General features: G+C 42.9%; 40 protein-coding genes and 1 pseudogene (1 of these 41 running past the window's edge). 18 read left to right on the forward strand and 23 right to left on the reverse strand.

Annotated elements, in window-relative coordinates; all coding sequences use genetic code 11:
* The 3 genes from AC1DXF_RS22985 to AC1DXF_RS22995 form a co-directional block, all read right to left on the reverse strand.
* A partial coding sequence (locus AC1DXF_RS22985) for a ligand-binding sensor domain-containing protein (protein ID WP_477451041.1) occupies positions 1–1,392 on the reverse strand: 1,392 nt, incomplete at its 3' end.
* A gap of 1,047 nt (positions 1,393–2,439) precedes the next feature.
* Positions 2,440–3,345 (reverse strand): epoxide hydrolase family protein, encoded by a 906-nt coding sequence (locus tag AC1DXF_RS22990; protein WP_477451042.1) that lies wholly within the window; start codon positions 3,343–3,345, stop codon positions 2,440–2,442.
* A 69-nt stretch (positions 3,346–3,414) separates the two neighbouring features.
* On the reverse strand, positions 3,415–4,272 hold the full coding sequence (locus AC1DXF_RS22995; protein WP_477451043.1) for an SDR family oxidoreductase: 858 nt from the start codon (positions 4,270–4,272) through the stop codon (positions 3,415–3,417).
* 264 nt (positions 4,273–4,536) lie between these two features.
* Here AC1DXF_RS22995 and AC1DXF_RS23000 point away from each other — a divergent pair, with 264 nt between their 5' ends.
* Together AC1DXF_RS23000 and AC1DXF_RS23005 are read left to right on the forward strand one after the other, a co-directional pair.
* Positions 4,537–5,571, forward strand: a complete 1,035-nt coding sequence (locus AC1DXF_RS23000; protein WP_477451044.1) for an SDR family oxidoreductase — start codon at positions 4,537–4,539, stop codon at positions 5,569–5,571.
* 49 nt (positions 5,572–5,620) lie between these two features.
* Positions 5,621–6,421: a helix-turn-helix domain-containing protein gene (locus AC1DXF_RS23005; RefSeq protein ID WP_477451045.1), complete on the forward strand. Its 801-nt coding sequence runs from the start codon at positions 5,621–5,623 to the stop codon at positions 6,419–6,421.
* Positions 6,422–6,482: 61 nt separating this feature from the next.
* Here AC1DXF_RS23005 and AC1DXF_RS23010 read toward each other — a convergent pair whose 3' ends face one another.
* The 3 genes from AC1DXF_RS23010 to AC1DXF_RS23020 form a co-directional block, all read right to left on the reverse strand.
* Positions 6,483–7,553: a SphA family protein gene (locus AC1DXF_RS23010; protein ID WP_477451046.1), complete on the reverse strand. Its 1,071-nt coding sequence runs from the start codon at positions 7,551–7,553 to the stop codon at positions 6,483–6,485.
* 100 nt (positions 7,554–7,653) lie between these two features.
* On the reverse strand, positions 7,654–8,046 hold the full coding sequence (locus tag AC1DXF_RS23015) for a hypothetical protein (RefSeq protein ID WP_477451047.1): 393 nt from the start codon (positions 8,044–8,046) through the stop codon (positions 7,654–7,656).
* Between the two features lie 161 nt (positions 8,047–8,207).
* Positions 8,208–8,786, reverse strand: coding sequence for a Crp/Fnr family transcriptional regulator (locus AC1DXF_RS23020; protein ID WP_477451048.1), 579 nt, complete (start codon positions 8,784–8,786; stop codon positions 8,208–8,210).
* A 316-nt stretch (positions 8,787–9,102) separates the two neighbouring features.
* Here AC1DXF_RS23020 and AC1DXF_RS23025 point away from each other — a divergent pair, with 316 nt between their 5' ends.
* The 5 genes from AC1DXF_RS23025 (at position 9,103) to AC1DXF_RS23045 (ending at position 12,911) form a co-directional block, all read left to right on the forward strand.
* On the forward strand, positions 9,103–9,507 hold the full coding sequence (locus tag AC1DXF_RS23025; protein ID WP_457126775.1) for a nuclear transport factor 2 family protein: 405 nt from the start codon (positions 9,103–9,105) through the stop codon (positions 9,505–9,507).
* 43 nt (positions 9,508–9,550) lie between these two features.
* A complete protein-coding gene (locus AC1DXF_RS23030; RefSeq protein WP_477451049.1) occupies positions 9,551–10,594 on the forward strand; it encodes a hypothetical protein in 1,044 nt (347 codons plus the stop codon).
* Positions 10,595–10,837: 243 nt separating this feature from the next.
* A complete protein-coding gene (locus AC1DXF_RS23035; protein ID WP_477451050.1) occupies positions 10,838–11,548 on the forward strand; it encodes an NmrA/HSCARG family protein in 711 nt (236 codons plus the stop codon).
* Between the two features lie 122 nt (positions 11,549–11,670).
* Positions 11,671–12,261, forward strand: a complete 591-nt coding sequence (locus AC1DXF_RS23040) for a helix-turn-helix transcriptional regulator (protein WP_477451051.1) — start codon at positions 11,671–11,673, stop codon at positions 12,259–12,261.
* 53 nt (positions 12,262–12,314) lie between these two features.
* A complete protein-coding gene (locus AC1DXF_RS23045) occupies positions 12,315–12,911 on the forward strand; it encodes a nucleotidyl transferase AbiEii/AbiGii toxin family protein (RefSeq protein WP_477451052.1) in 597 nt (198 codons plus the stop codon).
* An 878-nt stretch (positions 12,912–13,789) separates the two neighbouring features.
* On the opposite strand, the gene AC1DXF_RS23050 is transcribed toward AC1DXF_RS23045, so the two are convergent.
* Positions 13,790–17,899: a hybrid sensor histidine kinase/response regulator transcription factor gene (locus AC1DXF_RS23050; protein WP_477451053.1), complete on the reverse strand. Its 4,110-nt coding sequence runs from the start codon at positions 17,897–17,899 to the stop codon at positions 13,790–13,792.
* Positions 17,900–18,195: 296 nt separating this feature from the next.
* On the opposite strand from AC1DXF_RS23050, the gene AC1DXF_RS23055 reads away from it, so the two are divergent.
* From AC1DXF_RS23055 to AC1DXF_RS23080, 6 genes are all read left to right on the forward strand, one after another.
* Positions 18,196–21,312 (forward strand): SusC/RagA family TonB-linked outer membrane protein, encoded by a 3,117-nt coding sequence (locus AC1DXF_RS23055; protein WP_477451054.1) that lies wholly within the window; start codon positions 18,196–18,198, stop codon positions 21,310–21,312.
* Between the two features lie 19 nt (positions 21,313–21,331).
* The gene (locus AC1DXF_RS23060; RefSeq protein ID WP_477451055.1) at positions 21,332–22,843 is read left to right on the forward strand and encodes a RagB/SusD family nutrient uptake outer membrane protein; all 1,512 of its coding nucleotides are present in this window, start codon (positions 21,332–21,334) and stop codon (positions 22,841–22,843) included.
* 11 nt (positions 22,844–22,854) lie between these two features.
* A complete protein-coding gene (locus AC1DXF_RS23065; protein ID WP_477451056.1) occupies positions 22,855–23,901 on the forward strand; it encodes a glycoside hydrolase family 53 protein in 1,047 nt (348 codons plus the stop codon).
* A 39-nt stretch (positions 23,902–23,940) separates the two neighbouring features.
* A complete protein-coding gene (locus AC1DXF_RS23070) occupies positions 23,941–25,005 on the forward strand; it encodes a glycoside hydrolase family 53 protein (protein ID WP_477451057.1) in 1,065 nt (354 codons plus the stop codon).
* 74 nt (positions 25,006–25,079) lie between these two features.
* Positions 25,080–26,102, forward strand: coding sequence for a glycoside hydrolase family 53 protein (locus tag AC1DXF_RS23075; protein ID WP_477451058.1), 1,023 nt, complete (start codon positions 25,080–25,082; stop codon positions 26,100–26,102).
* A gap of 12 nt (positions 26,103–26,114) precedes the next feature.
* Positions 26,115–28,457 carry a glycoside hydrolase family 2 TIM barrel-domain containing protein gene (locus AC1DXF_RS23080; RefSeq protein ID WP_477451059.1) on the forward strand — a complete coding sequence of 781 codons (2,343 nt, stop codon included), beginning with the start codon at positions 26,115–26,117 and terminating at the stop codon, positions 28,455–28,457.
* A 245-nt stretch (positions 28,458–28,702) separates the two neighbouring features.
* Here the strand turns inward: AC1DXF_RS23080 and AC1DXF_RS23085 are convergent, their stop codons facing one another.
* From AC1DXF_RS23085 to mnmE, 8 genes are all read right to left on the reverse strand, one after another.
* Positions 28,703–30,073 carry an alpha-L-fucosidase gene (locus AC1DXF_RS23085; protein WP_477451060.1) on the reverse strand — a complete coding sequence of 457 codons (1,371 nt, stop codon included), beginning with the start codon at positions 30,071–30,073 and terminating at the stop codon, positions 28,703–28,705.
* Between the two features lie 75 nt (positions 30,074–30,148).
* The gene (locus tag AC1DXF_RS23090) at positions 30,149–31,312 is read right to left on the reverse strand and encodes a family 20 glycosylhydrolase (protein ID WP_477451061.1); all 1,164 of its coding nucleotides are present in this window, start codon (positions 31,310–31,312) and stop codon (positions 30,149–30,151) included.
* A gap of 87 nt (positions 31,313–31,399) precedes the next feature.
* Positions 31,400–32,620, reverse strand: coding sequence for a DUF4998 domain-containing protein (locus AC1DXF_RS23095; RefSeq protein WP_477451062.1), 1,221 nt, complete (start codon positions 32,618–32,620; stop codon positions 31,400–31,402).
* A gap of 25 nt (positions 32,621–32,645) precedes the next feature.
* The gene (locus tag AC1DXF_RS23100; protein WP_477451063.1) at positions 32,646–33,887 is read right to left on the reverse strand and encodes a DUF4959 domain-containing protein; all 1,242 of its coding nucleotides are present in this window, start codon (positions 33,885–33,887) and stop codon (positions 32,646–32,648) included.
* A 33-nt stretch (positions 33,888–33,920) separates the two neighbouring features.
* Complete coding sequence (locus tag AC1DXF_RS23105; protein ID WP_477451064.1) at positions 33,921–35,804, reverse strand: RagB/SusD family nutrient uptake outer membrane protein; 1,884 nt, start codon at positions 35,802–35,804, stop codon at positions 33,921–33,923.
* Between the two features lie 50 nt (positions 35,805–35,854).
* Complete coding sequence (locus AC1DXF_RS23110; RefSeq protein WP_477451065.1) at positions 35,855–39,121, reverse strand: SusC/RagA family TonB-linked outer membrane protein; 3,267 nt, start codon at positions 39,119–39,121, stop codon at positions 35,855–35,857.
* Between the two features lie 1,264 nt (positions 39,122–40,385).
* Positions 40,386–40,916: a sulfotransferase gene (locus AC1DXF_RS23115; protein WP_477451066.1), complete on the reverse strand. Its 531-nt coding sequence runs from the start codon at positions 40,914–40,916 to the stop codon at positions 40,386–40,388.
* Positions 40,917–41,464: 548 nt separating this feature from the next.
* Positions 41,465–42,919, reverse strand: coding sequence for a tRNA uridine-5-carboxymethylaminomethyl(34) synthesis GTPase MnmE (mnmE, locus tag AC1DXF_RS23120; RefSeq protein ID WP_477451067.1), 1,455 nt, complete (start codon positions 42,917–42,919; stop codon positions 41,465–41,467).
* Between the two features lie 210 nt (positions 42,920–43,129).
* Here mnmE and AC1DXF_RS23125 point away from each other — a divergent pair, with 210 nt between their 5' ends.
* Positions 43,130–44,188: a nucleoid-associated protein gene (locus AC1DXF_RS23125; RefSeq protein WP_477451099.1), complete on the forward strand. Its 1,059-nt coding sequence runs from the start codon at positions 43,130–43,132 to the stop codon at positions 44,186–44,188.
* A 6-nt stretch (positions 44,189–44,194) separates the two neighbouring features.
* On the opposite strand, the gene AC1DXF_RS23130 is transcribed toward AC1DXF_RS23125, so the two are convergent.
* Positions 44,195–44,785 carry a hypothetical protein gene (locus tag AC1DXF_RS23130; protein WP_477451068.1) on the reverse strand — a complete coding sequence of 197 codons (591 nt, stop codon included), beginning with the start codon at positions 44,783–44,785 and terminating at the stop codon, positions 44,195–44,197.
* Between the two features lie 204 nt (positions 44,786–44,989).
* Positions 44,990–46,921, reverse strand: a complete 1,932-nt coding sequence (locus tag AC1DXF_RS23135; protein ID WP_477451069.1) for a KUP/HAK/KT family potassium transporter — start codon at positions 46,919–46,921, stop codon at positions 44,990–44,992.
* 487 nt (positions 46,922–47,408) lie between these two features.
* Between AC1DXF_RS23135 and AC1DXF_RS23140 the strand changes: the two genes are divergently transcribed.
* Complete coding sequence (locus AC1DXF_RS23140) at positions 47,409–47,699, forward strand: hypothetical protein (protein ID WP_477451070.1); 291 nt, start codon at positions 47,409–47,411, stop codon at positions 47,697–47,699.
* Positions 47,700–47,781: 82 nt separating this feature from the next.
* Here the strand turns inward: AC1DXF_RS23140 and AC1DXF_RS23145 are convergent, their stop codons facing one another.
* From AC1DXF_RS23145 to proS, 4 genes and pseudogenes are all read right to left on the reverse strand, one after another.
* A complete protein-coding gene (locus AC1DXF_RS23145) occupies positions 47,782–48,624 on the reverse strand; it encodes a TIGR02757 family protein (RefSeq protein WP_477451071.1) in 843 nt (280 codons plus the stop codon).
* Positions 48,625–48,726: 102 nt separating this feature from the next.
* A pseudogene (locus AC1DXF_RS23150) lies at positions 48,727–49,872 on the reverse strand (cystathionine gamma-synthase); the annotation flags it as partial.
* A 278-nt stretch (positions 49,873–50,150) separates the two neighbouring features.
* Entirely contained in the window at positions 50,151–50,384 is a 234-nt protein-coding gene (locus AC1DXF_RS23155) for a four helix bundle protein (protein WP_477451100.1), read from the reverse strand.
* Between the two features lie 276 nt (positions 50,385–50,660).
* Positions 50,661–52,133 (reverse strand): proline--tRNA ligase, encoded by a 1,473-nt coding sequence (gene proS / locus AC1DXF_RS23160; RefSeq protein ID WP_477451072.1) that lies wholly within the window; start codon positions 52,131–52,133, stop codon positions 50,661–50,663.
* A 100-nt stretch (positions 52,134–52,233) separates the two neighbouring features.
* Here proS and AC1DXF_RS23165 point away from each other — a divergent pair, with 100 nt between their 5' ends.
* Both AC1DXF_RS23165 and AC1DXF_RS23170 read left to right on the forward strand, forming a co-directional pair.
* On the forward strand, positions 52,234–53,139 hold the full coding sequence (locus tag AC1DXF_RS23165; protein ID WP_477451073.1) for a hypothetical protein: 906 nt from the start codon (positions 52,234–52,236) through the stop codon (positions 53,137–53,139).
* An 18-nt stretch (positions 53,140–53,157) separates the two neighbouring features.
* Positions 53,158–54,636, forward strand: a complete 1,479-nt coding sequence (locus AC1DXF_RS23170) for an OmpP1/FadL family transporter (protein ID WP_477451074.1) — start codon at positions 53,158–53,160, stop codon at positions 54,634–54,636.
* A 302-nt stretch (positions 54,637–54,938) separates the two neighbouring features.
* On the opposite strand, the gene AC1DXF_RS23175 is transcribed toward AC1DXF_RS23170, so the two are convergent.
* Positions 54,939–55,484, reverse strand: coding sequence for a lipocalin family protein (locus tag AC1DXF_RS23175; protein WP_477451075.1), 546 nt, complete (start codon positions 55,482–55,484; stop codon positions 54,939–54,941).
* A gap of 96 nt (positions 55,485–55,580) precedes the next feature.
* Between AC1DXF_RS23175 and AC1DXF_RS23180 the strand changes: the two genes are divergently transcribed.
* On the forward strand, positions 55,581–56,411 hold the full coding sequence (locus AC1DXF_RS23180; RefSeq protein WP_477451076.1) for an SDR family oxidoreductase: 831 nt from the start codon (positions 55,581–55,583) through the stop codon (positions 56,409–56,411).
* Positions 56,412–56,580: 169 nt separating this feature from the next.
* Here AC1DXF_RS23180 and AC1DXF_RS23185 read toward each other — a convergent pair whose 3' ends face one another.
* Positions 56,581–57,671: the 3' portion of a GH92 family glycosyl hydrolase gene (locus tag AC1DXF_RS23185; RefSeq protein WP_477451077.1), read on the reverse strand. It continues 1,108 nt past the right edge of the window; only the last 1,091 of its 2,199 coding nucleotides appear in the window; its start codon lies beyond the right edge, outside the window; its stop codon occupies positions 56,581–56,583.

Below are 57,671 nucleotides of genomic sequence, written 5' to 3' on the forward strand. Positions count from 1 at the left end.
ATCAGCAATACTGGTGGCAACTTTATCGTTGTGTTTATAATGGCTAAACGTTTTCCCGTCAAAGCAATCCAAACCGCCAAAATAGGTACCTATCCATAATTTTTGTTCATGATCTATACAAAGGCTAATAATTATATCGCTCGATAAGCTGTTGCTGTCGTTAGGATTGTTTTTGTATTGGGTGTATACGCCCGTTTTGCGATTAAAATAAATGAGGCCGCCGCCATTGGTGCCGATCCATAAATTCCCCAGCTTATCTTCTACAAATTTATTGATATCGTTAAACTTTAAACTAGTCGGATCAGAATCTAAATGCTTGAAAAGCGGGAACTTGATAATATTTTTATGATAATAACTTATTCCCTTTTTATTAGTACCGGCCCATATAATACCTAAATTATCCTTATAGAGTGTTGTTGTGTTTTGCCTTAATGAGGTAGGGTCATCTCCCTTATTTAGCAGATAAGTAATTGTCCAATTCTTTTTATCCAGCACATTTACCCCCCCATGGTCAGTTGCGATCCATATTAAGCCATCATTAGCCTGAACAATGTTGGTAATAAGGTTCGTTTTTAACTTTATCCCGGGTGATTCTTTATCAATATGCCTGAAAGTCGCTGTTGAAGGCCGGTAATAAAATAGGCCCAAATCATTGTACGGCAAGTAAAACCATAAATCACCATCGCGGTCGACGAGCAGTGCATAACGATCTTTCTTATTATTAGTTACCTTGTTAAATATGCTGGTGCGATAGCTGATCCTGTTAAGTTTAACATCAAGCATCTCCACCATTCCGTCAGTATAAACTATCCAAATATTGCCTTTAACGTCAGACGTTATATCTGCAATGGAACCTGGGTATAACGAGGGGCCCCCGTTAACACTGTGAAAATAACGCGTCGTCTTTTTGCTTATGGCGTTATATCGGTAAATGCCCGAATCGGCATATAAAAACCAAAAGTCTGCAGCGCTGCTGCGTTCAATTTTTTGAGGATCATTAACGGGTAGCTTCAAAGGACGTGACAATAATGACATATCATTACTAAACCGTTCTGTTTCCGGATCATAGAAACAGAAGCCGGGGGGTGTTGATATCCATAATTTTTTATCAGGGCCTTCAAAAATGGTTCTTATATAATCGAAATTAACAGAATTTTTATTATTTGCGTCGTGCCTGAATACTTTAAAGTTATAACCGTCATACCTGTTGAGACCGGAAGAAGTACCAAACCACATAAACCCCTCAGAATCCTTAAAAATGCTGGTGACCTGGTTGTGCGACAGCCCGTTACTTATATCAAGGTGAGAAAAACGGTATTGATTGCTTTGCGCAAAATTGTTCGTGTAAGCAAAAAACAACACTGAAACAACAATATAAAATTTTACACGCATCAAAATTCAGTTGAGATCTTCGAGATCATGAACCTGGCCCTTTAGCAAGCCGGTACACTAAGATAGCATAAAAGTAAGATAAATTCGCAATTAACGAGGTAAAGTGGCAATTCCTTATCTGATCACCAGAATATAAATAACCTACCTCTGAAGCGAACGAGTTGCCGATGCTATGGTTCGGGCCAGCGGACAAAATAACAGGCTTTAAACTTTCCGCTTCAATCTTTTCATTTCGCTGTTTTGCAACGTTAAACCGTTTATTACACAGCTTGCCGCAAAATCGAGTGACAGTGGTTTTGGCATTGAACGTTTGTTTACAATGCACACATTTTCTTTGGGTGGTGAATTTAAACTCATGTATTTTAAATTTCCACAATCTAATTACCCACATCAACACTCGCCCAAGAAAATCATCGCAAACGATATCCCGTGTTGTTTCTCCCTAAATTGTAGTGTCCTGTGGCATTTAGTATCGTTTAGTGCCATTTAGTTACCGATAGTTACAACGATTTATAAGTACCCTTAAAATGAGGAACAAAAGATAATTTGAGAACCAAAAAAGCAACAAAATTACTTTCTAATAGTAACAAAAAGCATAAATATACCGATTGGTTTTATTTATAAAAACCTGATAACATCATACTTATGAAAATAAAATAGTAAATTTTACTTCCTGTTTTTAGTTTACACCTAATTGATTATCAATCAGTTATATCAGTTACTTGCCCGATACAGAAAGTGATTAACTATTGACTATCAGATAGTTATAAGTTTTGAGTTACAAACCAGTAACAGAAAAAATTGACTGTTTTAAGGATAAATTTCGACGACGGGGTGTGGAAAACTTGCCTTTTCAGGCTTCTTCTACTAAAAGAAGATTACCTCTGCATCTTTCCAAAATGCGGCTTGCGGCCATTATTTAGTCTTTAAGTCCGCAGAAGGAAGAACTATATTGCTGCCTGCAAGCAAATGCCAGACGACCGCGCCGCCCTGATGGCAGGTCGCGCCGAAAACAACGATCTTCCTTCTGTCCGTAACTACAGATGTTTATCCGACGGGAACAGGCACGTCAGACGCCCTACCCAGCGGACTGTCGTTTAGCGCTACTGCCGGCATCATCGGTTTACGGGCCTGCATTCGCCAATAGTCCATGCTGGCCGTTCTGAAATCGTCACCTGTTTTGAAGTAAGCCTTTTCCTCTGCTGTTTGTTCCTTTTCCGGAACAGGTACACCCGGGAAAAAATTAAGATGGATACCTTTTACATTTTCCGGATAGTTGTAGCCCAACAAAATAGTAGCGCCTGCTCCCCAGTCACCGCCCTGGGCGTAATAATTTTGATATCCGATCACTTCGGTTACCAGCTTATTCCATAAACGGGCGGTTGTAATACCGTTAACCGGTTTACTCGGCATGGAAGAAAATCCAAAGCCAGGCAAGGCAGGGATGATCAGCGTGAAAGCGTCTTCCGCTTTGCCGCCATATTTGGAAGGATGGGTAAGCGGGCCGATCACATCAAAGAATTCAAAAGTGGAACCCGGCCAGCCGTGTGTGATGACCAGAGGCAAAGGGTTCTTGCCTTCACCTTTGATATAATAGAACTGAATATCCATGTCTTCGACATGCGCTTTGTATAGCGGGTAACTGTTCAGCAGTTTTTCCTGCTTGCGCCAATCATACTTCTTGATCCAGTAGTCCTGGAGCCCGGCAAGCCATTTCATATCCACACCGGTTTCCCAGTTGGATTCCGCACCTTCTGAGGCAGGCATTTGTTTAGGTATCCGTGCATTTTTAACCCGCTCCATAACGGAATTCAGCCTGGCCTGGGAAACTTTAATTTGAAAAGGTTTAACTAATTCAGGCCGGGCAAAATCAGCCTTGCTGACTACATTTTGGACTGACGAAACAACCGCTGAAGAATTTAGTATGGTGGTTAATAAAAGGAGCTTTTTCATAATAATCGATTTTTATAGGTAGATGAATAAGTGGTCCGGAAGCGGATTGCCTCCGGACCGCCGGGTTGATCAGGCTGTGTATTTTGCCAGCCATTTAGCCTTAGTGGCGGCTCTTGCGTCGATGAACTCCTGGTCAGTTCCCTCGGCAATAGCGTCCAGCGGGAAGCGTAAAGGACGTGTTCCGTCCTGCATGTTCACCAGTTTCAGGATACCGTCTGCAATAGTTTGCGGATTCATGTTGTACTGTGCCATTTTACCGAAAAGCGCGGTACCGATGGCATTGAATTTCTCTGACGCCGCCTCGCCGTACTCAGCGGTAATCTCCTGTTTATCCGAGTGCACGCCGGCCTTTGATCCGTTGGTCATTTCGGTAGGATAAACGCCCGGCTGAATAGTTACGTTCTCTATGTTATATTCAGCCAATTCATCCTGCAAGCCTTCCGATATGGTTTCAACACCAAATTTAGAGGCCAGGTAAGGAACCATGAATGGCAGCGTATGGCCGCTTGCGCCGGAAGTAATGTTGATTATGAGGCCTTTCTGAGCCCGGCGCATGGCGGGCAGCACTTCCTGGTAAGTCCTGATGACACCATAGAAATTAACCTCGAACATTTGTTTAATTTGATCGATGCTGTAAGCTTCCAAAAGACCGAATCCTGTTACTGCTGCGTTGTTTATCAGCACATCTACACGTCCGTATTTAGCCAGCACGCCGGCAAAGGCATTTTTAACCGAATCGTCATTGGTTACATCTATCTCAACCACATCTACCTTAGGTAATGCGGATAGTTCTTTTGCAGCATCTGCATTTTTGCCGGCGATATCACGCATGCCCGCAATTACGGTATAACCTGCTTTTGATAAAGTAATGGTGGTTAATTTGCCAAAACCTGTACTTGTTCCTGTAATGAAAATTATCTTTTCCATGATCTTATTTTTATTTGTTTTTGATTACTCAAAATTGCGAACAAACGGTTTGCCCCACATTGATGTATGATAAAAAGGAGCATTGATATATGTCAATTAGAAGCACCGGGTAAGGCATAAAAAAGATGAGTAGACTGGTAAAATTCATCGATTCGCCGAATCATTACGCTTAAGTATGAACGCTACAACAAATAACAAATGAACACCACAACAAAATCCAATAGATAAATTAGCCGGAGATTTGCTGAATTAATTACAAAAGCAATGGAACAATCAAAAAAAGAAACAGTATTGGTTACCGGAGGATCCGGCTTCGTGGGCAGTTACTGCATTATACAGTTATTAAAGGAAGGATATACGGTCAGAACTACAGTCCGGTCATTAGATAAAGTAAACGATTTAAAAGCAACGCTATTAGCCGGTAAGACTGAGAATATGCAAAATCTGACCTTTATAGCAGCTAACCTCACGAGCGATGAAAATTGGGATCAGGCTGTCGAAGGATGTGATTACGTTCTTCATGTGGCTTCCCCTTTTCCGGCAGGAGAGCCTAAAGACGAGAATGAGATCATTATACCGGCAAGGGACGGCGCTTTAAGGGTTTTGCGCGCAGCGCAAGCCGCAAAGGTCAAACGTGTGGTTTTAACCTCGTCGTTTGCAGCTATAGGCTATACCATTTATCCTAAGAACCATGTTTTTACAGAGGCCGACTGGACAGACCCCAATGTAAAATTACCGGCCTACATCAAATCCAAGACGATCGCAGAACGTGCTGCCTGGGATTTTATGGAAAACAACGCTGGTGCTATGGAATTGGTTGTCATTAATCCTGTTGGAATATTCGGACCGGTTTTAGGAAAAACTTTTAGCAGTTCAATCGGCATGATCGTACAGTTACTTTCAGGAAAGATGCCCGGAACACCACAACTATCGTTCGGCATCGTGGATGTCCGCGATGTAGCCGATATCCATATCAAAGCAATGAAGGATCCGGCGGCAAACGGCCAGCGGTTCCTGGCCACGTCAGACGGAATTATTTCATTTCCGGGAATTGCCAAAGTTTTAAAGGCTGACAGTAATTTACCAGTTGACAAAGTGCCGTCTAAAGTTCTGCCGAATTGGCTGGTAAAGGTGAGTTCCTGGTTTAAGCCGGAATTAAAACCCATTGTTCCGCAGTTGGGTGTGGTGAAAACATTATCAAATGCAAAAGCAAAATCAGTATTGAACTGGAACCCGCGGCCCAAAGAAACGACCATTAAAGAGACGGCAGAAAGCTTGGTCAAATTTAAGATCGTATAAGTTCCCTTTATTATAGGCTTTTAACATTTGATTTGCGAAATTTGATCATATGATACCAGCGCATGAACACCCTCAAATACTGATTTCCTGCTACTACAAGAAATCTGTTAATGGCGAGGATATTGTTAACCGCCATGCTTTTGCTTATCAGATCACCGGAAGCCTGACTGTTCAGGACGGACGCGAGAAAGTGATCTTTCAACCGGGTGACTTTCGCTTCAATGTTCGGAACAGGTTGGCCAAATTTGTGAAACAACCTGGTGAAAGTGATCCTTTTAAATCACTTTCACTGCAATTTGACGAAGATACGCTGCGGGAGTTTGCCGATGAGCACCGTCTGGTCGCTGAAGCAACATCTTATGTTCCACCCTCGTTCCAACTCAAAAAGCATCCGCTTTTTCAGAATTTTGTAGATTCACTGCAGCAGTCACTTCCTTACTTCAGTGACGGAAACAGCGACCTGATGAAAATAAAATTGAAGGAAGCTTTGATCGTTCTGCTTAAAGTGCAGCCTGAATTAAAAGATATACTTTTCAACTTTCAAACTCCGGGCAAGATCAACCTCAAGGCTTTTATGGAGCGGAATTTCCGCTTTAATTTAAGCCTGGCGCGGTTTGCCTACCTTACCGGCCGGAGCATTTCGACCTTCAAACGTGATTTTTTAGGGGAGTTTTCAATGACACCGGCAAAATGGTTGCAGCAGAAAAGGTTAGATGAAGCTTATTATTTGCTGAAAGAGGAAAAGTTTAAAACCACCGATGTCTATGCGGAAGTGGGGTTTGAAGACCTGTCCCATTTTTCATTTGTGTTCAAGAAACATTTTGGGATCAATCCCTCCAATGTTTCCTGATTGCCTGAACGGCAAAAAGCCTCCGAACAGGAAGCTGTTTTTGATCCTTGAAAGAGAACTGTTATTTTGATAGTGGGATAGCAATACGCAATGTTGGCCTGTTTCCTTCAAAACGGTTTCTGGCACCGGTTTCAAAGAACATTTTCGCTTCGATCAGTACACCGTTCGGGGCAAAGTAAGCCAATCCGGGGCCAACGCCCAGAACGCGTTCTTTAGTACTTCCGATACCAAATTGATCTGCATAGTAATGATGGTTCCCGGCATAACTATCCTGGTTTAGCTGGTTTAAAAAGTATGCAGCCGCTTCAACTTTGAAGCCTTTAGCTACATTATAGTCAACAGAATAGTTTCCATTATAGTAGATCCCCGGTTTATTTTGCTGACCGATAATATGCGTATTATAATTGATCTGGTTTCGTGAGCTCAGGCTAAGCTTATCGCTCAGGAATAATGTAAACGCATGATAAGCACCAAAGGCGTAAAGATGTGAAGATGCATTTATATTATACCTGCTGTCATATGATCCGGTCGGAAGCGTTACATCAAACTCGACACGATGGGAAAAGGGTTTTCCAAACAACTTTTTATCCGACCATTGAATTGCTGTTCCCTGTACGATATCCCCAAGGACACCCGGATTTACAGTTGGTGCCGACCCGTTCAGGTTGGATGAGTTGATCTGTACTACAGGTATAATTACGGTGAATCCCAGGTTTCCGCCCAGTAATTTCACAGGTGTCAGATAAATCAGTTGATTTAGAGAAACCACCGAATTGATCTTTAGAACTGATGAAGTCCTGCGACCTGATCCATCTGCAAAATGTTTGGTGTCAAAAGCCTGTAGGTAGCCCTGATAAACCCAGCCCGGTTTACCGGCAAAGCCGTCATACATATTGGACAACCCAAGATTGGTTGGTGGTAAGACCGGGTCCTGGGCAAATGCGTAACCTATATTGACAAATAAGCCGATAAGTATGGCTGCAAAAAATACCCGGTAGGCAAAACCACCTGATCGGGAAGCGGAAGAACTAAACGGCACGATGGTCGATCCCTGGTTATTAAAGGTTGTATAATGCTCAAAGATTTCCTTGAGATCTTCGGCATTTTTATGATTTAGTGATGGTGTTTTCATGCAGCAAACCTACTGGTGGAGGGAAAGCTCCCGAATGATGTAAGGCAAGAAATTAGATTGATAAATATCAATTGGCGCTATTGCTCAGTGATCAGGTAATTCAACTTTCGTTTGCTGGGTTCAGATCCTGGTACAAACCAATTACAGTTTCATTGCTCAACAGCAAATGACAATAAATAAATGCATTACATACCGTTTCGATGTTACCCAAAAGTTCAGCTCCCGCATTATGCATCAATGATACCATTTCGTCCAGGTGGTCAACTTTAAAGCCTACAACCACGTTTGTGTTTTTAAACAGATATTCCGGATAGCAGGCTCCGGGTCCGTAAAATTCCATTATTGTTCCGTCCTCCATGCTGTAAACTGTTAATCCCAGTTGAACCGGAATTTTCTTTAGTTTAAGCCCTTCAGACAACAATATTTTAAACAGGTCACCATCAGCGGTACCAGTTTTAACCGAGATCCGGGTTATCGTTTTTGTCTTTTTCATATTCAATTTCTTTTAAACCGAGATTGGCCAGCCGCAGCGATAAGATTGCAATGGGCCTTTTCCGGCAAACAAAATTGAAAGATTGAAACCAGTAAAAAATTGATATAAAATAAAATAGCACTTGATAAAAGTCAAGTGCTATCAATATTTCGGAAGTTAAATCAGCGTTTAACGATCTGTTTTCTGACCCGGCTTAACGTCTCTGCGGTAATGCCTAAATAAGAGGCGATCATGCTCTGCGGAACGCGCATAGTCAGATGGGGGAATTTTTCCAGAAAATTTAAATATTTATCTTCAGCGGTCAGACTGATAAAAGTATGGATCCTGTTTTGAGCAACGAGGAAGCTTTTTTGTAATATGGCGTTGATCATATTGTTGAAAGCGGGCACCTCGATACATAGCCGGTCGAATTTTTCTTTGCTGATCAGGGCTACTTCCGAATCTTCGATCGCATCGATATTATAGATCGAGGGCTGACCCGTTTGAATGCTTTCGCGGTCGCCGATCCACCAATTCTCTATAGCAAAATTTAAAATGTGTTCAACCCCTTTTTCATCAACGGTATAGGTGCGTAAGCATCCCTTGGTGACAAATGAGTGGTTTTTGACAACATCTCCTTCCTGGGTGAGATACTGTCGTTTTCTAACCTTTTTTATAACTACAGCTGCCGCAACTGTTTCCAGTTCCTCGGCAGTATAGTTGCCTTTTCCTTGTAAATAAGTTTTAAATACCTCGATCACTATCTGTTTTTTTCGGTGAGTAAACGATTAAAGATAATGAAGAAATCTCATTATATAAAGAGTTGTGATGCAGGAATAGTATCGGCCTGCATAAGTCACTTGTAAACAATTGATTTATATCAATCTCATTTCTTACTATGTAACATGATGACCTGACCTCCATTATTTGACAAACCGCTGCAGTTCTGTTATTGGAATACCGCCGGGAATTGATATAAATCAATCTTATTTCTTACGATAGGTCAATGGAGGCGGCCTGTGAACAAGCCATCTTTGTATTGTTAAAACAACCTATAACATTTAAAAGAATAAAGACATGAAAACTGCAAAAGAATTATTATTGGACTATCTGGAAAACGTAGGCAACCCTGATTTTCAGATCGAATTATTTGCTGACGATGCGGTATTTGAACTGCCATACCTTGCCAGCCTTGGCATACCGGCCCGTTGGGAAGGCCGTGAAGTACTATATAACTTCTTAGGCAACCTGCCAAAGACTTTCCCTGGATTCAAATTCAAGAACATTCAAATCCATATTGATACACCTGATCAGGCTTTTGGAGAATACGAGGCAACTGCTGTTATCGCGTCAAATGGCAAAGATTACGCTCAGCACTATATGGGCCGTGTGGTAGCCGAAAACGGTAAGATCAAATTGATCCGGGAAGCTTTGAATATGGTACCGGTAGTTAGGGATATTAAAGGCATCGCTATTAACTAAACAATAATAAAGCCTCCTGCACCAGTCGTGAAATAAACCATTTGTGCAGGAGGCCTTTGTTATCAAACGTTTTAAAATTATTTTGATCTTTATCGTCATGAAAAAACGTCGTGTACTTAATTTCTGCTTCCTGAATATCTTGTGTTTTTTTGTTTCCCTGAACAGTTTTGCTCAGCGTAATATAAAAGAAGGCACTTCAATGACTTTACTCGAAGTGCAGAAAAAATATGATCTCGATCCTTCCCGCCCTTTGTTAAAACGTATTTCCAAGACACCAGATAAGGTTATTAAAATGTTCCGGGACGCAGGCATGTCTCCCACCGAACACCAACTGACGAAAGAAGAAGTAGCCATTGTTGCTTCTGCAATTTCGGCGCTTCCACCATTGCATCAGCGGGTTTTGAAACAACATTTAAAAAGTATCAGCTTTTTAGATAATATGCCCAATACGGCGCTGACCTCAACGATAACCAAAGATGAAAGTGTCAATCTTTACCATATCACTTTCCGGGCTGGTATACTGCATCAAAACATAACTGAATGGGTAAATGAAAAAGAGGCCACCTGTTTTTCAGGAGGCGACTCCACAATTTCAGTTTCGATCCAGGCAGGCCTGTTAAAAGCATTGACCTATGTTTTGCTTCACGAAGGAACACACGTAGTAGACGGTTCAATGCATCTGATTTCAGCGGACTCGGTAGCCGGTAAACCACGTATGAATGATTTTACCAGGGAGTTTTCAAAAGGAATATGGAGCGACATTAAAACACTTCAATGGCCTGTCAAAGATTCCTTAGTTTTTAAAAGCCGGTTTCGGCCGGGCGGACGCCGCTATCTTTACACAGAAGCTTCTCAGGTTTATGCTGAACTTGTCAAAACACCCTTTGTGTCATTATATGGTACAGCGAGTTGGCATGAAGACCTGGCGGAACTCCTGACCGTATATCATCTTACCCGGGTTTATACACAACCATTTCGCATTACCATCAAACGATCCGGAAAAGTGGTTCAGGAATTTGAGCCTATAAGATCAGCATTCGCTCAGAAGCGCCTAAAACTTCTCCGCCATTTTTATGGAAAGGCTTAGCTTTTAAATTGTAAGAATATTATTGATAATTTAGAATTCAATGTTTAATAAAAGCTAACAAGATAATCCTTGGCACCCTGTCTTCTCTTAGTTACACTTATTAATTTGTCGATATACTGGTGTATCCTTACTGAAAACTTCAAAAAAGTTTTTCCTTAAGATGTATCACATCTTCCTTGTTTTGTATAGCGGCCAGCCAAGCTCATCTCCTAATTTTGCTTCATTATTTAAAGACAAATAATAATGAAAAAAACAATAGCAGTAATTGGAGCAACAGGCTCACAAGGTAAGGGTGTGGTAAATGCCCTTGTGCATGAAAGTTCCTTCAATGTAAGAGCAATAACCCGTAATCCGGAAAAATATTCAGGCAAAGCACATGAAGCAGTTTATGCAGATTTAAACGATTTGCAGTCATTAAAAGAAGCGTTTAAGGATGTTTATGGCGTATTTGTGGTAACCAACTTTTGGGAAGGTGCAGACGAAATTGCCCAGGGGAAAAATGCCGTTGAAGCAGCAAAGGCAACAGGCGTGCAGCATTTTATTTGGTCAACACTTCCTGATGTTGAATCAATAAGTAATGGTGAATTCGACGTTCCTCATTTTGCAAACAAAGCAAAGGTAGATGACCTGGTGAAAAATGCAGGGTTTAAATACTCAACATTTGTTGAAGCTCCATTCTATTATCAAAATCTTGTCGGACGGCTTGCACCACAGCCAAAACAAGACGGCACAACCGGCTGGACGCTGCCGGTCGATCCGACAAAAAAAGTGATCCATTGGTCGGACATCAATGATTTGGGAAAAGTAGTGGCAGGCGCATTTTTGCAGCCCGAAAAAGCCGGCAATGGCAATTACCTTGCATTGGCAACAGAGCTGAATAGTTTCAACGACGTTCTGGAAGCCTATAAAAGGCACGGCAAAGCGTACAGCTTTACCCAAGTAACTCAATGCTAATTAAAGGAAATTTTCAATAATTTCAAAGCAATAAAAAAAACCTCCAGACGTCCCCTCGCCTCTTCGGCTTATCCAGCACACTCAATTACGAGTACTTATATTCACAATTAAGATAGAGCAATATGAAGCTCTACAGGTTTGTCCCCCTGACTATTGAGCGTGTATTATATAAAAATTGGAATTATAAACAAATCTGTTTATTTTTGAGCATGGAGAAATGGATCGAAAAATATCGTGGAATTAATCCTGGCGCAATTCTGGACAGGGAGCTAAAAAAGAAAAAGCTAAAGCAAACAGCTTTTGCCAGGGGTATTAGTCTGCCTGCTCAAACATTAAATGCCATTATAAAAGGTAAAAGGAAAATGACGCCCGAAGTAGCCTTTAAAATAGATAACGCACTTGGTTTGGAAGAAAGCACGATGGGTATCTTGCAAGCTATGTACGATAATACGTTGGTTAAAAATAAGATCGGGAATAGTAATCATCCTGATATATCCAGGCTCCGCAGGATATTGTTTTGGGATACTGATTTTGACAAAATTGATTGGCAAGGGCAGAAAAACGCCGTTATCCGACGTGTGTGGGAACGTGGTAATGAAGATGAGAAAAAGGAGATACAGCGATTTTACGGTATTGATAACATACATGCTGTTATTAAGGATATGAAGCCCACTCGTCCAGATCCTTCATTTTTAAGACAAAAATCCAGCTAATGCTCCATTGGAATACGATATCCGCACAACTTAAACAAACCCTGGCTACCTTAATGCAAACTGATGTATTAAAAGATCATCGGCTGGTTGGCGGCACGGCCCTGAGCTTATATTTAGGCCACCGAATGTCAGTAGATATTGATTTATTTACTGATGCCGGTAACTATGGTAAGATAAATTACGATAAAGTAGAGGAATATTTGAAAAACAGCTTTCCTTATGTAAGCGGCGACTTTGGAAGTGATCCAGTCTTCGGCAAGTCGTATCTCATCGGCGAGAATAAAGAAAATATCGTCAAAGTGGACATTTACTATGCCGGCGAGCCGTTTTTCGGGGAGTTAATCGAAAGCGACGGCATCCGTTTAGCGTCTGTTGAAGAAATCATCGCAATGAAGGTTGATGTAGTACGACGAGGCGGAAGAAAGAAGGATTTTTGGGACCTTCATGAATTGCTCGGGCAGTATTCGATTGACCAAATGATAGCTTTACACGCCACGGGTTACGAATGGATCCATGATGAAGAACTTATCATCAAAAACTTTACTGATTTCCGGCAAGCTGATGAAGATTTTGATCCCATTTGCCTCAAAGGGAAGGAATGGGCATTCATCAAGGAAGATTTTGAAGAAGCAGTCAACAGCCGGCAATGAAATAAGATTCATTGCCATAAAAAACCTCCTTTACCGTGGTCTTGGCATTAAATGTTTGTTTACAATGCACACATTTTCTTTGGATCGTGAAATTTGAACTCATATATTTTAAATTTCCACAATCTAATTATCCACATTAACACTCACACCAAGAAAATCGCCGCAACGATGTCGGTTGTTGTTTCTCCCTAAATTGTAGTGTTTTGTGGCATTTAGTATCGTTTAGTGCTATTTAGTTACCGATAGTTACAACGATTTATAAGTAACCTAAAAATGAGGAACAAAAGATAATTTGGGAACCAAAAAAGCAACGAAATTACTTTCTAATAGTAGTAACAAAAAGCATAAATATACCGATAGGTTTTATTTATAAAGGCCTGACATCATGCTATTTAGGAAAATAAAATGATGATTTTTACTTTCTGTTTTAAATTTATAAATAATTGACTATCAATTAGTTATGTCGATTATTTATCCGATACTGAAAGAACCTAAGCCATGGTTATCAACAAGTTGCGAATTTTGAGTAACAAAAGAGTAACAGATTTTTTAACCTATTTTTAGGATATTTTTACCGTTTTGAGAATGTGGAAAACTCAATGCTAATTAAAGGAAATTTCCAGCGGGTTAACGAAGTCTTGCATAACCGGATTATTAATACTTTACCCCTTTCATCCTGTCTTTCCATTTAAAATAAAGGCCGATTTAATGAATTGGTTAGGTATTGAGGTGTATATTCTCCCTGAGACCAGTACCCCAAATTTCTTCGTCTTTCAAATATAATTTTACGTAAGCAATAATGGCTCAATACAATAGCACATCCAGTCCCTTTGGAATAATCAATAGCAATTGTCAGAGCTTGGAATTTAATTTAACTTTTAGCTCGTCAAATCCCTAATATACTGGGTTGGTGTTTTCCCGTATTCCTTTTTAAACGCCTTAGTGAAGTACGACTGGGTTTGGATACCTACCCGGTAAATTACCTCGGTAAGCAGTACATCTTCGTGGGTTAAAATTTCAATAGCTTTTTTAAGTCGGATGCTCCTGATAAACTCGTTAGGCGCCTGGCCCGAGATCTCTTTTATTTTATGATAGAGTTTGGTGCGGCTCATGCCTATTGCTCCGCAAAGCTGCTCTACGTCAAGATCCGGATTGCTTAGCTCTTTATCGATGAAGGCTAAAAGCGTATCTAAAAACTCTTTATCTTTTGTGGAGTGCACTAATTCGCGCACTTCTATATGATGATCCTTTAAATAACGGTCTTTTAGTTTTTGCCGCTGCTCAAAAATATTGCGGATAGATAGGGTAAGTAAGTTTATACTAATAGGCTTAGGCAAATATAAATCAGCCCCCGAATCTATACCCTCAATTTCGGCCTGTAGGTTGGTTTTTGCCGTAAGCATAATAAATGGAATATGGCTGGTGTTAACATCCTCTTTAATGGTACGGCAAAATTCAACTCCATTAAGGACCGGCATCATCACATCGCTGATAATCAGGTCAGGAAATTCGTCCCTCGCTTTTGCTAACCCTGCATTACCATCCGCTGCTTCCGTAATGATATACAGGTCGCTCAGTGAACTTTTGATAAATGCCCTGATCTCTTCATTATCTTCAACTACCAGGATCCGGTGTTGATGTTTGCTGGTTGTTAACCCTTGTTTTTCGGGATATATTTTCGCGTTGGGGCTGGGGTAATCTGCAATGATGCTTTCCAGCCTGGTTCCACCTTCCTGCGTGGTTTTTGTCCATTTTTCATTGGGCTCATAATCCGTTTCTGAAACGGGCAGGCCAATAATAATGTCTGTTCCCTGGTGCCGCTGGCTGTATACATAAATATCGCCTTTATGCAGCACGCTTAAACTTTTCACAAAGGCCAGCCCAATGCCTGAGCCCAGATGCGATTCCGTGATGCGGTAGTAACGTTCAAAAAGGTGCTGAATAGATTCTTTAGAGATGCCGATGCCATTGTCTGTTATTCGGATATAGGCGTACTTAGCTGCCCGGAAGGTATTTTTAAGGATCAGCTCGTTTTCATAGTATGGTTTAAAGTTACGCAGGTCATCCAGCACTTCTATTGTAATACAGCCTTTGTCGGGCGTGTATTTTAGCGAGTTATTGATGAGGTTGAGCACAATCTTCTCCAGTACCTGCCTGTCGAACCAGGCGGCAGGCATCTCTGCTCCCGAAATAACATCTAATTTTATATTTTTTTGATTAGCCGCATCTTTAAATTCTGTTGCTAATTCTGCAATAAAGGCCGGGAGGTTTCCCTGGATAACGTTTAGTTTAAGTATGCCGGTTTCAACCTTCCTGAAATCCATCAACTCGTTAATCAGCAGTAATAGCCGGTTGGCGTTGCGGTACATAACCTCGTAGTACTGGCTCGATGCCGATTGCCCTTTTTGTAGCAGCGTCTCCAACGGACCTAATATCAGCGACAATGGCGTGCGAAACTCGTGCGAGATATTGGTGAAAAATTGCAATTGCTGCTGGTGCATTTCTTCTTTCCGCGACTCTTCTAACCGGCGAAGGTCCAGGTTCTTTTTAAAACGGAGGAGTTGATAAATGCTGATAAGCAAACCCAATGCAGCCAAGGTACGGAACCACCAGGTGGCCCAAAAAGGAGGGGTAATTGAAATAGTTAAAGATGTGCTTTTGGTATTCCAAACGCCATCGTTATTGGCGGCCGTGATGATAAAAGTATAGTCGCCAGGTGCAAGGTTGGTGTAGGTAGCCTTACGCTCATTGGTAACATGCCAACTGGGATCAAAATCCTGTAGCCGGTATCTGTATTTGTTATTTTCGGTGGCTGTGTAGTTGAGTGCTGCAAAATACAGGGTTATGCTCGATTGCCGGTAGTTAAGCTTTACTGTTTTGGTTACGCCAATATCATTACTCAAAGGCGAGCCGGGCGTACCTGGCAAGATCATTTTATCAAACACCTGGAAACCGGTAATATAAACCGGCGGGATATACCCGTTTGCTTTAATGGAAGCCGGGTTAAAAACATTAAGCCCGTTAACCCCGCCAAAATAAAGATTGCCGTTTTTTGCTTTTAATGATGAGTTAGCTTCAAATTCCTGTCCCTGCAAGCCATCGGCAATGTTGTACCTGGTGAATTGCAGGTTGTTGGGGGTGAATTTTATCAAGCCGCTTGTTCCGGATATCCAAAGGTTACCGGCGTTATCCTCTTCAATACTTTTGATCGTGGCTGTTGCCAGGCCTGCTTTATCGGTATAAATGTCAAACTTGCTTTTTGTTGCATTAAACAGGTAAAGGCCGTTTTGTCCAAGCCATACCCTGCCCGAGTGGTCAACAAAAATAACCCGCAGATCGGGCAGCTTTTCCAGGTTGTTGAAATAATGGCTAAACCGTTTGGTCAGCAGGTTATAACAGTTTAGGCCGCCATCGTCGGTGCCAATCCATAGATTTTTATGCTTGTCTTCGTTGAGGGACACAATATTATTGCCCAATACCCGGATTTGCTTATCGGGCGCTTCTTTAATCCGCCTGAACTTGTAGGTTTGCTCATCCATCAAATTAAGGCCGCCATAATAAGTAGCCACCCAAAAGTTGCCTTCACTATCCTTTAAGGCCTGCTGAACATAGTTGGAACTGATGGTAGTTTGATCTGCCGGGTTATTGACAAGGCGCCTGAAGTTTCCGGTTGTTTTATCAAAGCAGTTAAGGCCGCCTCCCCAGGTACTTACCCATACTTTTTTTTCTTCGGCTTTATAAATATGCAGTATTGCATCGGCAGCAAGGCTTTGGCTTTTGCCGGGGTTGTTACGGTAATACTTAAAGGTATTTTTCACCGGGTTGTAAATATTGATGCCGCCGCCATCGGTACCAATCCAAATCTGGTGCTGCTCATCCTCGCAAAAAGTTCTGACGTCATTATAACTTAAACTGTTATTGTCAGGCTCGTTTTGTAGCAGCTTAAATTTGTTGGCTTTGGGCGTATACAAGTTTACCCCTGCGCGGTGTGTGCCCACCCATAAGTTACTTTGATCATCCTCGAAAATTGATGATACCGTTCTTTGTGATAAGCTGCCGGGGTTTTCAGATTCATTTTGATAATTGGCAAAGGAGCTGTTTTGCGGATTAAAAAGACTTAACCCGCCGTTAATGCCCCCTGCCCATATATTCCCTTTTCGATCAACCAGCAAACATTTAACCTGGTCGTTGGCCAGGCTACCCGCGTGGTTTTGCTGGTGCTGATAGCGCTTAACCGCGTGGTTTTTAAAATCAAGCACCATTAAGCCACCATTTTCAATCCCCAGCCACAGGTTATGCTGATGATCTTCCTGTATGGTATTAACCGGCAAATTAACTGCGCTGTAACCGGTTAAATGTATATCGGCACTAAAGGCGTGCTTATTTCTGTCGAAACTGTTTAGCCCGTTTGCTGTGCCGATCCATAAATTGCTTTTACTATCCTCATAAATATAATTTACGGCACTCCTGGTTTGATTATAAAAATGTGCGAATGAATTTGTTTTGGACTGGTACAGATTTAAGCAACCATCGGCGGTGCCAATCCACAAATTACCCCGCCGGTCGTTATAAATACAATTTATCGTATTGCCGGATATTGACTGCTTGTTGCCCGTAAGGTGTTTAAACCGGGTAAACTTATTTTTAAACTGGTTAAACCGGTTTAATCCATTGCTTGTACCTATCCATAGCTCACGGTTGCTGTCCTCGTAAATACAACGGATGTAATCGTCGCTTATACTGCCGGCATCGCTTGTGTTGTTTTTAGAAACTGTTATTTGATAGCCGTCATAACGGTTTAAGCCATCGCGGGTGCCAAACCATATAAAGCCACGATGATCCTGATAAATGGCTTCAACGGTACTGTTTGATAAACCCTGGAAACTGTTGATATGACTGAACTTTAATTTGGGGGCCTGCGCATTTACCGGAAAAAAACAAACAAAAGCATTAATCAGCATCAAGGCCAACAGCCTTAAAACAATCATTTTTTGAGGTTGGGCAGCATATGCATTGAACATCGTTACTGTACAGATAAAATTATAAGCTGGCTTTTGTCGGCTGGTTATGTTTGGTAACAGCAATATTAATAATAAATGTTAACAATACAGCTGTAAGGTGCCGTACAGCCTCAATTGCCTTAAATTATAACAGTTTGAACCAAAAGTATAATGATTTGGACAAGTCGTTTTCTGTTTTATACCTGTCATTTGTACAAATAAACCAATGGCTTTTTCCTGTTAACTGGGCAAAAGTTTTTTCAAAACCAATTAAACTTATACATATGCAAAATTCTACTTTCCATTTTTGGAGGCGGTTTTGTCTGCTGGCATTTACGCTGGCAACTTTATCTATCTCCGGTGTTTATGCCCAGCAAACGGTTACCGGTACAGTAACCGCTAAAGACGATGGCAGTACCTTACCCGGCATTACAGTAATTATTAAAGGAACCCAACAGGGAACCGCTACAGATGCCTCGGGCAGGTTTTCTATAAAAGCAGCCAATGGCGCGGTGCTTCTTTTTCGTGGTTTGGGTTACGATCAGCGCGAAATTGTAGTTGCCGGCGCGGTAGTAAATGTTGTTTTAGACAGCAAGCAAAACGGACTTAACGAAGTGGTGGTAATTGGCTACGGTACAACAACCCGTCAAAACATTACTACAGCCGTAACCAAGGTTGATCCTAAGAAGATCCCGCAGGCAGCCAACAGCTCTATCCCCCAGCTGTTGTTTGGGCGGGCTTCGGGCTTGCAGGTTTCGCAGGGAAGTTCACAGCCGGGCGGTAACATAAACCTTTCCATCAGGGGCCGGGGTAACCCATTGTATGTGGTAGATGGCGTAATATTCCCCAATGATGCCCTTGAACCAGGCAATGGTACCATTGCCGGCGAAACCAATGGCGTAAGTCGTGGTGGGTTGGCTGGTTTAAGCCCTGATGATGTAGAATCTATCGAAGTTTTGAAAGATGCAAGCGCGGCCATTTATGGTGTTAACGCGGCAAATGGCGTTATCCTCATCACCACAAAAAAAGGTAAATCGGGCAGGTTAAACATCACCTACAACGGAAGTTACTCTTTTGAAAAAAACTACCCATATCTGCAGCCGCTAAAAGCCAATCAATACGAGACTTTGTATAACCAGCTTATTGTTGACCAGTACCTTGGCGCCAAATTGCAGCAACCCTACGGGCCTAATGCCCAGTCTGGTGTTCCGTCACCTAAATTTACTGATGCCGATATCGCTGCAGCCGGTAACGGAACCGACTGGCTGGGGCAGATCTTCAAGACGGGTAACGTTAACAATCACCAGATCAATATTAACGGCGGCGGCGAAAAAGCCACCTATTATTTCTCTGGCGGTTATTATAACGAAGAAGGTACTTTGAAGGGCGCGGGGCTTACCAAATATACCGGACGGGCTAATATGTCATTTACGCCTGCTAAATTCCTTACACTAAATGCAAATTTTACCGGCAATACCAATAGCTATATTAACTCGTCGTCGGGCGGGCAAACAGGAGGCTCGGGTACGCAGGGTTTTGGTATTATCCAGGCGGCGCTGGGCTATCCTGCCAACGTGCCTGTACGTGATGCCAGTGGCAACTATACCCGCTATGGCGTAATTGCCAACCCGGTATCGTTGCTTGATGTACAGGATAACACCAGCTATCACTCCCTAAACGCCAATTTATCTGCCGATTTAAAGGTTATCCCTGGAGTTTTAGCCGGCCATATTTTGTTTGGTGATAATTATGAGGCAGCTAACCGTAGCTTTTTTGTACCCAGCTCGGTTTTCTACTTTTCGCAAAACCTGTCAAGGGCATCGTTAAACTATAATAACCGCGAGAATCAGACCTTAGAGGCTACTGTTACTTTTAAAAAGGATGTAACCAGCTTTTTAAATATTGATGCAGTTGCAGGAGCGGGCCAGTATAAGGCTACTTATAACGCCTTTGGAAGCCAGGGAGCAGGCGGCGCCGACGTTATCAGCAATACCAATTTATCTGCCGAAACAGCCAACATAGGTATCACCTCGCTTAAAACAGCGAGCAAAACACGTTCGTATTTTGCACGTAGCTCTTTTAATTTCTTAGATAAATACCTGCTTACCTTATCATACAGGTACGATGGTTACAGCCTGTTTTTCCCTAATACAAAGTATGCATCGTTCCCGGCTATCTCCCTGGGGTGGAAAATCAAGAACGAATCGTTTATGAAAGATGTGGAATTTGTGAGTCAGCTTAAACTGCGCGCAAGTGTGGGCACTACGGGCAGTACCATTGGCTCGGTAGGCTATGGTGGTTATGCGCCAGATGGCAATACACTTTTCTTTAACAATGGCAGCGCCAATTATGTAACCATAGCACGCTATGCCATTGATCATCCCGAGTTAACCTGGCAAAAAACCGAAAATAAAAACATCGGCCTTGATTTTGGTTTCTTTAACGACCGTGTCACCGGTTCGGTTGATGTGTTTAAAGATGATATTACCAACTTGTTAAGAACCACAGGGCCAACCGCTCCACTTTCATACCTATCAACCCAGCCGGTAAATGGCGGGCACCAATACAGGCAAGGTTATGATATTTCATTATCTACCCAAAACTTTAAGGCAAAGGATTTTAGCTGGAATTCGGCCATCAACGTATCGCACTTTACCTATAAATGGAAAAGCCGCTTTGTGTACGATAACCTGCTTAGTTACCAGGGTGTAACCTACCAGGCCGTTAATGACCCGGTTGATGAGATTTACTATTTTAAAACCAAAGGATTACTACAGGCAGGGCAAACGGTACCTTCTTCTCAACCAACATCAGGTGGTGCAAACCTGGCTGGTTCGCCAATATATGTTGATGCCGACGGCGATGGTAAATTAACCGGCGGCGATATCTACAAGCTTAATCCCGATCCTAAGATCAGCATTGGTTTCGGTAACGATTTTCGCTACAAACAATTTGATCTCAGCATCTTCTTTTACGGCCAGTTTGGCGGTAAATCCATCAATTACAATAATGCATGGGGCGATCCTGTAAGTATAGCGTCAAGTACCCAAAGCGGCACTATTCAGGCCCAGGATGTATGGACATCTGTACACCAAAACGGCACAAGGCCTGGTGTAAATTACATTGAAAACGCAACCGGGTTGCCGCAGGGAACAGACATTAACCTGGTAAGCACCAATTTTGTGCGTTGCCGTAACCTTACACTGGGTTACACCATCAACTCGCCATGGCTTAATAAGTTCACCAAATCGGTACGCGTTTTTGCCGATGCGCAAAACCTATTCATCATTACCAAATACAAAGGAGTTGACCCAGAGGTAAGCTATGCCAGTGTTAAAGGAGGCTATGCGCCGTACCCAATGTTCAGGACGTTTTCTTTTGGCTTAAAAGCCGGATTCTAATTTCAAATCAGTAACCGACATGAAAAAAATTATAACCATATGTTTAATAGCTGCCACGGTAACCGTAAGCAGTTGTAAAAAAGGACTGGAGCCGCAAATTTACGGCTCATTATCAACCACCAATTTCCCCAAAACCGAACAGGATTTTGTGAACTATGTTACCGAAGTTTATAAGCCGTTTCAATCCAAATGGGGGTATAATGATCCGGCAGGGTACCAAAACGACTGGTTTAGCCCCGAATATGGCGATATCATGATGTTTGATTACCCAACAGACCAGCTAAATATCTGGACCGGCTGGGGTGGCATCTTTACGCAGTTTAGTACGGCCAGCTTCACATTTTTGGCTAACCAGGGCACGGGTAACAACCATTTCGAAAAAATAAGGTTTGTAACCCGCATTACCCAGATTATTGATGATATCAGTAAATCAACCATTAGCGACGATGCAAAAAAAGAACTGATAGCCGAAGCCCGGATGTCTCGCGGGTGGAATATGTATTACCTGCTGCAATTGTATGGCCCTGTACCGGTGATCCTGGATGCAAGCAAGATCAATACCACAGCCGAAACCGATTTGACGCGGCCTACAAGGGAAGCTTTCCTGGCATCAATAATTGGCGACTTAAGTTATGCGGCAACCAATTTGCCAAAAACACCGTCAGATTATGGCCGCTTTAACCAGGCTATAGCGCTTACAGTGTTAATGCGCACTTACATGAACGAAAAAGATTTTGTGAATGCCGAAAAAATTGGACGGCAGATTATTACCATGGGCTATTCATTGGTTACCGATTATGCCAGCCTGTTCAATGAATCAACAGAGAAAAATAATGAAACCATGTGGGCAGTGTCCTGCATACCGGACCAGGACGGGAATGAGAACCACGGCAGCTTTAACCCATGGGATTTTTATACCTACCCCAAAGATTATCCTGGCAATCGTGTACACGATTCATTTGCAGGTGGCGATGCACCCGTATCATGCACCTGGGCATTTTACAACTCATTTGATGCGGCTGATAAGCGGAGAAACCTGTTAATAGCAAGTTATACCAATAAAAGCGGCGTTGTACGTAACCAGGCCAACGGTTTATCAGGACCGGTTGTAGCAAAATATCCGGATAATGGCGGCGCATCCTTGAATGCTTACCAGGGCAATGATATCCCTAAGGCCCGCCTGGGCGATGCAATACTGATGCTTGCCGAAGCTATCAACCAAAACAGCGGCCCAACTGCCGAAGCTATAGGCCTGGTTAACCAGGTACGTTTAGCACACGGTGGTGCTGCCATAGGCAATGTACCGGCATCGGCAACGGTAAGCAAAGCATCATTTGACAGCTGGATACTGAAAGAACAAGGCTGGGAAACCTACTTTGAGGGCTACCGCAAAATGGATTTGGTAAGGCATGGTCAATGGCAAAATGCCTTATCAACCGTGGGTAAAACATCAGGGCCTTACCTGTTTCCTGTTCCTACTTATGAAATTACTGCCAGTAAAGGCAAGCTAACGCAAACCCCTGGCTACTAAAACAAATTGCTATGAAAGGCAACAACGTACTTTGGCTTGCAGCATTCCTGTTATTTACAAGCTGTAAAAAAAACGATGGCGGCAGCGGTACTAAAACAACCAATACCACCGACACTACAAAAACCACAACATCGGCCCTGATAAAAGGGGCCGATGTAAGCTGGCTTACCCAAATGGAAGCATCGGGCGTTAAGTTTTATAACAACGATGGCCTGCAAAAGGAATGCATGCAACTGATGAAGGATAAAGGTATGAATGCCATAAGATTGAGGGCATGGGTTAACACCGCTGACGGATGGTGCAACACCGACGATGTGGTTGCCAAAGCTGTACGTGCCCAAAAACTGGGTATGAAGATCATGATCGATCTGCATTATAGCGATACCTGGGCCGATCCTGGCAAACAAACTAAGCCGGCCGCCTGGCAAAGTCTTGATTTTGCAGGCTTAAAAGATGCGGTAGGCACCTATACGGTATCTGTTATGAATGCGCTTAAAGCAAAGGGCATTACTCCCGATTGGGTGCAGGTTGGTAACGAGACCAGCGATGGCATGCTATGGGAGGATGGCAGGGCATCTAAAAATATGGCTGGGTTTGCGGCGTTGGTTAGCGCGGGTTACAGCGCTGTAAAATCGGTAAGCTCAAGCACTCAGGTAATTGTCCACCTGGCAAATGGGTACGATAATTCATTGTTTCGCTGGCTCTTTGATGGGTTAAAGGCCAACGGCGCAAAATGGGATATCATAGGTATGTCGCTTTACCCCTCAACAACTAACTGGCAATCCTACAATCAGCAATGTTTGGCCAACATGAACGATATGTTTGCCAGGTACGGCTCGCCGGTAATGGTGGTTGAGGTGGGGATGACTGCAAGTGAGGCGGTTACCTGTAAGGCCTTTTTAACCGATTTGCTGGCCAAGGTAAGTACAGTAAGCGGCAACCAGGGATTAGGCGTTTTTTATTGGGAACCCGAGGCTTATAACTGGCAAAGTTATGGCCTGGGCGCTTTTGATTCCTCAGGCAGGCCAACGGTTGCGTTGGACGCCTTTAAGCAATGAAATTAACCAAATAATATACCAAATAAAAACAATCAAATTATGAAGAAGATCACCGCACTATCATCAGCAATTATGCTTTGTTTAAGTATGAGCTGTACTAAAGAGAGCGCCAAACAGCAAAGCGCTGCAACGTCCGAAACTACCGCGTCGAAGTTAAAAACAGAGGCGACCACCACCTTTGCCTATGGCTCGGATGCCAGTTGGGTAACGCAGATGGAAGCCGCAGGCAAAAAGTTTTACAACAACAGCGGCACACAACAGGATCTGTTCACTATTTTAAAAGGCAAAGGCATTACCGCTATTCGTTTAAGGGTATTTGTAAACCCTTCTGACGGTTGGTGCAATACTGCCGATGTGGTAGCCAAAGCCAAAAGGGCCGCTGCCGCAGGCATGAGTATTCTTATCGATTTTCACTACAGTGATGTATGGGCCGATCCTGCGCATCAAACCAAGCCGGCAGCATGGGCGAGCCAGGACTTTACAACCTTAATGAATACGGTTTATAACTATACTTACAACACCTTAAACACTTTAAAATCAAATGGCATTACCCCAACCTGGGTGCAGGTGGGCAACGAAACCAGCGATGGCATGCTTTGGCAGGACGGCCGCGCATCGGTATCGGCTACCAACTTTAAAAACTTTGCCTGGCTGGTTAATTGCGGTTATAATGCTACCAAGGCAATTTTTCCATCGGCAAAGGTAATTGTGCATGTAGCCAACGGCTTTAACAATACCACCACCCGCTGGATTTTTGATGGCTTGCAATCCAACGGAGCCAGCTGGGATATCTGCGGTTTTTCGGTATATCCATCAACCAGCAACTGGGCTTCAATAAACAGCCAGGTACTTACCAATATGCAGGACATGGTAAGCCGATATGGCAAACAGGTAATGATCTGTGAAGCTGGGATGGATGTAAATTCACCTTCTACCAGCAAATCGTTCCTTACAGACCTGATCACCAAAACAAAATCGGTATCGGGTGGCTTAGGCGTATTTTATTGGGAGCCGGAAGCTTATGGCAGCTGGCAGGGTTATACTTTAGGTGCTTTTGACAGCAGTGGTAAACCAACTGTTGCCATGGATGCCTTTGTGCACTAAAATATAATAAGCGGGCGCTTGTTTATCAATGCGTCCGCTTATTGATACCTTTAAATGATATTAATAATTGTAATATGCATAAAGTGAGTTTAAGCAGGTTAAAATATTATGCAGCTGGTTTAATTACGGTTTGTGCTTTATCGGCCTATCGGCAGTCATCGCCAAATGCAGGGCCGGCTAAGTTTAAGCAAATTCTTGGGGCCGATATTTCCTTTATACCACAGCTGGAAAGCGAGGGTCACAAGTTTTATGATGACGGCGTAAATAAAGATCCTTTTCAGTTACTAAAAGATCATGGCTTTAACTATGTGAGGTTACGTATTTTTAATAACCCTAAAGCCGATAGCGGTTATTCTCCCAAAGGTTATTGCGGTTTGGAGGATACCAAAAAAATGGCGCTGCGTATCAAAGCTGCCGGTATGGGCTTCCTGCTCGATTTTCACTACAGCGATACCTGGGCCGACCCGGGAAAACAATACAAACCCGCGGCCTGGAAGAATCTGGATAACCGGCAACTGCAGGATTCCATCAAAGCATTTACTATCCTTACTTTAAAGGAGCTTAAAAAGCAAGGCACACTGCCCGATATGGTACAGGTTGGCAACGAAATTAACCATGGTATTTTATGGCCCGATGGTCGGCTACAAAATCTGGATACACTGGCCGGTTTTTTAAAAGCAGGCATTAGTGGTGTACGCTCGGTTGGCGGCAATATCCGCATCATGCTGCACATAGCCTGCGGCGGCCAAAATGCCGAATCGAGATATTTTTTGGATAATATGATTAAACGCGGCGTAAACTTTGATATCATCGGCGAATCTTACTACCCCGAATGGCACGGTACACCCGATAGCCTGAAGAAAAATCTTACCGACCTGAACACCCGCTACAAGCAGGATGTTATAGTAGCCGAATATTCGCAACACAAACGCGAGGTAAATGACATAGCTTTGTTGTTACCAGGCAATAAAGTTAAAGGCAGTTTTATATGGGAACCTTTTAGCTGGGGCGAAACTTTTGTTGATAAGCAAGGCAACACAAACGATCATATAAAAACCTATACCAACATTAGTAAAGACTATCACATCAGTCAGTAACCTCTTTTTTAAATGAAGAAATTTTTCCTGTTATCTATTATTGTTTTTGGTGCGGCTATAACCTGGGCACAAAGTAATAAAGCAAGTTCAACTACGCTATTCAACAATGATTGGCAGTTTTTAAAGGATGCCGATACCAGCATCAGCCGCCAACTTTTTAACCATAATGATAATGGTATGGCCTGGCAGCAAATCAGCTTGCCGCATACCGCCAATATAGAACCCGTTATAAAAATAAACCAGCAATGGCAGGGCTTTTGTTTTTACCGCAAGTTTTTTGCGCTCAATAAAAATGATGCAGGCAAGCACATCGCTATCCGCATTGATGCCGCCATGAACCTGGCCGATGTTTACCTGAACGGCAGATATCTGCTGACACATAAAGGAGGATACCTGCCTTTATATATCGATATTACGGGCAAAGCACTATACGGAAAAGAGAATTGTCTGCTTGTTAGATTAAACAATCATGATAACCCGGTTATCCCGCCAGGGAAACCTATTAAAGATCTCGACTTTAATTTTTACAGCGGCATTTACCGTAACGCCTGGCTTATCAAAAAAAACAAGGTATACATAACCGATGCGGTAAACGCCAACCAGGTAAACGGAGGCGGAGTATTGCTGCACTATATTAATATATCCGCACCCCAGGCACAACTAAAAATTAAAGTACAGGTAAAAAACGACCAGGCTATAAAACAGCATATACAACTCAAAGCCACCCTGTACAGTCCCGCGGGAAAATTAGTTGGCCCGGCTCATGTTATCGCCGCCGATATCAATTCAAAAGATACAGCCTCCATACAGCAGGAAATATCGGTTGCAAACCCGGCATTATGGTCGCCGTTACATCCTCAATTATACAAAATAGTAATTCAGGTCATTAATAACGGCAGGATAGTAGATGCTGTGTCCACCCCAACCGGTATCAGGCAAATTGCTTTTAAAAACGATGGCTTTTACCTTAACGGCAGTAAATACGTTTTGCGCGGAACCAATCGCCACCAGGAATATCCTTATATCGGTTATGCCCTCTCAGATAACGCCCAGTACCGCGATGCCTATAAAATAAAACAGGCAGGGTATGATTTTGTACGATGCTCGCATTATCCGCCCTCGCCGTCGTTTTTAGATGCTTGTGATCAGTTAGGCATTTTTGTGATGGACTCTACCCCTGGATGGCAATTTTTTGGCGATGAAACGTTTCAACAAAACAGCCTGCAAAACATAACCGATATGATCCATCGGGACAGGAACCATCCCTCCATTATTTTATGGGAAGCTTCGCTGAATGAAACAGAAATGAAACGCGATTACATGGAAAAGGCGCAGGCTATTGTTCACCAGGAGTTGCCCTATGCTGATACCTACACGTGCGGTTGGATGAATGCGGTGTACGATGTATTTATCCCCGCCCGCCAGCACGCTAAAGCACCTGATTACTGGAAAAAATTTAATAGCAAACCTATTTTCATTGCCGAATATGGCGACTGGGAATACTATGCCCAAAATGCAGGCTTTAACCAAACCCAATATAAAGACCTTACCGATGAGGAAAAAACATCGCGCCAGTTACGTGGCGACGGTGAAAAACGGATGCTGCAACAGGCTGCAAATTTCCAGGAAGCGCATAACGACAACCTTAACGGGAACATTACCGGCGATGCTGGCTGGCTCATGTTTGACTACAAACGCGGTTATGCCCCGGATATTGAATCATCGGGCATTATGGACATTTTCAGACTGCCTAAATTTGTTTATTACTTTTACCAAAGCCAACGCGATGTTAATGAAAGTAAACCAACGGTATTTATAGCCAGCTACTGGAACAATCCGGCAACCAAAAGCATAAAAGTTTTTAGTAATTGCGACCGGGTTGAATTGTTTTTAAACGGTACATCAATGGGCAAACAAAAGCCCGATACCGGCAAAATGAATAATAACCTTAAGCATGCGCCGTTTACTTTTAGTGTTGCATATCAACCAGGCGTTATTACCGCTAAAGGGTATATCAACGGCAGGCTGGTGAAATCAGCCGAACGCCGGACACCGTTAACGCCTTATGCCATTAGACTTACTGTTGATTATAGTGGAAAAATAACAGCTGTGGGGAAAAGTGATGTAATATTTGTTTATGCATCAATAGTTGATAAAAACGGAACGGTTATCCCAAGCGGAAAACAACAAGTTAGTTTGGTGCTAACAGGCGGCGGAGAAATTGTTGGCGAGCAAAAAATAACTCCCGAGGCCGGCATTGCAGCTTTTCTTATAAAAACACCGGGAAACGCGAAACCGATAAACATTTCAGCATCGGCAACAGGCCTAATTACTGCTGTTCAATTAGTAAACTAAATTGATAGACACTTTGAACATATTCTGGGTAAATAGTACATTAGTTTATCCACCCTGCAGACATAAAAAAAGCCTTTTACTATTAGTAAAAAGGCTTTTTAGAAATGGGTGGATGACGGTTCAGAATGCGCACCAATTTATTGAAGAATTGATAGAAATTGATGGTTTTACAAAAATTCTTGAAAATTAATACCCGAATCATATTGAACGACACTAAGCGTATGTCCGGTGCCGATCACCAACATTTACTCAAGAAACAGTTCTATCACCGGTATTTCCATCAAAGGCTTCTTTGCCGGGATCTTTAGTTCCAGATCGTTGGGGATACTGCCTGATTGTTTGCATATCAGTTCGGAGTTATCATGCAAAAACTGCGCGTATTTCACTTTGTTCTTATAACCGGGCAGGGATAAAACACCATCTGACGGATATTTATATAGATGTACATATAGCTTTTTTGCAGCCGCATTGTAGGTGAGTTTGGTATCCACCGGAGCTTTGAACACTTCGGGCGCCGATGTGCAACCATAAATTGCCTTATTGTTTGCATGCATCCACAGGGCTAAACTATCCAGGGCTTTAGTAGCCCGGTAATCAAATTCGCCACGGGCTGTTGGCCCTACATTTAAAATAAGGTTACCGCCATTGCTTACCGATGTAATTAAAAGATCAAGCAATTGCCGGTTTGTTTTCCAGGTATTCTCGTCCCTGAAATATCCCCATGAACCAGAGAAGGTTTGGCAAGTTTCCCATAACTGGTTTTTGTACTTTACTAAATCGCTTGCACTTACCTGCTCCGGCGTTACAAAATCTGCTCCGTCTTTGTACTCTTCCAATCCTAAACGGTTGTTAATTAAAATACCGGGTTGCAACTTTCTTACCAGCTTAATTAATTCAACAGATCCCCAATCGTCTTTGCTCTTGCCATGAATTTCCTTTGTCCCGTCGGAAAAATCAAACCATAATATATCTATTTTACCATAGTTGGTAAGCAGCTCGGTAACCTGGTTGCGTAAATACTGCCTGTATTTTGCCATGTCTCGGTTTTTATTTAGCCTGGTGAAAGCTGTATCGCCTCCTGTTGGCTTAAGAGGGTGCCAATTGTCAATTTCATAATCGGGGTTGTGCCAGTCGAGCAGTGAATAGTAAAACCCAACCTTTAAACCTTCGGCCCTGAAAGCGTCCACATATTCCTTTACCAGGTCGCGTTTTGCAGCAGTATTGGTGGCTTTATAGTCGGTATATTTGCTATCAAACAAACAAAAGCCCTCGTGATGCTTGGTTGTTAGCACGGCGTATTTCATACCGGCGGCTTTAGCTTGCTTTGCCCATGCTTTGGGATTAAACTGATCGGGATTAAAAGCATCAAAGTATTTTTGATATTGTTCATTGGTCAAATGTTCATTGCTTTTCATCCATTCGTGCCTTGAAGGTAAAGCATACAAGCCCCAGTGAATAAACATGCCAAAACGGGCATCCGTCCACCATTCCATTCTTTTCGTTTTATGATCTGGCGTTTCATTGCTTATTGACTTCTGTCCGTAGGTAATAGAAGCCGTTAAGAGTAAACTTATTAACATTAATTGCACTTTACGCGCATGTGGTTTTCTGAGCATGAATTTTAGTTTTTAGTTAGTTTACTAAACCGATTAATTGTCTTGTTAAATAAGAGGCGGTATGATAATAAATGTTTAATTATTATTTAAGCCGGTATTGTTATCCCGCGTCCTTATTTCTTTAAAAAGTGTTTTGAATGTTGTTACACTTCCGTCCATATCTTTATCTTTCCCATAATAGGCCTGTATAAAATCTCTCGAGTTGCCCCACATGGTATGGAACATACCCTGCATCCTGTTCGATAGTACATTTGAATATTCGGCACGTGAACCATTTTTGCGGATATCCAATACCTGGTTAAGCTGGGCTATGGCCACCTCCGGCTTATTGCATGAAGATGGTAAAACGTTAAATCCTTTAACAGAAAAGTAAGCCGGGGTTGGCGGGGCGTCTTCATATTTCCAATCGCAAATCATAATATCCTTAGCAATCAGATCAATGGCCCTGGAGGTATTATTCATGCTTGCCTGCCAGGCAAGTAAGCCGGTGGTTTTTCCGTCTATTAACCTGTCGCTCCACATCCACATCTGGCAACCCCTGCTTTTCAGGTGATCGTGTAATTTGTTTACATAGGCGGCAAAAATCTCTGCTTTATCAAGTCCGGCACACCGAGGGCACCTGTCATCGCCTATTACCCATACTTCATCAAGGCCCACATGAAAAGCATCAGCCCCACACACATCTATAAGTTCGTCCATTAAAGAAAACACTACCTTTAACAGGTCAGGATGATTTGGGCACACACTTTTGGTATAAAAATCATACATGGTATAAACGGGTTTCCAGGGATGGGGCGGATTTAGCTGCGGTGATTCATCAAACTGGGGATATGCAGCAAGTAAGGGAAGAATTTTTTCATCCTCGGACTGATGGCCAAGCAGGTTCATTTTAGGAATAAAGCGTATTCCCACATCCCGGCAAGCCTTTACAATAGCTTTTAACTCCGGCTCAGACAATGCACCCTGATCTGCAAGCTCCGGATGGCTTTTGAATTTATATTTATATCTTATTCGTAATACCAGCGTATTAACGCCTTCTTTAGGCAGCGCATCGCGGATAAAATCACAAAACATAGGTACATCCTTAGCGTCGGGCACTGTTAAAAGCAGCGCCTTAACCGGCAGCTGATTATAATCCGTTTGTTTTTTTTGCTGAGCTGTAACGTTAAGACTCAGTAATAGCATAGCAACAACTAAAACTGCCCTTACCGGCCGTTGCAAGTTTAAATTGTATTTCATGAAGCAGATATGATTAGCAAAACGTGAAAGAGACCGGGCCAAATGCTCCGCTAAAAATAAAGCGGAGCCATTTTGCCAGGTATGTTTTTATTGTTTATTCCAAAAAGTTAGCTCGCCCCAGTTACTGCCCTTTGGGTTACCGGCAAAATCGACAGTTTTAACAACCCTTATCCGTATATAGCGCACAGCCGGCGGATTACTGTTTAAATCAAACCTAACCGGATTATTTCCGTCATCGCTACGCACGCATTCTTTAAGCAAAGTCCACCCTTTTGAAATCATTTCTGCTTTCCATCCCGAATTATTTGCCTGCAAAGTTGTAGCGGCGTTTGTGATATCAGCAATGCCCCATACCTCAAAATCTGCCGGGTTATGGTATCCGTCGCGCCCGGTTTCTTCCAGCCTCGCCAGGTTGTTATACACTTTTCCCATGTCGAAAGTAAATGTATGGGGTATACCGTGGTCTTCATCAGTATGAAAAATGTTTGGATACGCCTGTGGCCCTGCACTTCCGTCCCATAGTTTACTTAAACTGGTGCCGTAAGCGGCATAAACATCATTTGGAAGCGAGGCATCATCTTTAAATAATGATTTATCGCACTCAACATAAGTGTATATTTTCGGAAAAACATCAAATTGCGCCACAGCGAATGTATCTATCGAAGTACGCTGGGGGATGTAATATGATTTGTACTTAATCTCCGTTCCGGCTTTATAGCTGGGCAGGGTTATGGCGCTTTGATCGGGCTTAAGCACGGTGGCGGCGGCAAGCCCTGCGCCGTTTGTATAGTTAATTACCGTTTTAATGTTGATGGTATCGGGCGTTATAAAGTTTAGGGTTAAGGATCCATTGTCATTTAGTACGTAAGGGGTTACAGCATCATATCCCCTGTTTAACAGCGTTGCCGCATAAAGCGGGCCATAAACTTTGGCGTTATTAACCTCATAGGGGATGGATTTGTTACCCTTGGCATCATACGAGTAAATGGTAAACGAGTAGGTGTATTCGGCTAAGTTTTTAATAACGGTCCTGATGGTATCCTGCTTGCCGGTAATGTTTACCACCTGCGAGTCGGCCCCGTTGTTATAATAAACCACGTACCTGGTTATGCTCGGGTCGGGGCTGGCTTTCCATTTAAGGCCCAGTTCTAAGTTACCCGGCTGCACAACGGCAAATCCAACGGCGCCGGTGTATACAATTTCGTGACCATCGTAAAAATCCTTGTAATCGGTGGCGTAATTACTTTTCCGGCACCCAAATCCGGCTACCAGTAAACAGCCCAATAATATATGTATAAGCTTTTTCATGTTTTCTATTTTCAATAATTATCAACTATTGCTGGTTTCCGTAAAGTGAAATTTCCATCGCGTGGGCAATGTTACCGCCCGACCAAGTAAGCCCTACAGCCAGGCGTATAAAATGAACCGGGGGCGCGGCCAGCGAAATGTTAAAATTTACACCTTCCATTACAAATGCATTATCAGCAGCGTTATGGGCCTGCGGGGGCAAACCCGAAGGAGGGTTAGGGTAGGTAAAGTTCCCGATGTTAGTCCAATCGCCGACAACTGTACCTACTGCAGATGAAAGAGGAAGCACCGCGTCTTTGGGCTGCGCCACATTTGAACCCCACAACGTAAATATTTTGGGGTTGCCATGGCCAAAAGCATACAGATCAGATCCGTAATCCGGCCTTTCCCATAAAATAAAACGGCTTAACTTGTAGGAGACACCAACATTAAACGTACATATAAAGGGCGGGTTATGGCCCGGTTCGGTATGCCAGCCGGCTGCGCTGCCATCTGTAACGCCATTCCATAGATTTGGGAGCGCCCAGCCATAACCGATAGGAGTATCTGATGATAAATTATATGGGCTGAACTTGCTTTTGTCTAACAACGCCTCAAACAAGGGGCTAATACTTTGCTTAATGGTATCTGATATATTGCCATATTTGTCGGTAATGTAAACCCCGAAATTACGGGGATCGGTATTGAACCCTCTTACCGAATAGTTAATGGTATCAGACCGGGTATAGTGCTGGTCCTGAATCTCCATTGAATTGGTAGATTTGTCATAAGCGGTAACTATTATTCCGATGTCCTTTTTTAAGGGATTTAAGGCCTTAACGTTAACTCCCCCAAAGTCGGCGCCAATGCTGGTAGCCGCCTTAATTGATATATAGGGTGGAATTTTAGGGTGAACAGTAACCTTCACCGGGTCCGACGAAACATTTGCCCGGCTTACCGTATATAAAGTAACCTCATAATCCGCTTCTTTGGCAAAGCCTTCCACAGTAACTGTATCGGAATAATAGGATGATTTAGTTTCTCTTGATACGCCGTTCCTGATCTGGTACTTAGCCAGCACGTAAAGTATGTTTTCTGATTTAGGCAAAGTATAGGTGATGTATGCACCACCATTGTAATTATCAATTTTTATATTGGTGATTACACCCGGCTTCGCTGTATCGGTAGACACCGGCACCCTGTCACCATCGCTCCTTTTACACGAAATTATGCTTATCATTACCATACCTATGAGCAGCAGGAATGAATGATTTTTAATATTTTTCATATTGTTTAATTATATGATCGTTATATTTTGTAATTACCAGTTTAAATTTTGAACAAGATTACCGTTTACTATTAAGTCGTCGGCGGCTATTGGCCACAAATAATTGCGTACATTGAAAACGGGGATAACCAGGTTTCTGGGGCGGTAATAGTTTATTGACGATGATTCAAATATGTTCCATCCCTGCAGCGGTTTACTTAATACGCTTTGCAGTTCTTTCCAGCGGCGCAGGTCCCAGCCGGGCTCGCTTTCAAATGCCAGTTCTATCCTTGTTTCCTGGTGTATAATTTGCCTTAAGCCATTTTGGGTGGTAAATTTTGAAGGATTTTTTGAATACTTGCTCCAGGCCTCAACAACGCCCGGTAAACCTGCCCTGGCCCTAACTTTATTAAGATATGGAACAACCTGTGCGTATGGTTTGCCCTGTTCATTTAAAGCCTCGGCATATTGCAGGTAAAGGCCCGCCAGCCTGATCAATGGCATCCTGTAATTAACCATGTTGTATCCTTCGTCATAAACTGATAAATAATTCACCAGTTTTTTGGGGAAGTAACCGGTTATATTTATCCTGATATTATCCGTTGGCCCGGCAAATGAACTACTGCCACGATCCTGGATATAATACAGGTTTTCCTGGTTTACCAGGCCATTACCAAACCAAATGCCGCCATCAAAACCTATCGATGAATAAAACCTGGGCTCGCGGTTAAAATGCGCTTTAACCGTTTCGTACCCGTTGCCTATATAAAACCTGTTGGCATCATCGCCGGTCCTTAACTCATAACGATTGGCATAATCCCAGGTATTATCTTCATTTATAGGAACACCTTTATTAGTGTAAAACAACTCCTGCTCAGAAATAGGCACCGCGAATGTTCCCGGCAGGTCGGGGCTGGCGGCGGCTTTTGCCGTTAACCGTGGAAAGCAATAGGTTTGGCTCGGAAAATACGGGTTCAACGCCCAGATCACCTCTGTATTCAGGTCCCATTTTTCGGTGATGGTAGTTTGCAGGTCGAGTACCGTTTTTAACGAATCGGACAGTGTGCCTACATTGGCAGGTGGTATAAACTTATGTAAAGCGCTGCCGTTTGCTTCGCAAGCCGTAATAGCGGCAAGCGTTGCGGCCGCGGCTTTATCCCATTTGCCAGCATCATATGACGAAGAAAAAAGCTTTTGGCCATCTTTATTTTTAATGTTTACATAGTCGGGGTTACCGTTAAACAGCGGGCTTGCGGCGGTGGTAAGTATCTGCGCCTTTACAGCAAGCGCTATTGGCTGGGTAATACGCCCAAGTTCTTTTTCCTGGTTTTGTATTATCACCGGCAAATCCGGGGTAGCCTGGTCAAGTAACCTTACCATATAGTTTACCACCGAGTCGGCAGGGGCCCGTTTAACTTTTACCTCTTCTGCCGAGCTGTTTATTGGCAGGTTTACATCTATTATAGGTACGGCACCGTATAGCCTGAATAAAACAAAGTGATAATATGCTTTTAAAAATTTTATTTCGGCTATCCATCTCTTCTTTTCACCTGCTGTTAAATCAACCGGCTTGTTAATATTCTCCAGCATAATGTTACACCTTCTTAATGCTACAAACACCGGCTGGCCGCCGTTATAACCATTCCAGTAATTAAGGCCTACATTTTGACTGCTCTGCGATCCTCTTATCAGGTTAAAGCCTACAGGGTCGATGCCATAATAATCTGAAAGATCATTGGGGAAAATAATTTCTGAAGAAGTGGTAAAACCCGGATTATTTTGAGGGTATACCATATTTTGTAATGTGGAGTAACAAGTAAACAGGTAGTTTTCGGCCTCATTACGGTTCCTGAAAGCGTAATCTATGGTACCAACGTTATCAGGCGTAACATCAAGGTACTTTTTACATGACACGCAAGATATTGCTAAAATTGCCATGAACAGATATTTATAATATGATCTCATATTTGAAGTATATTCAGTTAATGTTATAAATTGACGTTTATGCCAAGGTTGAAAACCTTTTGTATAGGGTAAGCGAAGCCATTGCCGCCAAGCTCAGGATCCCATAATTTAAATGGGCTCCAGGTTAACAGGTTCAATCCATTGAAATATATCCTGGCATTTTTAACACGCAACACTTTTGCTATCCGTTTGGGCATGGTGTAGCCAAACTCAACCGATTTAAGTCGCAGGAAACTGCCGTCGCGCATCCACCAGGTGCTGGTTTGCAGGTTGTTTTGGATGGAGTTGGCATCGGCCCCAAGCCTTGGATATAAAGCATACAGGTTTTGATTGTCCTCAGACCAGTGATCGTCTGCATAGGCTTTAAGCAGTTGGGTATTCCCGGTGTATTGTGTTTCGGGACTTTTTACAAAAGGCGATGTTGTGGCCGGGTTAATAAAAAAAGATACTTTAGCCTGTCCCTGGAAAAATCCCGAAAGATCAAAGTTTTTATAGGTAGCCGATAAACCAAACCCGTATACAATTTGTGGTATTACCGGGTTACCGATAAACGCTACGTCGGCATAGTCAATTTTACCATCACGATTCAGGTCGCGGTATTTAATATCCCCGCCCTTAGGCTGCACTCCGCCAGAGGCAAAAAGCTGTGAAGGTGAGTTTGCGGCCTCTTTATCGTCAACAAACAGCCTTTCGGCAACAAGGCCATAATAACGGTTAACCGGCTGGCCAACTTCAAACCTGTACGATTCTTTATAATCGGGCTGCTCAAATTGTGTATACTTGTTGGCAGAATAAGTAAAGTTCCCTCTCATCTGTATCGACAAATCTTTTCCGAGATATTGTTTTCCATCTAAAGAAATATCAATCCCTTTTGACTCTACCTTACCTATATTAGCTGCTATACCGGCTTCAAGCCCCATTGTTGCGGGTATCGAGGCGCGGTTTTGCAGGATATTGTCTTTGTTGTTTTTATAAACCTCGGCAATAACATTTATTTTTTTGAGCAGTGTAAACTCCATACCCAGGTTTATTTGCTTTGATGTTTCCCAGGTTACATCGTCGTTCTCGTAATTATTAATGCTCACCCCCGGGCGATAATAGCCGTTGGTTAAACCAAAGGAGGCAGGGCTGCCACCGTTTAAATTCACATCAGATACATAAAAGAAGCGCCTGTTGCTTATCGCGTCATTACCTACTAAACCATAGCTTGCGCGCAGTTTAAAGCGGTCGACAACATTGTATAAGTCGCCCCAGAATTTTTCGTCAGATACGATCCATGAACCGCCAATAGTTGGAAAAAATCCAAACCGGTGATTTTCAGAAAAACGCTCCGACCCGTTATACCCGAAGTTGAATTCAAGAAAGTACCTGCTTTTGAATGAATAGGTTGCCCTGCCTGCCAACGTTTGGTTGCGGAAAGGCAAAGAAGTAAGCAACGTTGAGTTGCCGGCATTGCCATTGATTGTTTGCTGTTCGGTACCTATTAAAGCCGCGCTTACATTGTGGTTTTTGGCAAATGTATGCGAATAATCAAGCACGCCCTGTAAGTACATAAAGCTGGAGTTCAAACTTTCAAGTGGCGAATAGGCAAGATATTCGCGTGCTACATTATTACCCGTAGGCAAATTATTGATCCATTGCAACTGATAGGTGTTACTTGTTTTATCGTAATTTGTTGCCGAATAATAAAAAGGCGCGTAGTATAGGTACGACCTGAAGTAGGCATACCTGTTGGTACTCATAATGGCATGAAAGTTTAATCCCTGGGTAACAAAATCCAGGTTTTGATTTAGCTCCAGCTGCGCCAGCATTCTTGACTCCGAATATCTTTGGTGCCCTTTAAGCAACTCAGCATAAGGGTTAAGATACCTACTGGCGCCATCTCCGTTTGATGCCGATGCAACATTGCCAAATAAAATATGCTGCGTATGCACATTGGCAGAATCGGCCGGGTAATATGCCGGAAAATCAACAGGACTTGTATGTGATGCCAGGTTATAAAGCTGCGTTTGTAAACTGCCATCGCTGGTTAAGGGGCCGTTGTAATCATTAAATGTACCTGATAACCGAACGATGAGTTCCGTTTTATCAGAAAGATTGATGTTTATGTTTGACCGCAGCTGGTAATTTTTAAAGTTAACGTTGTTGTTATTATTGTTCCTGATGTCGGTTCTTAATATACCGCCATCATTGCTAAATGAGCCGGCCACGTAATAGCGTGCAACGCCGCCCCCGCCCTGGATGCTTAAATTTCCGCGTTGGGTACTAGCGCGTTTTTTAAACAGCATATCCACCCAGTTTACAGCGGGGTATACATACTGGTTACTGCCTGGCGTATGGTTAATAGTAGCCTGGGTATTAATGATCTTATTTTCGCTATACAGCAGCGGGCTTAATGGATCGCGGGTTTGGGTGGCCTCGTTATAAAGCCGCATATAGGTAATCGGGTCTGCCAGTTCAAGCGTTTTTACAGATTGTGAAGAGGCGTTTTCGAGCCTGAAATTAATCTGTGCCTTGCCGGCTTTACCTTCTTTTGTCTTAACTAAAATTACACCATTACCACCGCGCGCACCATATAACGCGGTAGCGCTGGCATCTTTCAATACCGAAAAACTTTCAATATCGTCGACATTTAGCCTTGCCAGGTCATTTGATGTAAGCTCAACGTTATCTATCAGGATAAGCGGATCTTGTTTATAGCCAAAGGTTGTTACCCCCCGAATAAAAAACTGGGCGTTATCCTGCCCCGGCTGCCCGCTCGGTGTATAAGCAATAACACCCGCTACCTGCCCTGCCAGCGCATTGGTAAGGTTACTTGCCGGTATTTTTAAATTGCCTGGTTTAACCGTGGTAACAGATCCTACAACTGCTTCGCGTGTTTGCTTGCGGTTATAAGCGGTTACAACCACATCATCAAACTGGCTTTTAGTTTCGGACAGTACAATCCTGATTGCCTTTTGATTAGCCGATACGGTGATCTCTTTGCTTACAAAGCCTACATAGCTGATCTTTAAAATTGTGCCTGCAGCCACGTCAAGTACGAATTTACCGTTACCATCTGTTGCTGTGCTATTACCTTTCGTATTAACCGGGGCAATGTTGGCGCCAATAACAGGCATACCTAATGAATCAACAACGGTACCTATTACGGTTGTCTTAGTTTGCGCGGCCGCACGGTTAACAGATCCTGATCCTATAAAAACAAAAAACAGCGCAGCGATGGCTGTCAATGTACAGTAAGGAATTTTTAACACCCAAAGGTGCCTACATGCATCGTAGAGTTTTTTCATAAAAAATAGTTTTATAGTTGATTGTTTGTATTGTTTATTATTTAAAGGCGCTGCTTATGCAAATCTTTTTATTAAAGTGTATCTTTAATTTATGTGCCCGCACACACATAAATTAAAGGCAATAATTTCCCTAGTCGATTATTTAATATAAAATAAGCGGTATAAAATCCCTTTGAATTGCCTGTCCTGCGTTATAAGGCCTTCTATTGCGTTCGAACCCCCCTTGTAATCCGTAAATTATGGATGTTTAGATCGAAGTAGCGTAGAAATCCCTTTTAAACAACGGTTATTCAATAACCCGCATTAGCGACCCAAAGCCAAATGTAATTTGGTTATAAGCACTTTAATGTCCTATAAATTTGCGTGTTCGCACACAAACATAATTAATGTTATTAAAAAATCAAATAAGGAATAAGCCATTGTGAAGCTTTTATGAATTTTAAGGCTATAACGAGGATTTTTCATCGCATTATGCCAATTTTTGACATAACTTAGTCTTGTTCGCCCCTTGGAAAAGTCCCCCAATTTCTCCTTCATTAGACGCTTGGACGCCCGACCACCTTTTACAATTTGGTGCATCAAACAACGGCGCCATCTATTATATGCCCTATACTATAAGCTTTTGCGCAGCTAAATATCTTATTTTGCTTTCCGTCTTTCGAGGCCCCAATGGTTCCTGCTGATTATTTTGTTTAACAACTTTTTACATGTAAACTCTCTTGATTGGCGCCAGGAAGTCTTTATATAGGCAGCTGTCGTAGCTCTATGTGGATGAGTTTGCCCTAAGCATAATTGCCTATTAAAAATGCCCGCCTATAGCTTCCACTTAAATACTCCTACGGTTTCCACTTCATGTTGAGTAGGTGCCCGAAAATGCTTCCCGTTCATCAGCCAAGGCCACCAGCGAAATGATCTTGCGGCTTATCCAAAAGCCCGTTTGCGTCGCGCGAAGTACATATAAAGATTGGTGTTGATTTTGTTTAAGATCTGTTCTTCGATCTTAAGTCCAAAAAAATGGCTAACGGGGCTCGAACCCAAAAACAAGAAATATCCGCGATAGTCGAGCTTTTGCCTGATTCTTTCTTTTTCCTAAGCCAAAAGCCTAAGCACATAATAATCAATGCAATAAAGAAGAAAGAGCAGCCTTTTCAGACTACACTTAAATTAAAAGGGTGGACAACGGTGCAAAACCTGCCTATTTTATCGATGAATTGGCTAAAATAGGAAGCTCCCTTGCAAGAGCTAACCGAATTTACCAGACAGCCTATAAAGCAACCTTTTGCTTGAGTATTCTAAGGATATTTTCCTGTGCGGCACGTTTATCAAGATCAGAGGTGCGGGCGTTGGTTAGCACATGTTTCTTTCGCTCTGAATTTTCAATATCATACTGCACAATCAAATCAGGCGACAGAAGATCCTGATTTAGTTGTGTAGCGTATAACTGATACCCCAGGGTTGTTAATGTATCACCTGCAATCAATTCAAACAATTCCAGTTCATCATCTTTAAACTCTTTCAAAAACTTATTGGTATTATTAGTCATTATGGGTTTTTCCAGGTTGCTCCACATTTCGCCGGAGGCAGCAGTAATTTTGGAGGTATTAGAGGTATAATATTGCAGCATATTATCAGTATAATCAATATCCAGGAAAGCGCACAGCTCACGCACGGTTTCCTCAGGTTTGCTGATGAGGTTTTCATAATTGAGCGAGAAAAACCTATCGGCCGGAACCTGTTTAGCCAGGGCAAGGGGGGCGTCCTGGTCTTTTTTCCACTGTTTGGCAATATGTGTCACCGACCCTTTTTTTAGTTACTTTCTGTTCCGGGATAATATAACTTGCTTTTTTCCTGAGCTTTATATTTTTATTGTTGCATTTCAGGCTACAAAACCTGGTTACAGAAGTCTTCGCAACGAACAGTTTTCCGCACTGTTCGCAGGTCTTTTTCATGATAAAATTGGAACTCATAGCACCTGTATTTTCGTCTACTAACTCTTTTAGTTACTTTGCTTTTAAATCACATCACCTGTAATTTCGCCTCATTATAACCTACTGAACATCAGCAAGTAGCGATATTACCGGAGATGTAATTTTCGTTATTTATCAGAATTTGTCGTTACCTGTCAAAAAATAACCAAGCAGTTATAAGCGCCATAAACAACGTTATTTCAACGCCAATTTTGAGGTAGTACTCAGTTTCTATTTTGAGTAACATCTGAGTTACAAAAGTCAGTAAAACAGGGTCAAATATCCAAGAATTTGGACAAAAGAAATAAACATAACTTATTAACAATGAGTGTTTTAATTGTCGTAAGTTATCGAAATTATGTGGTTTTCGGCGCACCTATTTTCCGATACAAAACTTACTAAATATATTCTCCAGCAAATCATCCGTAGTAACCACACCGGTAATCTCGCCCAGGTAGTGCAGGGCCTGTTTGATATCCATCGACAGAAAATCGGAAGTAATACTGCCGTCAATACCACCTAAAACCCTTACCAGCGCCTCTTCGGTTTTTTGAAGGGCTTCCAGGTGACGGATGTTGGTTACAAGGGTTTCGTCGCCGCTGAGCTGGTCTTTAATGGACGAAGAATAGATGCGTTGTTTCAGTTCGTCAATATGCTGTTTTTCTTTGGCCGATATGGCAATTGTCCGGAAGTCCGGAAGTCCGGAAGTCCGGAAGAAATTATCGAAGCTTTGTAGCTTGCCAGATCCGAAACTTTCTGACTTACCGACTTGCGGACTTTCTGACTCCAGCAAATCTATTTTATTGGCCACCATCAGCATAGTTAAACCTGGCCTTTGTAAGCTTTCCAGATCACTTTTTAATTCTTCAAGAGTAATTCCGGCGGCGTCAAACACATAAACCAACAGGGCCGACTGGCTTATCTTCTCCATGGTACGCTGTACCCCTATCTGCTCAATAGCATCGGTAGCCTCGCGGATACCGGCGGTATCTATCAATCTAAAATTGATACCCTGGATATTCAGTACCTCTTCAATGGTATCGCGGGTGGTACCGGGAATATGGCTTACAATGGCCCTTTCCTCGTTCAGGAGGGCATTTAGCAGTGTCGACTTACCAGCATTCGGTCGACCAGCAATAACCGTATTCACGCCATTTTTAATGGCATTGCCCAACTCAAATGACTGGATTAACCTGCCTACTATTTTGGTTATCTCGTGGATGAGGTTTTTCAGCTGGTCGCGGTTGGCAAACTCAACATCCTCTTCGGCAAAGTCAAGTTCCAGCTCAATCAGCGAAGCAAAATTTACCAGTTGCTCGCGCAGGGCCTGCAGCTGGGTACTAAAACCGCCACGCAGTTGCTGTAAAGCTACCTGCTGCGATGCTTTGGAATTGGAGGCTATCAAATCGGCAACGGCCTCGGCCTGGGATAAATCGAGCTGTCCGTTCAGGAATGCCCTGAGCGTAAACTCGCCCGGCTTTGCTGACCGGGCCCCCTTTTTGATGAATAGCTTTATGATAGATTCAATAATATAACCTGATGCATGGCAACTAATCTCGACTACATTCTCACGCGTGTATGACCGCGGTGCAACAAACAACGATGCCAGCACCTCATCCAAAACCAAGTCGCCATCCACAATATGACCGAAATGGATAGTATGTGAAGCCTGCTTAGTCAGATCCTTCCCTTTCCAAACACTGTTGGCAACAGCTATAGCATCCAACCCCGAAAGGCGGATCACCGCAATGGCGCCAATTCCGTTTGGGGTGGCAAGCGCAACGATGGTATCTTCGTGGTGAGTAGTGAGTGGTGAGTGGTGAGTGTTCATAGCTTTATCTGAACCGGAATTTGTGGAATTAAGGAATTTACAGAATTTTAAAATTCGTGCAATTCTAAAAATTCGATGAATTCCGGTTCAGACACAAAAGTAAAACAAAATCCCCTGAACTATGAACCAAACGTCATGAACTACTTTTCAATGACTTAATGACGCGTAGCAAATGACCCAATGACTAAAAACCTTAACTTTGCCCCCACTATGGTAACTTTTTTTGAAGCTTCGCTCGATACTATTTCGGTACATCATGTTGGTAATCCATTGCAGGATGAGTTGTACGCCTTGTCGGATAGTCCGCTGGAATTGAAGGATGAGATTATTCCTAACCTGTTAATGCAGTATTTTTTAAAACCTTTTGAAAAGATTAACGAAGTTTATCACCTGACACACAGCAGCGGCGACCTGGCGCTTAACGAATTGCACAACTTTGCTACCCAGGTATTTGAGGACAGGGAAAAATTTCACGAAGCATCAGAAAAAATTGCCAAACACCTGTTTAAGGTTACCACTCACCCCAATATTAAAGGAGGCGAGCTGTACGTGGTTTACTTTAACAGCGTACAAATTGAAGGTAACCCATTGGATACCATTGGCATTTTTAAATCGGAGAATAAAGAAACCTACCTGAAGGTTTACCCGGATAAAGGCGGTTTCCAGGTTGATTATGAGCAGGATGCCATTAACATTAACAAGTTGGATAAAGGCGTGCTCATCTTCAATATCGAAAAAGAAAACGGTTATAAAGTGGTGGTGGTTGATAAAACCAACGGCGGCCAGGATGCAGCCGTGTACTGGAAAGACGATTTTTTACAGCTCAAAATCCGTAACGATAGCTTTAACCAAACCAACAATACCTTGGGAATTTACAAAAACTTTGTTACCCAAAAACTCGACGATCAGTTTGAAATGAGCAAGGCCGACAAGATAGACTTGCTTAACCGGTCGATGAAGTACTTTAAAGAAAAGGAAACCTTTGATATGGACGAATTTGGCAACGAGGTAATAGGCAACCCGGAAGCCATTGAATCATTCAAAACCTTCAAAAACCAGTACGAACAGGAATTTGACAGCCCAATTGGCAACAGCTTCGAAATATCGGGCAATGCTGTAAAAAAACAAGCCCGCGACTACAAAAGTGTTTTAAAGCTGGATAAAAATTTCCACATTTATATCCATGGCGATAAACAACTCATCGAAAAAGGCTTTGACGACGATAAAGCTATGAACTTTTATAAGGTTTATTTTAAGGAAGAAGCGTAGGCTAAATCAATTAGCCGGTGTAAACTCCATTATCGCAGGTGGCTGTTCAATTTTGGGAGCACAGGAACAAGCCTTGTGGAACTTAAGTATTTGCGTCGCCAAGCCCGGATTATGTATAATATTAACTTTCGGGTTGTATATAGAAGGCGAGTTATATATATCATTCAATAGCTTATAAAAACTACTATCCATAAAGCTGGGGATGAATATTAACTCATCTTTTTTGCCTGCAGCATTTATGTAATATAAATATTGAAGTGCACCCGCAAAGTGCGAACCTTCTGGCAACTTATTAATTGTCATATATGTCGTTAATTTTTTATTACCATCAAAAACAGCATTTAGTTTATTCACTAATTCCGCAGATAAATGGTAAGTAGTATCACCGATACCTTTATATTTTGTCATTAAATGCACTAAACCATCTGCATTAATTTCCAAAAGATCAACAATATTGATCTTTTGGAAATTATCCGATGCAGGTTCGTAAGAGGACCAAACCAAGCGCTTAAAAACAGGTTTTACGTGTTGCGCATAAAGGTTCATCACACCAAAAATCAGTGCAAACAAAATCGGGATTATTTTTTTTGTGGTCATGATTGGTTTAGCGTAAGTATCGCAAATATAATACACTCGACGCTATCAATCTTAATATGTTGGATAATCACTACAATTATATCTCAATCTGTTCAAAAGCATAAAAGTGGTTGATTGGGTGAGCGGTTAAATTTGATTGAACTTAATCAACCACTCACCTAATCAACTTAACCAACCATTCACCTAATCAACCACTCATCTAACCTATACCGGCTCCACCCTTTTCAAATGTAAATTACTCACCGGCTTTACCACCAGCGGTATTTTTTCAATCCGTGTTTCGCTGGTATCCAAACCAAAAGCTTTGGCTTCTGACTGGGCAAGTTTTTTGATGGCGAAGTAGCTATTGAGGATAAATCCTTCACTCACGCTGAACAGGTTATTGTAGCTCAGGAATTTCTCCATAATTACAAACCTGAAATCGGCAGGGATATTGTACTCTTTAAGCGATGCGTATTTACTGGTAATATCAATTTCCTTACGTTTCACCATATCTTCTACCACGTTGCGGAACAGCACATTAACCCTCGGTTGGATCCTGAAGCCTAAGCGGTACTCGATGCGGATAATCTTGCCGGGCTCAATGTGGTCAACACTGTACTCCATGGTATAAGGCTCGTCGGTACGCTCAATGTGCACAAACCAATAGATATCAGCACGTTTAGGGCGGCGGCTCATGATGGAGTAAATGATCTTTTCTTCTATCTGTTTGCTGTTATTGGCTTTGGTCAGATAAATTAAATGCGTGGCGTATTTATTTACGGTAGTATCGGCACTAAGTGCATTTAACAGGGGTAATTTTTCTTTAATATCTACAAAATGCAGGAAACGGTTGTTGATTTTTCTCGCCCTGAACCAGATGTACATGGTGAATATCAACCCTACTTCAAAACCCACAAAAAATAACCTTTTAACTATTTTAACAGCGTTGGCTACAAAAAACGAGAACTCAACAGTTAAAAACAGGCACAAAATAATGGTTACCAGCCAAACAGGCCAATGCTTCACATAACGCATAAAGTAATACATTAAAATGGTGGTGCTGAGCATGGCAATGGTGATACTAAAGCCGTAAGCCGCGGTCATGGCGCTTGATGTTTTAAAGTACAACGATACCAGGATACAACCTACGCACAGGATCCAGTTGATACTGGGGATATAAATCTGTCCGCGAATATTAGATGGGTATTTGATAGTAATACGCGGCCAAAAGTTCATGCTCACCGCCTCGCTGATCAGGGTAAACGACCCGCTGATTAAAGCCTGGCTGGCAATAATAGTAGCCATAGTAGCCAATGCAATACTTGGGATCAGGAATTGGTGTGGTACTATTTCGAAGAATGGATTTACGCCCGTAAAATTTTTGGTTGGGGCCTGCGCCAATACCCATGCACCCTGCCCAAGGTAGTTAATAACCAGCGTAACCTTAACAAATATCCAGCTTACCTGGATGTTTTTGCGGCCGCAATGGCCCAGATCGGAGTATAAGGCCTCGGCGCCTGTTGTACACAAAAACACCGCGCCCAGCAGCCAGAAACCTTTTGGATGATCCATTAGTAAGCGCGCCCCATAATAAGGGTTTAGGGCTTTAAATATGCCAGGAGAATGGATTACCTGTATTCCGCCTAAAATGCCAAGCATCAAAAACCACATCAGCATAATAGGCCCAAAAGCCGAGCCAACCACCTTGGTGCCAAATTGCTGAAAAAAGAAAAGCAGTATAATTATCGCAATTACAATAATCAAAATAAGGTTATTACCCGGAATAATAACATCCGAAAAGTAAGGTACCAGGTTCAACCCCTCGATAGCCGAGGTAACCGATATTGGTGGGGTAATTATACCATCGGCAAGTAATGTGCCTGCGCCAATAATAGCCGGTATAGCCAGCCACTTGCCATAACGCCTTACCAGGGCATACAATGAGAAGATACCACCTTCGCCCTTATTATCGGCCTGTAGGGTTATTACAATGTATTTGAAGGTGGTTTGCAGGGTAAGCGTCCAGAAAATGCAGGAAATGGAACCTAAAACCAGGGCCGGATCAACTTTCCCGCCTTCGACCAGCAGAGTTTGAAATACATATAGCGGGGAAGTACCGATATCGCCAAAAATAATACCGAGCGTAACAATCATGCCCGCAAATGTGAGATGCTTAACGTGTGAGTTCATTTAATAAATAAAAAATTAGGGGATGGAAAAAGTGACAATACTGTTGCCAGGGATTTTTTTTGCAGCCACATTGAATATTGACCGCAGCAACAAAGAAATACTATCACCATAAACTGTTTTTAATAACGAAGCCTCGCAGTCAAAACACATGCCTGCAGGGTAATTATAAAAACTAAAAATCTGTATTACAGACAATTGAATGAAAAATATATGAATTTATAAAAATTGAAAAACCTATCATTTTGATAGGTTTTATCAAAACGATAGCCCTTTGCAAACAATAAATATTACAATGCTTTTGGTGTGTCTTGCTTAATTATACAAACAACCTCCCGGTATAAACGCCCAATAAATAACAACGAAATTGGCTCCTATTAAGTAAACCTTTCTGCGCCGGATAAGTCATAACCGTACAAACAAATTATATTATAAAACTTGTCACATTTCCTTTATGAAAAAGTCATTCGCCATTTTATTTCTATCTGTTATTTTAACAAGCTGCGCGGTTAAGCAGTATACCATTGGCATGAGCGAAACAGAATTCACCGCATCGCAGAAGTATAACCTGAGCCTTGTTGAGGCAACACAAAACCGGTCGGTTTATAAAAGGGCTTTGGAAGCTGATGGGCAAAGGGTTACCGCAAACATGTACTATTATTTTAAAGAAGGGCGATTAGTACGTATGGAGCGGGTTGAAGAGCCAAAGCCCGCTATTGTGGTTGTTGAAAAGGCGAAAAATTAGTCTGAAGTACTAAGTCTGAAGTCAAAATGACAATTCGGACTTCGGGCTTAAGACTTCCGACTTAATACTTAATACTTCGGGCTTAACTAAAATTTGGAAGCACCCCCTCTATCCCCCACCGTTCCTCAATTCCTAATCCAAACAAGGCAAAGTCATACTTCACCGGGTCAAGCGGATCAAATTGTTTAAGGCGTTCTGTTAGTTCAAGGGCAGTTTGCCAGTCGGTTTGTTTGCGGGTGATGAGCAGCAGCTTGCGGGAAACCCTGTCTACATGCAGATCGAGCGGACAGATCAGATCCGCAGGTTTGATCCGGTTCCAGATGCCGAAATCAACGCCGTTATCGTCTTTACGAACCATCCAGCGTAAAAACATATTCAACCGTTTACAGGTTGACTTTTGCGAGGGCGAGGACACGTGTTTTTTGGTGCGATGCGGGTAATCGGGTAAGGAAAAGAAATAACTTCGAAAATGGTTAAGATGATCTTCAGCCCCCCAGCCCCCTGAAGGGGGAGCTTTTTGATTTGCCACCTGTGGTTTCCCCTTCAGGGGGTTAGGGGGCATAAATGCGTCCTCAAGCGAATCAAAATTTTCATAATGATATCTAAAAAAGCTGATGAAATACAGCGTATCGATATCGTTAAAAGTGCGGTGCTTAAAGCTCAGCAGCTTTTTAAGATCGGGCTCCTGGTGATTGATGATAAAATCATAGGGAGCCCCGTCCATCAAGGTTATCAGTTCACGACACTTCTTGATAATAGTAACCCGCTGCCCCCAGGCCAGGGTAGCAGCCCAAAAACCCATAATCTCGATATCCTGCTTTTTGCTGAACATATGCGGGATTACGACAGGATCGTTCTCAATAAACTCCGGGCGGTTGTATTGGGCAACTTTGGAATCGAGGAAAGACTTTATGTTTTCGATCATCACATATAAAAAACGTCATTGCGAGGTACGAAGCAATCCCCGATTTGCTAAGTGGACTTGCATGTAGGGGATTGCTTCGTACCTCGCAATGACGGGTAGGTTTTAACTCAGTGCCTGACGAAGGTCTTCCAGCAAATCCTCAATATCCTCTACGCCTACGCTTAAACGCAGCAGGTTGTCAACCACACCTGCTTTTTCGCGTTCGGCTTTGGGGATAGATCCGTGGGTCATGCTTACGGGGTGGTTAATCAGGGATTCTACACCGCCCAATGATTCGGCAAGAGCAAATACTTTAAATGATGAAGCGATGCGGAAGGTTTCCTGCAGGTCGGCATCTTTCAGTACGATAGAGATCATGCCGCCAAAATCGCGCATCTGTTTTTTAGCAACTTCGTGATTTGGATGATCGGTAAAGCCCGGCCAGTAAATTTTCTCGACTTTGGGGTGCGATTTCAGGAACTCGGCTACGAGGCGGCCGTTTTCGCAATGGGCTTTCATACGCAGGTGCAAGGTTTTAATACCCCTAAGCACCAGGAAGCTATCCATTGGGCCGGGTGTGGCTCCGCAAGCGTTGTAAATAAACCAAAGCCTTTTATACAGGTCCTCATCGTTCATCATCAGGGCTCCCATTACAACATCGCTATGGCCGCCAATGTATTTGGTTACCGAGTGCATCACCAGGTCGGCCCCAAGGTCGATAGGATTTTGCAGGTATGGCGATGCAAAGGTATTATCTACCACAAACAGTAAATTTTTCTCTTTGGTTATTTTGCCTATAGCCTCAATATCCACAATTTGCATAGTTGGGTTGGTAGGTGTTTCTATCCAAACCAGTTTGGTGTATGAGTTGGTATACTCAGCAACAATTTCGGGATCAGACAAATCCAAAAAATGAAACTTGATGCCATAGTGAGCATATATTTTGGTAAAAATACGATAGGATCCGCCATAAAGGTCATTCCCCGTAATTACTTCATCACCAGGCTGTAATAGTTTCATTACGGCATCAGTGGCACCCATCCCGCTTGAAAAAGCAAGGCCGAATTCGGCATTCTCCAATGCGGCCAAACAGCCCTCCAGCGCTTTGCGGGTTGGGTTGGTACCACGCGAGTATTCATATCCCTTATTATCCCCCGGCGATTTTTGCCAGTAGGTAGATGTCTGGTATATCGGCGTCATGATAGCGCCTGTAGTTGGATCGGGCTCCTGCCCTGCGTGTATTGCTTTAGTTGCGAATTTCATTTTTAGGTGAGTGGTTGATTGGGTTGATTAGGTGAGTGGTTGTGTTTTAGGATCATGGTCGATTCGGTTGATTAAGTGGGTGGTTATGTTTAGGTGAGTGGTTGATTGGGTTGATTAAGTGAGTGGTTGTGCTTAAGTGAGTGGTTAATTGAGTTGATTAGGTGAGTGGTTGGCTTCTCTGTTCAACCACTCACCTAATCAACTATTCACCATTCACTATCCTCCGCCTAGTCAACTACTCACCATTCACTATCCCTCCACCTAATCAACTATTCACCCATTCACTATCCCTCTACTTTCTTGCCTTTTAAATATTGAATGTAACCGTTTATTAATCGCAGGCAACTATCGTATTCTGCCTGAAATGATTGTAATGTATCGTTTGTTATAATATCTTCATCAAGTGCTATCATCAAATGATCGAGTGTTTCAGTTAACGAACCTCTCGCCATAATACAAAAGCGAATATTATCCTGGTAATGAAACCGACCGTGTCCTTCAGCTAAGTTATTTCCTATAGAACGCTAAGAACGTATGATTTGATCTGTTAACCGATATTTTTCTTCAGCAGGAAAATTTTTAACAAGTCCGGATATTACATTTCTAATCTTTCTTGCTTGCTTCCATGTCTCAAGATCCGTAAACGAGGCCATTGTCAAATGATTAGTGAGTGGTTGATTGGGTGAGTAGTTGGCATGAATTTATGCAAATATAACCATTCACTTAATCAACCCAATCAACTACTCTCCAAATATAACCACTCACCTAATCAACCCAATCAACCACTCACCAGCCTAATACGCCCGGGCAAACAAAACTCGTTGCGTCGACGGCTTACCCGTCAAAATACATTTCCCCTCTTCCTGCTTATTGTCCAAAGGTATGCAACGGATTGTCGCTTTAGTTTCCTCTTTTATCTTTTGTTCGGTCTCCGGTGTGCCGTCCCAATGGGCACTTATAAAGCCTGGTTGCTCATCCAGCATGCGTTTAAACTCGTCGTAGGTATCAACCTCGGTCATATTTTCGGCGCGGAAATCGAAAGCTTTTTTATAGATATTGTTCTGAATTTCTTCTAATAAAGCTTCAATATGCTGGGCTAAACCTTCCTGGTTAACGGTATTCTTGGTTTTGGTATCGCGGCGGGCCAGTTCTACTGTTCCGTTTGTCATGTCGCGGCTGCCAATGGCAACGCGCAACGGTACGCCTTTCAACTCGTACTCGGCAAATTTTGCTCCGGGGCGGTGGGTATCACGATTATCAAATTTTACTGAGATACCTTTGGCCTTCAGTTCTTTCTTTAAAGAATCCACATAAGCCGATATATTGTCCAGCTCTTCCTGGTGCTTGTAAATAGGCACAACTACAACTTGTATAGGCGCCAGTTTTGGCGGCAATACCAGCCCGGCGTCGTCGCTATGGGCCATAATTAAGGCGCCTATCAAACGGGTTGATACCCCCCATGAGGTTGCCCAAACATGTTCTATCTTATTTTCTTTATTGGTGAATTTTACATCAAATGCCTTGGCAAAATTTTGCCCCAAAAAGTGCGATGTACCTGCCTGTAAGGCTTTACCATCCTGCATCAAAGCCTCAATGCAATAGGTATCCAAAGCTCCAGCAAAACGCTCGTTGGCGGTTTTACGGCCTTTTACTACCGGTAGTGCCATCCAATTTTCGGCAAAATCGGCATAAACATTCAGCATTTGCTCGGTTTCGGCTATGGCTTCCTCGGCTGTAGCGTGGGCGGTGTGGCCTTCCTGCCATAAAAACTCGCTGGTGCGCAAAAACAAACGGGTGCGCATTTCCCAGCGCATTACGTTGGCCCATTGGTTAACCAGGATAGGCAAATCGCGGTATGATTGGATCCAGCCTTTATAAGTGTTCCAGATAATGGTTTCTGATGTTGGGCGGATGATCAGCTCTTCTTCCAGTTTGGCATCCTCATCAACTATAATATTACCATTACCATCGTTTTTAAGGCGATAATGGGTAACAACAGCACATTCCTTGGCAAAACCATCAACGTGGCTGGCCTCCTTACTAAAGAATGATTTGGGTATTAACAGCGGGAAATAGGCATTGCTGTGCCCGGTATCTTTAAACATGCCGTCAAGCACGGCCTGTATTTTTTCCCATATAGAATAGCCGTACGGTTTAATGATCATGCAGCCCCTAACCGGCGAATATTCGGCCATGTCAGATTTAATTACTAAGTCGTTAAACCATTGCGAATAATCTTCGTCTTTACTGATAACACCTTTGCTCATATTGATTGGAATAGAATTTTTGACTTTGCAATTATTGTATATTGCGCCCAAATTTATAAATTTAAAACTTATTCGAACCCGAACTTTTACAATCCTGCATATGAAACGGAATATTGCAATAGGAATTTTTCTCATCGGCGCCCTGGCGCTGAGTTCCTGCTCCACCCAAAAACTCGCAACCACTGCCAGTAACGACGATGTTTACTTTTCGAACGCGAAAGCAGCAGATGAGCCTATTTATGCCGTACAGCCTGTTTATAACCAAACTGATGCTGATAACCAGCAGGTACAACAGGAAGATGACGATGATTATTTTTATTATGATGATTATGCATCGCGTATAAACCGTTTCAGTTATTACTCTCCGTTTAGTTATTATGATAATTTATATTACGGTTACAGCAACCCTTATTACAATGGCGGCTTTAGCTTAGGCTTTAACTACGGGCCATACGGTTACGGCTATTCGCCTTATAGCTATGGAGGCTGGGGGCTGGGCTATGGTTACGGTAGCGGCTGGGGACTTGGCTTAGGATATGGCTACGGGTACGGTTATGGAGGCTATGGCGGCGGTTTTGGTTACGGAGGCTTTTATGGTGGCGGTTATGGCCGCGGGGGCTATGTATCATCAGGTACACCACGCCCTGTACGCGGCACCGGCAGTCCGTTCAGTGGCCGTTCTTACGCGCCAGGCTCATTTAGCCGTGCGACACGTCCCGGCGGTACAGCATCCCCCACCAGGACCGGGATAGGTTATATACCTGGCGGCCGGGCAAACCGTACAACCAACGGCAGTGTTACCCGCGGTAATTCAAATAACAGCAGCAATGGTAGCAATACCAGTTACTCGCGCGATTCGCGCCCAGTAAGGCAACAAGATACCAGGCCGCAAACACAAAGTGTTGAGCGTTCTTCACCATCTCCTGCTCCATCGTCATCACCCTCAAGCTCGGGCGGCGGCGGTAACAGTGGCGGCGGCGGTGGCGGCAGACCAGTTAGACCATAATTTTATCAGCTTAAATCTATGAAGATTAAATATTTACTTAGTGTGATTGCTATAGTAGCAATTACTAAAGATAGTTTTGCGCAATATTCGCAGGATGCCATTCGCTTCAGCACCTTTCAAACAGGTTCAACATCGCGCATCAAGGGGATAGGCAACGCGGGCACGGCTATTGGGGGCGATTTAAGCTCGATAAGCGGCAACCCCGCCGGGCTGGGCTTTTTTACACACTCAGAGGCAAGCATTACGCCGGAGTTTAATGGGTCGAAGGTAAATTCAACCTATCTTGGCCAGTTTAATACCGATAGCAAAAGCAACCTGAATTTCAACAACGCCTCGGTTGCTATTTACCAGCAGCTGCGCACGCCAAGAGGTCGTGATAAAACCAAAGGATGGCTAAGTATTAACTATGGCGCAGCATATAGCCGTACCAATAATTTTTATGAAAACATTACCTACGGCGGTAAAAACACCAGCAACTCCATAGGCGACTATTATGCAGGCATTGCCAATTCAAACGGCCAGCTAAGCGAAGGCGGATTGGATGATTGGGCTTATCAGCAAAACCTGATAGATAACTATGCCACCACGGGCGGCGGCAGCGAGTACCGCAGAAACGCGTTTGGTACTGTCAATCAATTAAACAACACCATCCGCACCGGCGGACAATCGGAAGTTAACCTGGCATTTGGCGCCAACTACAGTAATAAGCTATATTTTGGATTGGGAGTATCTTTTTCCAATATCCGGTATAACTCGTACAATGTGTTTAACGAAACCGGTACAGCCAGTATACTGGTTAACAATGTGAGCACAAATGCAAACTTTAACTCAAATTTTGTGCAGGACCAGCTTACTACGGGTTCCGGCGCCAACGTTAAGCTGGGCGTAATTTATAAGCCGGTTAATGCGTTGCGCTTAGGCTTTACCTTTACATCGCCGACCTATTACTCGATAACTGACTCTTATACCGAAGGCCTGAGCACCAATTTTACCAATTTCAACAACGCCGAAAATGAACCGGTAGAGTATCCGTTAGCCTACAATATGCGCACCCCTTTAAAATTAACGGGCGGTGCTGCCATTTTTATAGGCAAATACGGCTTTATATCCGGCGATATAGATTATATCGACTATACTACTACCCATCTCAGCAGTAACGACAGCTACAGCGCCGATTTTGATAACAGCAACATAAAATCCCTGTACCGCTCAACCGTAAACGCCCATATAGGCGCCGAGGCACGCCTTAACAGCATGTTTTACCTGCGCGGTGGTTATGGCATACAAGGCAGCCCGCTAAAAACCAAGGGCAGCGATATTAAAACCATCAGTGGTGGTATTGGTGTAAGGTTTGGCAGCTATTACGTTGATGCCACCTATGCCCATTTAAGCGGCAACCAAACAGTTTATCCTTATGAAATAGGTACGGGGAGCCCGGCGGCGGATCTTAAAAAGACCAATAATAACGCATTCCTTACATTGGGATATAGTTTTTAAGAGAGTATCAAGTAGTAAGTAGTAAGTATCAAGTAGTAAGACCTTAGAAGGCAGGCTTTGTAAGTTCAAAATCCGTTATCCGAAATCAAAAAATCTTGTTACTTGATACTTACTACTTGATACTATTTATAGGTTGCAAGTTTAAAAATCCGTTATCCGAAATCAAAAAATCTTGCTACTTGATACTTACTACTTGATACTATTTATAGGTTGCAAGTTCAAGTCTCCGTTATCCGAAATCAAAAAAATCTTGCTACTTGATACTTACTACTTGATACTATTTATGTGCTACTTGATACTATTTATATCCCCGAAAGGTCGCCTATCTGCTCGGTTTTTACCAGCCGCCGTATGTCAAATCCTTTGTTTGCGGCACGTACCAATAGCTGGTTGTAAGTTTGGTCATCTAACGTTGGCCGGCGGCTCAAAATCCACAGGTATTTACGGTTAGGATGCCCAACCATGGCATAGCTATAGTCTTTGGCCAGGTCAATAATCCAATATTTGCCTTTAAAGGGCCAAAAAAACTGTACGTCGAGTTTGGAGTTAACGCCTTTATCTGCCACGGTGGCCCGCCCTTCGGTTACTTTAAGTTTATTGCCTTTTATACACCGGTTTTTAACAATGATGCTGCCATCCTTATTTAAGCCGTAAGTTGCCGACGTACAGGAACACCCTTTTTCAAAAGGCTGCTCAAAAGCGGCTACCTCAAACCAGGTGCCCAGGTATTTTTTTAGGTCGACGTAATTTACGGTTTCCAAAGGTTTTTCCTTTGTCTGCTGTAATGCCAAAGCAGCGGCAGCGGCCAAACCCAATACTACAGAAGTTGCCAAAATTTCTTTCTTCATATTTCACTAACGATCAGCAGGAGCAAAAAGTTTAAGCCGAAGGCAGATATTTACGCAGCTTCGACCCGTGAAATATTTAATTACCTTTGTCACAAAGTGTTAAAATTGGATAATACAGGCATATTACAGCATAAAAACAACATCAGTATATTGGGCTGCGGCTGGTATGGGCTGGCGCTGGCAAAGGCATTGGTAAGCAATGGCATAAAGGTAAAAGGATCAACCACATCGCCCGGTAAAATGGAAACCATGGCGGCTGATGGTATTGAGCCATACCTGATTAATTTTACTGCCGCCACCGAAAATTACGACGCCCGTTTTTTTAACTGCGACATACTTTTGATAGCCATCCCGCCTAAAACACGCGCGGGCGAGGGTGTGTATTTTATTCATAAGATAGAAAAGATCATTAATGCGATTAAGCGGCATGGTGTTAAAAAAGTAATATTCATCAGCTCCACCGGAGTTTATGCCGACCTAAATAACCAGGTTGACGAAAATACCAACCCGCAACCCAACACCGAAGCAGGCAGGGTTCTGTTTGCTGCCGAAAACCTTTTCAGGCAAGAGGCAACATTTAAAACTACCATTATCCGCTTCGCGGGATTAATTGGGCCGGGCCGGGCCCCAGGAAGATTCTTTGCCGGGAAAAAGGATGTCCCTAATGGCAATGCGCCGGTAAACCTGATACACCTTGACGATTGCATTGGATTAACAAAAGCCATTATTAACAAAGATGCCTTTGGTTACCTGTTTAACGGTTGCGCGCCGGATCATCCGGTCAGGTCGGTGTTCTATACCCGGGCAGCTGCGGATGCCGGGTTGGAAAAACCGGAGTTTATTGATGAATTGAAAGCGTGGAAGATTGTAAAGAGTGTGAACATTGACGCGATATTGAAGTACCGGTTCAAGGCCTCAATTCAATAAAACGGAACAGTTAAAGCAACATTTGCCAAACGTCTAAATTTTGCAATCAACTGAAAATCAAAAAATTAAGTGTTCCATCGCCAATTTTCCATAAAAGCTAAATAGCTGATAATCAGAACACATGTGTTCCAGCGCGTTCCACCGTTCCGGTGGAACACTAACCCATAAATTAGTTAGTTATAGTTGCTGCAGCCTTATCCCCCATCACAAAAACCAGCATCCCCCCTTTCAAAATATCTTTATGACTGATATAATTCTTCAGATATGGTTTCCCATTCAGGCTGATGCTTTGCACATATTTATTTACTACCGATAGGTTTTTAGCCTCGATAATAAAATTTTTATTACCGGGTAATGCCAAACTTACCCTGCTCAGCTGTGGTGCTCCAAACACATATTTACCATCGGCCGGATTAACCGGGTAAAAGCCCATTGCGGTAAAAATATACCATGCCGACATTTGCCCGCAGTCATCGTTGCCCGACAGGCCGTCTGGCTTGTTTTGGTAAAACTGATCAGCAATTTGCCTTACCAAACGTTGTGTTTTAGCAGGGTCGCCGGCGAGTGTGTACAGGTAAGCTATGTGATGGTTAGGCTCGTTTCCGTGCGCGTATTGGCCTATCAGCCCGGTAACATCCAGTGTTGAGCCTTTGCCAAATACTTTGGAATCCATACTGAACAGGGAATCGAGTTTGGTTAAGAAAGCCTTCTTCCCTCCCATTAAGTTAATTAACCCCGGAATATCCTGCTGTACTTGCCAGGTGTATTGCCAGGCGTTGCCCTCGGTATAATCGCCGCCAATGGCCAACTGGCCGCTATCCAGGTTGGCAAAGGGTTGTACCCAATTACCATCGGCCAGTTTGCCCCGCATCAGGTTGGTTGATTTATCGAACAGGTTTTTGTAGAAGGAAGACCGCTTACTGAAGTAATTATAATCTGCTATTTTGCCCAGCAATTTGGCTAACTGAGCGGCACACCAATCATCATAAGCAGCCTCCAATGTACGCGATACCGCCTCGCGCTTTACCGAGTCTGACGGTAGGTAGCCATACTTCATGTACAAATCCCAATTGTATTTGGGGCTTTTATTGTTGGTAAGCGTAGCTTTAATGGCTGCAAATGCTTGTTCCTTATCAAAGCCCTTAATGCCTTTCAGGCTGGCATCAACTATAACGGGGACGGCATGGTTACCTATCATGGCATAGCTCTCTTTGCCAAACAATGTCCATACAGGCAATAATTTGGCTATGTTGAAGTGTT

Source organism: Mucilaginibacter sp. P2_A5, from assembly GCF_056404995.1.

What these genes read in the sequence shown, in the direction of transcription:
- AC1DXF_RS22990 (WP_477451042.1), bottom strand. Translation starts at nt 3,345, where the DNA reads ATGAAAAAGCTCCTTTTATTAACCACCATACTAAATTCTTCAGCGGTT.
- AC1DXF_RS22995 (WP_477451043.1), bottom strand. Translation starts at nt 4,272, where the DNA reads ATGGAAAAGATAATTTTCATTACAGGAACAAGTACAGGTTTTGGCAAA.
- AC1DXF_RS23000 (WP_477451044.1), top strand. Translation starts at nt 4,537, where the DNA reads ATGGAACAATCAAAAAAAGAAACAGTATTGGTTACCGGAGGATCCGGC.
- AC1DXF_RS23005 (WP_477451045.1), top strand. Translation starts at nt 5,621, where the DNA reads ATGATACCAGCGCATGAACACCCTCAAATACTGATTTCCTGCTACTAC.
- AC1DXF_RS23010 (WP_477451046.1), bottom strand. Translation starts at nt 7,553, where the DNA reads ATGAAAACACCATCACTAAATCATAAAAATGCCGAAGATCTCAAGGAA.
- AC1DXF_RS23015 (WP_477451047.1), bottom strand. Translation starts at nt 8,046, where the DNA reads ATGAAAAAGACAAAAACGATAACCCGGATCTCGGTTAAAACTGGTACC.
- AC1DXF_RS23025 (WP_457126775.1), top strand. Translation starts at nt 9,103, where the DNA reads ATGAAAACTGCAAAAGAATTATTATTGGACTATCTGGAAAACGTAGGC.
- AC1DXF_RS23035 (WP_477451050.1), top strand. Translation starts at nt 10,838, where the DNA reads ATGAAAAAAACAATAGCAGTAATTGGAGCAACAGGCTCACAAGGTAAG.
- AC1DXF_RS23040 (WP_477451051.1), top strand. Translation starts at nt 11,671, where the DNA reads ATGAAGCTCTACAGGTTTGTCCCCCTGACTATTGAGCGTGTATTATAT.
- AC1DXF_RS23045 (WP_477451052.1), top strand. Translation starts at nt 12,315, where the DNA reads ATGCAAACTGATGTATTAAAAGATCATCGGCTGGTTGGCGGCACGGCC.
- AC1DXF_RS23050 (WP_477451053.1), bottom strand. Translation starts at nt 17,899, where the DNA reads ATGATTGTTTTAAGGCTGTTGGCCTTGATGCTGATTAATGCTTTTGTT.
- AC1DXF_RS23055 (WP_477451054.1), top strand. Translation starts at nt 18,196, where the DNA reads ATGCAAAATTCTACTTTCCATTTTTGGAGGCGGTTTTGTCTGCTGGCA.
- AC1DXF_RS23060 (WP_477451055.1), top strand. Translation starts at nt 21,332, where the DNA reads ATGAAAAAAATTATAACCATATGTTTAATAGCTGCCACGGTAACCGTA.
- AC1DXF_RS23065 (WP_477451056.1), top strand. Translation starts at nt 22,855, where the DNA reads ATGAAAGGCAACAACGTACTTTGGCTTGCAGCATTCCTGTTATTTACA.
- AC1DXF_RS23070 (WP_477451057.1), top strand. Translation starts at nt 23,941, where the DNA reads ATGAAGAAGATCACCGCACTATCATCAGCAATTATGCTTTGTTTAAGT.
- AC1DXF_RS23075 (WP_477451058.1), top strand. Translation starts at nt 25,080, where the DNA reads ATGCATAAAGTGAGTTTAAGCAGGTTAAAATATTATGCAGCTGGTTTA.
- AC1DXF_RS23080 (WP_477451059.1), top strand. Translation starts at nt 26,115, where the DNA reads ATGAAGAAATTTTTCCTGTTATCTATTATTGTTTTTGGTGCGGCTATA.
- AC1DXF_RS23085 (WP_477451060.1), bottom strand. Translation starts at nt 30,073, where the DNA reads ATGCTCAGAAAACCACATGCGCGTAAAGTGCAATTAATGTTAATAAGT.
- AC1DXF_RS23090 (WP_477451061.1), bottom strand. Translation starts at nt 31,312, where the DNA reads ATGAAATACAATTTAAACTTGCAACGGCCGGTAAGGGCAGTTTTAGTT.
- AC1DXF_RS23095 (WP_477451062.1), bottom strand. Translation starts at nt 32,620, where the DNA reads ATGAAAAAGCTTATACATATATTATTGGGCTGTTTACTGGTAGCCGGA.
- AC1DXF_RS23100 (WP_477451063.1), bottom strand. Translation starts at nt 33,887, where the DNA reads ATGAAAAATATTAAAAATCATTCATTCCTGCTGCTCATAGGTATGGTA.
- AC1DXF_RS23105 (WP_477451064.1), bottom strand. Translation starts at nt 35,804, where the DNA reads ATGGCAATTTTAGCAATATCTTGCGTGTCATGTAAAAAGTACCTTGAT.
- AC1DXF_RS23110 (WP_477451065.1), bottom strand. Translation starts at nt 39,121, where the DNA reads ATGAAAAAACTCTACGATGCATGTAGGCACCTTTGGGTGTTAAAAATT.
- mnmE (WP_477451067.1), bottom strand. Translation starts at nt 42,919, where the DNA reads ATGAACACTCACCACTCACCACTCACTACTCACCACGAAGATACCATC.
- AC1DXF_RS23125 (WP_477451099.1), top strand. Translation starts at nt 43,130, where the DNA reads ATGGTAACTTTTTTTGAAGCTTCGCTCGATACTATTTCGGTACATCAT.
- AC1DXF_RS23130 (WP_477451068.1), bottom strand. Translation starts at nt 44,785, where the DNA reads ATGACCACAAAAAAAATAATCCCGATTTTGTTTGCACTGATTTTTGGT.
- AC1DXF_RS23135 (WP_477451069.1), bottom strand. Translation starts at nt 46,921, where the DNA reads ATGATTGTTACGCTCGGTATTATTTTTGGCGATATCGGTACTTCCCCG.
- AC1DXF_RS23140 (WP_477451070.1), top strand. Translation starts at nt 47,409, where the DNA reads ATGAAAAAGTCATTCGCCATTTTATTTCTATCTGTTATTTTAACAAGC.
- AC1DXF_RS23145 (WP_477451071.1), bottom strand. Translation starts at nt 48,624, where the DNA reads ATGATCGAAAACATAAAGTCTTTCCTCGATTCCAAAGTTGCCCAATAC.
- proS (WP_477451072.1), bottom strand. Translation starts at nt 52,133, where the DNA reads ATGAGCAAAGGTGTTATCAGTAAAGACGAAGATTATTCGCAATGGTTT.
- AC1DXF_RS23165 (WP_477451073.1), top strand. Translation starts at nt 52,234, where the DNA reads ATGAAACGGAATATTGCAATAGGAATTTTTCTCATCGGCGCCCTGGCG.
- AC1DXF_RS23170 (WP_477451074.1), top strand. Translation starts at nt 53,158, where the DNA reads ATGAAGATTAAATATTTACTTAGTGTGATTGCTATAGTAGCAATTACT.
- AC1DXF_RS23175 (WP_477451075.1), bottom strand. Translation starts at nt 55,484, where the DNA reads ATGAAGAAAGAAATTTTGGCAACTTCTGTAGTATTGGGTTTGGCCGCT.